The sequence below is a fragment of the Rhodococcus sp. NPDC058505 genome (assembly GCF_042720095.1).
Lineage (GTDB): Bacteria > Actinomycetota > Actinomycetes > Mycobacteriales > Mycobacteriaceae > Rhodococcus_G.
In genome coordinates, this window is record NZ_JBHXNB010000001.1 from 227,302 (window position 1) to 284,972 (window position 57,671).

Sequence of the window (57,671 nt, forward strand, 5' to 3'; positions counted from 1 at the left end):
CCCCTCGGAGTCGCACAGCGATTCGCCGAACGCCGCCAGGTTGTGCTGACGCAGGGTGCGGCCGGAGCCGACGACGTCGGCGATCGCGTCGGCGACACCGAGCTGGATGGAGATCTCGACGGCACCGTCGAGCCGGATCACGGTGGCCTCGATGCCGCGGCGGGCCAGGTCGGCGCGCACCAGGTTCGGGTAGGAGGTGGCGATGCGCAGGCCCGCCAGATCCTGCGGCGTCCAGTCCTTTCCGGCAGGCGCGGCGTATCGGAAGCTGGAGCGGCCGAATCCGAGCGACAGCCGCTCGGCGACCGGCGCACCCGAGTCGAGCGCGAGGTCGCGGCCGGTGATTCCGAGGTCCAGTTCACCGGATCCGACGTAGATCGCGATGTCCTTCGGGCGGAGGAAGAAGAACTCCACCTGGTTGGACGGGTCGAGCACGGTCAGGTCGCGGGAGTCGGTGCGCCGCCGGTAGCCAGCCTCGCTGAGGATCTCGGCGGCCGATTCGGACAGGGAGCCCTTGTTGGGCACTGCAACGCGCAGCATGATGGTCCTTCCTTCGAAGGCGAGAGGTGTGATGCGGGGAGTCGCGGCGGTGCCGCGCACGAACAACAGCGGCGGTGCCGCTCACAGATGGCAGCGGCGGTGCCGCTCACAGATGTCGGTAGACGTCCTCGAGCTTCAGTCCGCGGCCGACCATCAGGACCTGCACCCAGTACAGCAGCTGCGAGATCTCCTCCGAGAGTTCCTCGTCGCTCTGGTACTCGGCGGCGATCCACACCTCGCCGGCCTCCTCGATCACCTTCTTGCCCTGGGCATGGACGCCGGCGTCCAGTGCGGCCACGGTGCCGGAACCCTCGGGGCGAGTGGCGGCACGGTCGGACAGCTCGGCGAACAGCGAATCGAAGGTCTTCACGGGTCGCCATTGTTTCACAGCGTCACCGGGTCGCCGCTGCCGCACTCAGCGTTCGGGCCGGGTCAGCGTCGGTGCGCTGTCGATCAGCGTCCGCGTGTACGGCTCGAGTGGTCGCTCGTAGACGTCGGAGGTGGGCCCGCACTCGACGATCCGGCCGCGGTGCATCACCGCGACGACGTCGCAGACGTGCCGGATCACCGCGAGATCGTGGGAGACGAGCAGCAGGGTCAGGTCGTGCTCGGTGACCAGCCTCGCCAGCAGGTCGAGGACCTGCGCGCGCACCGACACGTCGAGGGCGCTGACCGGCTCGTCGGCGATCAGGATCCGGGGCCGGGTGATCAGGGCCCGGGCGATGGAGATCCGCTGGCGCTGACCGCCGGAGAACTGGTGCGGGTAGCGCTGCGCGGCGTCGGGGTCGAGTCCGACGTCCGCGAGCATCGTCGCGACCAGTGCGGCGACGTCCGCGGCGGGCCTGCCGCGTCCGCTCATCGGCTCCGCGACGATGTCGCCGACCCGCATCCGGGGGTCCAGGGAACCCATCGGGTCCTGGAACACGATGGACACGTCGCGGCGCAGGCCGCTCAGGTCGCGTTCGGCCGCGCCGACGAGTTCGGTGCCTGCCACCCGGATCGACCCCGATGTCGCGGTATCCAGCGCGCACAACAACCGAACCAGCGTCGACTTGCCGCTGCCGGACTCGCCGACGATGCCGAACCGTTGACCAGCGGCGACGTCGAACGAGACGTCGACGAGGGCGGGCACCGGCGCGGGCCGACGCACCACCGACGCCCGGGTGCCGCGGTAGGTGCGGCTCACCGCGCGGGCCGCGATCAACGGGACGGACTGCTCGTTGAACACCGGGGCCGACGACGCGTGGACGGTTGCCGCGGACTCGCCGTGCTGCAGCGTCGACGCGTCGAGCAGGGACCGCGTGTACGGGTGGGCCGGGTCCGCGAACACCCCGGCAACCGGACCCGACTCGACGACGACGCCGTCCCGCATCACCAGCACCCGCTCGCACAGGTGCGCGACGACCGCCAGGTCGTGGGTGATCATCAGCAACGCGGTGCGGTGCTCGCGGACCGTGCTGTCGATCAGGTCAAGGATCTGCGCCGCCGTGGTCACGTCGAGTGCGGTGGACGGTTCGTCGCAGATCAGCAGCCGCGGCGTGTTCGCCATCGCGATCGCGATCAGCACCCGCTGCCGCTGCCCGCCGGACAGCTCGTGCGGATACGACCGCGCGATCCGTTCCGGATCCGGCAGGTTCACCGACACGAGCAGTTCGTGGACCGCGGCGCGGCGGTCCGCGCGGCGCAGACCGTCCCGGTGCAGCGCCAACACCTCGCCGACCTGGTTGCCGATCCGCATCAGGGGATTAAGCGCACTCATCGGTTCCTGGAACACCATCGCCACGTCGTCGCCGCGCAGTCGCGTCCACCCGCGTTCGGGCCGGTCGAGGAGATTGCCATCCACCCCACCCAGGCGCACCGACCCCGTCGCGGTCAGCTGGTCCGGCAGCAGACCCATCAGGCTCAGCGCGGTCAGCGACTTGCCCGACCCCGACTCCCCGATCAGCCCGACCCGCTCCCCCGCGTCGAGCCGGAACCCCACCCCGGACAGCAGGTCCCGATCGTCGATGCGGACCCCCAGCCCGGACACCTCCAGCAGCGGTGCACCGGCTCCGCCGTCCCCGTTCATCGCACCACCTTCGGATCGAACCGGTCCCGCAGACCGTCACCGAGCAGATTGAACCCGAGCACAGTCAGCGCGATCGCCAGTCCCGGCCACAGCATCACCATCGGCTGTTGGTACAGGTACGGCTGCGTCTCCTGCAGCATCCGCCCCCACGACGGGGTCGGCGGCGGGGTGCCGAAACCGAGATACGACAGTGCCGCCTCGGCGAGAACCGCCAGCGCGAACGTCACTGACGCCTGCACGATCAGGTCACTGGAGATGTTCGGCAGCACGTGCCGCCGCGCGATCGCGCCGCGGCCGAGACCGCTCGCGCGGGCCGCGAGAACGTAGTCCTGCGCCATCACCTGCCTGGTCCCGGCGCGGGTGATCCGCGCGAACGCCGGCGCCGACCCGATGCCAAGGGCCACCATCGCCGTCACCGTCGACCCGCCCGCGATAGCCGCGAACACGATCGCGAGCAGCAACGCGGGAAACGCGAGCAGGACGTCAACCCCGCGCATCAGCACCTCGTCCGCCGCGCCGGGACGCATCCCCGCGGCAACCCCGATCGGGATGCCGATCACCGCGGCCACAGCCACCGCGACAACGCCGACGAGCAACGTCGTGCGGGCACCGACCAGCAGGATGCTGGCGATGTCGCGGCCGAAATCGTCGGTGCCCAGCCAGTGCGCCGCGCTCGGCGCCGCCAGGCGCGCGGACGGATCCACCACGGTCGGGTCGAACGGCGTCCACACCAGCGACACCAGCGCGGCGAGCAGCACCAGGCCGACGAGCAGGCCGCCGACGACAAGCGTTCCGGGCGGCCGTCTCATGCATTGCTCCGCAATCGTGGATCCACCAGGGTGTGGACGACGTCGACGACCAGGTTCACCACCAGCACCAACAGCACCAACACCAGCACGATCGACTGCACCGCACCCATGTCCCGCTGCCCCACCTTGTCCAGCAACAGGCTGCCAAGCCCCGGCACCACGAACACCCGCTCGATCACCACCGCCCCGATCAGCAGCGTGCTCAACTGCACACCCGCGACGGTGATCACTGGGACCGCCGCGTTCCGCACCCCGTGCCGGAGCAGCGCCCTGGTGCGGGTGAGGCCCTTCGCCCGTGCCGTCCGGAGGTAGTCCTCCCCCAGTTCGTCGAGGACCGCGGACCGCACGTACCGCGTCAACACCGACCCCTGCACCAGCCCCAACGCCAGCGCGGGCAACGCCAGGTACGACAGGAATCCGCCGACCCCCTCGATCGGGGCCTGCCAGCCGCTGGACGGCAGCCAGCCGAGCTCGACCGCGAACACCGTCGACAGCAGCACCCCGGCGAGGAAGGCGGGAATCGCGATGCCCACCTGGCTGATGCCGCCGATCGCGACCCCGTCCGGCTTCCCGGCCCGCACCGCCGACACGACCCCGAGGGGCAGCGCGATCGCCAATGCGACGACCATGCCCGCTCCGACCAGCCACAGCGTGACCTGCAGACGGTCCAGGATCTCGGGCCCGACCGGCTGCCTGGTCAGATAGGAGTCGCCCATGTCGCCGCGCAGCATCGCCCACATCCACATCGCATACCGCTGCGGGAGGGACATGTCCAGACCCATCGCCGCCCGCTCCCTGGCGACCGCTTCCTCGGATGCCTGCACCCCCAACGCGATCCGCGCGGGATCGCCGGGGAGGACGGCGAGCAACGCGAAGACGAGTACCGATGCTGCGGCGGCGGTCACCGCAAAGATGCCCAGCCTGCGGGCGATCGTCACCAGCATGCGCTACCCCCGCCGCACCCGGGTCAGGTCCATCGCGAGACCCGTCGCGTTCCGCGGCAGACCGGTCAGGTCCGAATCCGCCACCACCAGCAGCGGAAACAGGAACAGCCAGTCCGCGGCCGCGTCGTCGGTGATCGTCCGGGCCACCTCCCGCATCCGGGTGACGTACCCCGCGTCGTCGGCGGCGTCCGCCTCCGCGAGCAGCGCGGTCACCGCGGGGTTGTCGTAACCCCAGTAGTACTTCGGGTTACCGAACGTGGCGATGTCGTGCGGTTCGACGTGCTGCATCACCGACATCTGGTAGTCGTGCCGGGTGAACACCCGATCCAGCCACACCGCGGGAAACTCGACCGGATCGATCCGGACCCGGAATCCGACCTGCTGCAGTTGCGACGCGACGACCTGGGCGGCAGCGCTCGCGTACGGCAGATTCGGAACGTCGAAGCGCACCACCGGGTTCGGGGTTCCCGCCTCGGCGAGCAGGGCCCGAGCCCGGTCCGGGTCGAACGGGTACGCCCCGGTCAGGTCCTCGAACCACGGATCGGTCGGCGGCACCATCGACCCGATCAGCTCCCCGTAGCCGGCGTACGCGGTGGCACGCACCGCGTTCCGGTCAACGGCGTGCAGGACGGCGCGGCGGACCCGGATGTCGTCGAACGGGGCGACGGCACCGTTCATCGACAGCACCACCTCCCCGTTCGTGGTTCCCTCGGTGACGGTGAACCGGGGATCGCCAGTGAACTGCCCGAGCAGTTGCGGCGCCCCGAGGCTGAAGATGGCGTCGACGCCGCCGCTGCGCAGCGCGTTTGCCTGCGCGGTCGCATCCGCGAAGTAGCGCAGCCGGACCGTCGTCATCGCAGGCGGCCTGCCCCAGTAGCGGGGGTTGGCCCGCAACTGCAGCTCGGACCCCGGGTTCCAGCGGGCCACCGTGTACGGGCCGGTGCCGATCGCGGTGGATGCCAACTGGGTGACGCCGGTCGGGCTGAACATCGCCCCGATCGGTCCGGTCATCGCGAACAGCCACTCGTTGCTCGGCCTAGTCAGCACCACCCGGGCAAGATCCGGGCGCGGCGTCTCGACCCGATCCACCACGGCCATCGCGGCCGGCGAGTTCGCGGTCCAGTCCGTCTGCACCCGCTCGATGCTGAACTTCACGTCGTCGGAGGTGAACGCGGCGCCGTTGCTGAACGTGACGTCGCGGTGCAGCGTGAACTCGTAGACGGTCCGGTCCGGGCTCACCGTCCACGATGACGCGAGCAGCGGAACGATCGCGCCTGCGTCGTCGACCCGGACGAGACCCTCGTACACGTTGCCCAGCAAGGCCTGTGGGATCGCGGCGCCCGCGGTGCGGGTGAAGTCGAGGTTGTCGGGCTTGGCGGTCAACGCCACCGTCAGCGTGTCCGGACCGCCGCTGCCCGACAGCCCGGCCCCCGCCGCGCACCCGGCGACCACCAGCACGGTGACCGCGCCGAGCGCGGCGGCCCTGCCGAGGCGGGAGATCATGACCGCGATCCTGCCACGGCCGGGCCGTCGGTCAGGGTTCTGCGGCTGGTGAACACGCGGGGCGCGCCGGTGACCGGGTCGGTGAACCGGATGCTGCGGGCGAGCAACCGCAACGGGTCGGTGAAGTCGTCGGGCGCGCGGTCCCGCAGCGTCGGGTAGAAGTCGTCGCCGACGATCGGCGCCCCCAACGAGGACAGGTGCAGGCGCAGTTGGTGAGTGCGCCCAGTCGTCGGCGACAGCCGATACCTGGCATGGTCGCCGACCCGCTCGATTACCTCGATGTCGGTGTGCGCGTTGGGATCTCCGGGGACCTCCCGGGCAGTCGGCTCGCCGTGCCGCTTGTCGATGCGGCTGCGGACCGTCATCGGGAAGTCGTGTCCCGGCAGGAACGGGGCAAGCGCCTCGTACTCCTTGACCACCCGGCGCTGCTCGAACAGCTGCTGGTACGGCCTGCGCAGCCGCGGGTCGTAGGTGCAGACCAGGACCCCCGCCGTCATCCGGTCCAGCCGATGGACCGGCACCACGTCGGGCAGGTCCAGTGCGCGACGCAGCCGCACCACCACCGATTCCCGGATGTGCCGCCCCCGCGGGATGGTGGCGAGGAAATGCGGCTTGTCCACGACGAGCAGCCCGTCGCCGTGATGCAGGACGTCCACCGCGAACGGCACCGGCACCTCGGCGGGCGGCTCCCGATAGAAGTACGCCAGCAGTCCGGGGCTGGCCGCGGCCGCGGGCGGCAGCGGCCTGCCGGTCCGGTCAACGACCTCCCCTGCGGCGAACCGGGCGTCCCAGTCGTCGTCGGGGGCGAGCGCGCGCAGGTGGTCACCGACCGTCGGGTACGCACCGGTCAGCCGGACCCGGTCGGGGCCGAGGCCGTCCCGCAGCGGCAGGGGTGGCGGTGCCGCCGTCCGCCGACGTCCCATCGTCAGGAGTCCGGGGCGCAGACCGCGCAGAGCAGTGTCTGCGCGCGGCCCTCGGCGGTGGCATGGTCGACGTGCCGGGCGGTGGGTGCACCGCACCCCGTGCACCGGCCGAGAACCGCGGCATGGTCGGAGAAATCGACCGTCTTGCGGCCGTCGAACACGTACAGGGAGCCGTCCCACAGCCCGTCGTCGCCGAAGGCCTCGCCGTACCGCACGATGCCGCCATCGAGTTGGTACACCTCCTCGAATCCGCGCCTGCGCATCAGGGCGGACAGCACCTCGCAGCGGACCCCGCCGGTGCAGTAGGTGACGACCGGGCTGGACTTGAGATGGTCGTAGCGTCCGCTGTCGAGTTCCGACACGAAGTCGCGGGTGGTGGCGACGTCCGGAACGACGGCGCCGCGGAACCTGCCGATCTCGGCCTCGAACGCGTTGCGACCGTCGAAGAACACCACCTCGTCGCCGCGGCGGTCCACCAGGTCGTGCACCTGCTGCGGCGACAGGTGGGTGCCGCCGTCGACAACACCGTTCTCGTCGACGGTCAGCTCATCCGGGGCACCGAACGTGACGATCTCCGGACGCACCCGCACCGACAGGCGCGGGAAGTCGTCGCCCTGCCCGTCCGACCACTTGAAGTCGGTGTCGGCGAACGCCGCGTACTCGCGGGTGCCGCGGACGTACCGCTTGACCGCGGCGACGTCGCCCCCGACGACACCGTTGATGCCGTGCTCCGACACCAGGATTCGTCCGGTCAGCCCGTTGGCCGACGCCAGCGCGTGCTGCCACAACCGGATCGCGTCCGGGTCCGGCAGCGGCGTGAACCGGTAGAACAGCACGATTTTCGGGATCGCCACGTGCGCCCCTACACCGGTGCGAGGGCGTGCAGCGCGGTCAGGTCCGCGGCGGTGAGCCCGACCAGCGTCTCCCGGAAGACCCGCCGCGGACCGGCGGGCACCGCGACCAGCGAGGGCACCACCAGGACCGGGCAGCCCGCGGCCTCCGCGGCGGCGGCACCGGTCGGCGAGTCCTCCACCGCCAGGCACTGTCGTGGGTCGAGGCCGAGCAACTGCGCGGCCCGCAGGTACGGCGCCGGGTCCGGCTTGCCCGCGGCGACCTCGTCGCCGCACACCGAGTGGTCGAAGTGCTCACGGCCCAACGTGTCCAGGGCCGCCTCCCCCAGCTCACGTTCGGTGTTGGTTACCAGCACCGAACCGAGGCCGAGGGAGCGGACCAGGCCGAGCGCCTCCCGCGCCCCCGGGCGCCACGGCAACCCGGCGGCGAACATCCCCGCCATCCGCGTGTACAGCCACGCCTTGGCCTCCGCCATGGCCGCGGGGGTCTGCTCCAGACCCAGCGAGTCGAAGATCGTCGCCAGTGCGAACGGCGTCGACGAGCCGATCGTCGCGATCCGCGTCCGTTCCGTCATCACGCCGCCGAGATGCTCGGACAGTTCCCGGACGCCGATGTCCCACAGGTTCTCCGACTCGAGCAGCGTGCCGTCCATGTCCCACAGGACGGCCCGCGGGCCCGACTCGACGTCACCGAGCGGCTCAGACACGTCGGCGGTGCCGATCTCAGACACGTCGGCGGTGCCGATCTCAGACACGTCGGCGGTGCCGATCTCAGACACGTCGGCGGTGCCGATCTCAGACATTGAAGTACTTCGCCTCCGGGTGGGTGAGGACGAAGGCGTCGGTGGACTGCTCCGGGTGCAGCTGCAGCTCCTCGGACAGGGTCACCCCGATCCGCTCCGGCTCGAGCAGTTCGACCATCTTGCGGCGGTCCTCGAGTTCCGGGCACGCGCCGTAGCCGAACGAGTAGCGGGCGCCTCGGTAGCCGAGCTTGAAGTACTCCTCCACGTCGGTCGGGTCCTCGGTCGCGACCGCGGCACCGCCCGGCATCGTCAACTCCTCGCGGGCCCGGCGGTGCCAGTACTCGGCGAGGGCCTCGGTCAGCTGCACGCCGATGCCGTGCACCTCGAGGTAGTCGCGGTAGTTGTTGGCCGCGAACAGCTCGTTGGCGAAGTCGGCGATCGGCTGCCCCATCGTGACCAGCTGGAACGGCAGCACGTCCACCTGCCCGGACGCGCGGGCGTCCTCGCGGGAGCGGATGAAGTCGGCGATGCACAGGAAGCGGTCCCGCTGCTGGCGCGGGAACGTGAACCGGTAGCGCTCGTTCGCGTCGGCGTCCGGTGCGTCGAGGACGACGACGTCGTCCCCCTCGGAGACGGCAGGGAAGTACCCGTACACGACCGCCGAGTGCGCGAGGATCCCCTCGGCGGTGAGCCGATCCAGCCAGTGCCGCAGCCGCGGCTTGCCCTCGGCCTCGACCAGTTCCTCGTAGGTCGGCCCGTCGCCGGCCCGCTGCCCGCGCAGACCCCACTGCCCGAGGAAGAGTGCCCGCTCGTCGAGCAGTCCCGAGTACTCGGCCAAGGCGACGCCCTTGACGATCCGGGTACCCCAGAACGGCGGCGTCGGCACCGGCAGGTCGGCCGCCACATCGGAGCGCTCGGGAACCTCGATCGGCACCTCCGCGGCCTTGCGGGCCTCCGCAATCCGTTTGGACCGCTCGTGCCTGGCCTTGCGTTCGGCGGCCTTCTCCCTCGCCGCGATCGCTTCCGGGCTGTCCGGGTCGGGGCCCTCGCCGCGCTTGGTGGCCATGATGGTGTCCATCAGGTGCAGGCCCTCGAACGCGTCGCGTGCGTAGCTGACCTCGCCCTGGTACACGTCGGCGAGGTCGTTCTCCACGTACGCCCTGGTCAGGGCCGCGCCGCCAAGGAGCACCGGGAACTGGTCCGCGACTCCCTTCGCGTTGAGTTCCTCCAGGTTCTCCTTCATCACCACCGTTGACTTCACCAGCAGCCCGGACATGCCGATGACGTCGGCCTTCTTGTCGACGGCCGCGTCGAGGATCGTGGCGATCGGCTGCTTGATGCCGAGGTTGACGACCTCGTAGCCGTTGTTGGACAGGATGATGTCGACGAGGTTTTTGCCGATGTCGTGGACGTCGCCCTTGACGGTGGCGAGCACGATCCGGCCCTTACCTGCCTCGTCGGTGGCCTCCATGTGCGGTTCGAGGTGCGCGACCGCCGCCTTCATCACCTCGGCGGACTGCAGCACGAACGGCAGCTGCATCTGCCCGGACCCGAACAGTTCACCGACCGTCTTCATGCCGGACAACAGGGTGTCGTTGATGATCTCCAGCGGCGGCCGGACCGTCATCGCCTCGTCCAGGTCGGCCTCGAGGCCCGCCCGTTCCCCGTCGACGATGCGCCGGGCGAGCCGCTCGAACAGCGGCAGCGCCGCCAGCTCCGCGGCCCGCGACTCGCGTGCGGACGCAGCCGAGACGCCCTCGAACAGTTCCATCAGCTTCTGCAGCGGGTCGTAGCCGTCATGGCGGCGGTCGTAGACCAGATCGAGGGCCGTCTCCCGCTGCTCGTCGGGGATCCGCGCCATCGGCAGGATCTTCGAGGCGTGCACGATCGCGGTGTCCAGTCCGGCCTGCACGCACTCGTGCAGGAACACCGAGTTCAGCACCTGCCGCGCGGCCGGGTTCAGGCCGAACGAGATGTTCGAGATGCCGAGGGTGAAGTGGATGTCGGGGTGCCCCGCCTTGAGCTGCCGGATCGCCTCGATCGTCTCGATGCCGTCGCGGCGCACCTCCTCCTGCCCGGTGGAGATCGGGAAGGTGAGCGCGTCGATGATGATGTCTTCCTCGCGCAGGCCCCAGTTGCCGGTGATGTCCGCGATCAGCCGCTCCGCGATCCGCACCTTGTGCTCGGCGGTGCGGGCCTGACCCTCCTCGTCGATGGTGAGCGCGACGACGGCCGCGCCGTGCTCCTTGACCAGCCGCATGATCCGCTGGAACCGGGAATTCTCGCCGTCGCCGTCCTCGTAGTTCACCGAGTTGACGGCGCTGCGGCCGCCGAGGTGCTCGAGCCCCGCGCGGATGACCTCCGGTTCGGTGGAGTCGATCATGATCGGCAGCGTCGACGCCGTCGCGAAACGGCTTGCCAGCGCGGCCATGTCGAGCGCACCGTCGCGGCCGACGTAGTCGACGTTGAGGTCGAGCATGTGCGCACCGTCGCGGGTCTGGTCCTTCGCGGTGTCGATGCACTTCTGGTAGTCCTCGGCGATCATCGCCTCGCGGAACGCCTTGCTGCCGTTGGAGTTCGTGCGCTCGCCGATCACCAGGAAGCTCGCGTCCTGCTCGAACGGCACCGCCGCGTACAGCGACGACGTGCCCGGCTCCGGGGCCGGGGTGCGCGCACCGCGTTCGACGAGCCGCACGGCCTCCGCGACCGCCGAAATGTGTTCGGGCGTGGTGCCGCAGCAGCCGCCGACCATCGACAGGCCGAACTCGGCGACGAAGGTGCTCAGCGCCCGCGCCAACTCCTCGGCGGTGAGCGGGTACTCGGCGCCGTTCGCGCCGAGTACCGGCAGACCGGCGTTCGGCATGACCGACACCGGCAGCCGCGAATGCTTCGACAGGTGCCGGAGATGCTCGCTCATCTCATCCGGACCGGTCGCACAGTTGAGGCCGATCATGTCGATGCCGAGCGGTTCCAGCGCGGTCAGCGCGGCGCCGATCTCGGAGCCGAGCAGCATGGTTCCTGTGGTTTCGACGGTGACGTGGGTGATGATCGGGATCCGGCGGCCCGCGCGGTCCATCGCGTGCTGGCTGCCGATGATCGCGGCCTTCACCTGCAGCAGGTCCTGACAGGTCTCGACGAGGATCGCGTCGGCACCGCCGTCGATCATGCCGAGAGCCGACTCGGTGTACGCATCGCGCAGCACCGCGAACGGCGCGTGCCCGAGGGTGGGCAGCTTCGTTCCCGGACCCATCGACCCGAACACGAACCGGGCCATGCCGTCGCGGCCCGGCCCCATCTCGTCGGCGACGTCACGGGCGATGCGGGTGCCGCGCTCGGACAGGTCCCGGATCCGGTGCGCGATGTCGTAGTCGGCGAGGTTCGGCAGGTTACAGCCGAACGTGTTGGTCTCGACGGCGTCGGCACCGGCCTCGAAGTACGCGGCATGAATGTCGCGAAGCACGTCGGGACGGGTCTCGTTCAGGATCTCGTTGCAGCCCTCGAGGCCGAGAAAGTCGTCGAGGGTGAGGTTCGCGGCTTGCAGCATCGTCCCCATGGCACCGTCGCCGATGACAACGCGCTCGGTGAGCGCATCCAACAGGGCGGAATGGAATGGGGCAGACATGCCGTCCAGAGTAGTGGGCGCCCCGGACCGCCCTGGCCGTAGGCTGGGCAGGTGAGTCCAACCGAACGCTCCGGGGTTCCCGACGACATGCCGGACGACGACGTCCCCACCCTCCGCGACCCCATCCTGGTGGCCGCGTTCGAGGGCTGGAACGACGCGGGCGACGCCGCCAGCGGGGCGGTCGAACACCTCGAACTGATCTGGGACGCCCGACCTCTCGCGGAACTCGATTCCGAGGACTACTACGACTATCAGGTGAACCGGCCGCAGGTGCGGCAGGTGGACGGCGTCACCCGGGAGATCCAGTGGCCCGCGACCCGCATCTCGGTGTGCTCACCGCCCGGCAGCAAGCGCGACGTACTGCTGCTGCGCGGCATCGAACCGAACATGCGCTGGCGCAGCTTCTGCGACGACCTGCTTGAGATCATCGAGGACCTCGGCGTGACCACCGTGGTGATCCTCGGCGCCCTGCTCGCCGACACCCCGCACACCCGCCCGGTCCCGGTGACGGGCACCGCATACAGCACCGAGTCCGCGCAGGCATTCAACCTCGAGCAGACCCGCTACGAGGGCCCGACCGGGATCACCGGGGTCCTGCAGGACGAGTGCGTCAAGGCGGGTGTCCCCGCGATCTCGTTCTGGGCGGCCGTCCCGCACTACGTCTCGCAGCCTCCCAACCCGAAGGCGACGGTTGCGTTGCTCCGCCGCGTCGAGGACGTCCTCGACGTCGAGGTCCCGCTCGGGGAGCTGCCCGGGCAGGCCGAGGACTGGGAGGAATCCGTCACCGAGATGACCGAGGAGGACGAGGAAGTCGCCGAGTACGTCCGTTCCCTCGAGGAACGCGGCGACGCGGAGGTCGACATCTCCGACGCCATCTCCAAGATCGACGGTGACGCGATCGCCGCCGAGTTCGAGCGGTACCTGCGCCGACGCGGCCCCGGCGGCTTCGGTGGCATCTGAGCGGCGGCGGTCGTCACGGCACGTCCTCACCCGACGCCGGGTCACCCCCACCGCGACCCCCGCTCTCGGTACGACGGTGCCGATACCCCTCGAAGGTCGGATCCCACTCCGCCCGCCACTCCTCCAGCTCCCGCACGTCCCTGGCCACGATCATCCCGTGCAGGATGCCGAACAGCTCGTGCAGGTGATGTCGATGGTTGACCCGCGGGGTGCGCGCCGGATCCACCTGCGCCGGTGGCGTCCACTCGGTGCGGCCAGGGTGATCCGATCCCTCCCGCGCGACATTGGTTCGCCAGCCGCCCGGCCCGTCATGGACCAGCGCATGACATGCATCGCAGACCAGGTCGAGGTTGTCTATGTCGGTGCGGCCGTTTTTGTCCCACTCCTGCAGGTGATGCACCACGGTCATCGATGCAGGCGCATCACAGCCCGGCCGAGTGCAGCCCCTCGATGATGCGATCAACGCCAGCCGCTGATCCGCCGAGGCGAGGCGTTTTCCTCGCCCGAGATGCAGCGGCCGACCGTTGCGGCCGAGAACCAGCAACACCGGATGGGCGCGTTCCGCCAACCTGAGGGCGTCGCGGATCGGGACGATCCCGCCCGACGCCGTCGTCACCACCCCCGACGCCTCCTCGACCTGCTGCAATGTCATGGTGATGATCGCGGTCACCGGCAACCCCCGATGACGACCAAGGGCGCCGGATCCGAGGAGCTGTCGCAGGCCGACCTTGAGTGCGTCGTGGTTGCGTTGGGCTGTCGTGCGAGTGTCCCGGGACGCCGCCTTCGCCAACGCCGTCTGGTCGAGCCCATCGGCGGTCACGTCCCCGGACGGGGAATCGGGATCGTCCGGATTGTTCATGCCCTTACGGGCCATCTTCGCCAACAGCGGTTCGAGCAACGCCCGGGCCTCCGGATCCAACAACCCCGAGATCGGCGTCATGAGGTCTGCCCGCTGCTTCCCGACCCGCACCCCACGCTGCCGCGCCCGATCCGCATCGGAGAAGTTGCCGTCCGGATTCGGGTACGCCAACAGTTCCATCCCGGCAGCGAGGACATACTTCGGGTCCGCTTCCCGCGCCACCATCGCCAGGGTCGCCTCCGCGGCCTCTCGTTTCGTGGTGTCGACGGCAGCGGGGACCTGTCGCATGATCTCCCGCACCGCCTCCACATGCGACAGCCCGACCGCTCCCTCACGCAACGCCCGCGCGGTGTGCGGCAGCGTCGGCCGCTGGACGTCACCGCGCATCCCGTGCCAGGTGCCGGTGCAGCGCGCCGACCGCAACCGTGCCTGCGCCTCACCCGCGGAGACCCGCAGCGTCTTCACCAGGAACTCGACCGGCTTCAGGTCGAAGTCGCCGGGCAGCGCCCGCTCGACCGCCTCGACCAGCACCCGCTGCCCCACCGCCGTGAGCCCGCGTGCCGACCCCTCCACCCGCTGCAGCACCTCGACGACCTCGTCGTTCGACAGGCCCGCCAACCCCTCCCCGAACAGTGCTTCGACGGCAGCGTCGAGGGCCGACAGGTGCGCCCCGACCTGGTCCATCGCTGCCGTCGGACTCATCCCGTCACCCCTGTCTCATCCTCGGCCACCGTCATCCTCAGCGACCGTCATCCTCAGCCACCCCTGCTTCGAATGTCTGTTCTACGTTACGCCGCCCCGCCGACACGTTTCCGCGACCAGCCCCGAACCCTCAGGTCACCCCGGAACTGTGCGTGATGTTCACCCCTATCGGGGTGCACATCGTGCACCGGCGGCGAAGCCGCAGGTGACAGAACCCTGACAACACCGCATCCACGCGGGTGAGCACTTCCTGATTGCTGCGTAACGTCCCGGCAGCCACCTCGTCACCACCGCGCCGCACGCTCGTGTCATGGCGAGCACAGGTGAGGTGAAGCGGCGACTGCTGGTGGTCGGCAACGGCATGGCCGGCGCCCGCACGGTCGAGGAGATCCTCGCCCGCCGCGGCCGGGACATGTTCGACATCACGATGATCGGCGACGAGCCCTACGGCAACTACAACCGCATCATGCTCTCCCACGTGCTGGCAGGCGAGACCGCCGCGGACGGCGAGGAGATCGTCCTCAACTCGATGAGCTGGTACCGCGACAACGGGGTCGCGCTGTACGCCGGGGACCGCGCGGTCCGGCTGGACCGGTTCGCCAAGACCGTCACCTGCGAGTCCGAGCGGGTCGTCGACTACGACGTGCTGATCGTCGCGACCGGCTCGAACACCTTCTTCCCGAACATGGACGGCCTGCGCGAGGCGGACGGCAGGCTCGGCCGCGGCGTGTTCGGCTTCCGCACCATCGCCGACACCAACGGGATGCTGCAGCTCGCCCAGTCCAGGGACGGGGTGGCCGCGGTCGTGATCGGCGGCGGCCTGCTCGGCCTCGAGGCCGCGTACGGCCTGCGCACCCAGGGGTTGAGCGTCGACGTGGTGCACTCCCCCGGCCACCTGATGAACCAGCAGCTCGACGAGCGCGGCGGTCAGGTGCTGCGCGCGAAGATCGAGGACCTCGGCGTCGGCGTGCACACCGCGACGCGCACCACCGCGGTGCTGCGGGACGACGCCGGGAACGTGACCGGGGTCGGGTTCACCGACGGCAGCACCCTGCCCGCCGACATGGTCGTCGTCACCGCCGGGATCCGCCCCAACACCGAATTGGCCCGCGCGGGCGGACTCGTCGTCGAACGCGGCATCGTCGTCGACGACCAGATGCGCTGCGAGGACGAGGGTTCGGTGTACGCGGTCGGCGAGTGCGCCCAGCACCGCGGCGAGCTGTACGGCCTCGTCGCCCCCGTGTGGGAGCAGGCCGTCGTGCTCGCCGAACACCTGACCGGATCGAATCCGGCGGCCGCGTACCAGGGTTCGACGTCGACGACGAAGCTGAAGGTCGCCGGGCTGGACGTCGCGGCAATGGGCGCAAAGGGTCCCGAGCAGGGCGGCGACGAGTTCGTCGAGTTCTACGATTCGCGCACCGGCGTCTACAAGAACGTCGTCGTCCGGGACGGCAGGCTGGTCGGCGCGACGCTGATGGGCGAGACCGGCAAGGCCGCGCTGCTCACCCAGGTGTTCGACGGCAAGGTGGACCTGCCCGAGGACCGGCTGTCGCTGCTGTTCGACCTTGCGGGCGAGGCCGCCGCCGCCTCGGCCGCGGACCTGCCGGACGACACCCAGGTGTGCAACTGCAACGGCGTCACCAAGGGCGACCTCGTCGCCTGCGTGCACGGCGGCGCGCAGACGCTGGCCGAGGTGTGCGCGAAGACCCGAGCGGGCAAGGGCTGCGGCTCCTGCAAGTCCCTCGTCGCGGACATCGTCACCTGCGCCGCAGGCGGTGCGCTGGCCGCCGATCCGGCCGCCGACTGGTACGTGCCGTGCATCCCGATGACCAAGGCGGAGCTGATCGCCGCGATCCGCGAGCGCGACCTGCGCGCCGTCTCGCAGGTGTTCGCCGCGCTCGCCGAGGGCGGCACCGAGGTGGCGGCGGCGAAGATGCCGCTCGCGTCGCTGCTCCGCACGATCTGGGGTCCGGACTGGGTGGACGAGCGCGGCGCCCTGTTCATCAACGACCGCGTGCACGCGAACATCCAGCGGGACGGCACCTTCTCGGTGGTCCCGCAGATGAAGGGCGGCGTTACCACCCCGGATCAGCTGCGCCGCATCGCGGACGTCGCCGACAGGTACCACGTGCCGCTGGTGAAGGTGACCGGCGGCCAGCGCATCGACCTGCTCGGCATCAAGAAGGAAGACCTGCCGAAGGTGTGGGGCGAGCTGGACATGCCGTCCGGCTACGCATACGGCAAGAGCATGCGGACCGTGAAAACGTGTGTCGGCAGCGACTTCTGCCGCTACGGACTCGGCGACTCGACGAACCTCGGCATCGCGCTCGAGGAACGACTCCAGGGGCTGGAGACCCCCGCCAAGCTCAAGCTCGCCGTCGCCGGCTGTCCCCGGAACTGCTCGGAGGCGCTGTGCAAGGACTTCGGCGTCGTTGCCGTCGGGGACGGCCGCTGGGAGATCTACGTCGGCGGCGCCGCGGGTGCACACATCCGCAAGGGCGACCTGCTGGCCACCGTCGACTCCGGGCAGGCGGTGATCGACCTGGCGGGCCGGTTCGTCCAGCACTACCGCGAGGACGCGAAGTGGCTCGAACGCACCTACGACTGGGTGCCGCGGGTCGGCCTGGAGCGGTTGCAGGCGTTGCTGGTTCGAGACGAGGAGGGCATCGTGGCCGGACTGGACGAGAGGCTGGCGACCGCGGTCGCCGGGTACCGCGACCCGTGGCGCGAGCGCAGCGCACCGAAGTCGCCCGCGCAGTTCACGCCGGCGCTGCCGCTGCTGCCGCTGCCGCAGGTGCCGGTCCGATGACCGCGCTCACCAGCGGCATCGCGGTCGGGCAGGTGTCGGACCTGACGCCCGGCGAGGGCCGCACCTACGTCGTCGACGGGCGTCAGGTCGCGGTGTTCCGCCTAGCGGACGGCACCGTGCGCGCAACGGACGCGGTGTGCCCGCACCGGGCGGGCCCCCTCGCCGACGGGCAGATCGACGGCGAGCAGGTGGTGTGCCCGCTGCACCAGTACGGCTTCCGATTCGACACCGGCGCCTGCAGCAGCGATGACGTCCCCGCCGTCCGGGTGTACCCCGCGGAAATCCGAGACGGCGTCGTGGTCGTCGAACTCTGACCCGCCCGGTCCCCCACCCCTTCTCCGGGAGTTCCCTAATGTCACATCGGGTCACGTGACGACACCCAATGTGACATTAGGGAACCCGCTCGGCAGCTACTCGAGAGGTTTCCATGTCCCAGAACACCGGCAAGCTGGACGCAGACGCGCTGCTCCGGTTCGGTAGGCACTTCCAGCGCGGGGAGGCCTCCTCCGACCTGCGCACCCTGCACCAGGTCGGCGGCCGCACCTCCGACGACTTCTACCGCGACCGCATGTCCTACGACAAGGTGGTCCGCTCGACGCACGGCGTGAACTGCACCGGGTCCTGCTCGTGGAAGATCTACGTCAAGGACGGCGTCATTACCTGGGAGGCGCAGCAGACCGACTACCCGTCGATCGGCCCCGACAAGCCCGAGTACGAGCCGCGGGGCTGCCCGCGCGGGGCGTCGTTCTCCTGGTACACGTACTCGCCGTCGCGGGTCCGCTACCCGTACGTGCGCGGGGTGCTGCTGGAGATGTACCGCGAGGCGAAGGCCCGGCTGAAGGATCCGGTGCTGGCCTGGGCGGACATCGCCGACGATCCGGAGAAGTCGACGACGTACAAGGCGGCCCGCGGGAAGGGCGGGCTGGTGCGCGCCGAGTGGTGGGAGGCCGCGGAGATCGTCGCCGCCGCGCACGTGCACACCATCAAGCGGTACGGGCCGGACCGGGTAGCGGGGTTCTCGCCGATCCCGGCGATGTCGATGGTCAGCCACGCGATCGGCGCCCGGTTCATCTCGCTGCTCGGCGGGGCGATGCTCTCCTTCTACGACTGGTACGCCGACCTGCCGGAGGCCTCCCCGCAGGTGTTCGGCGACCAGACCGACGTCCCCGAATCGGCGGACTGGTTCGACGCCGGCTACCTGATCATGTGGGGCTCGAACGTCCCCGTCACCCGAACCCCGGACGCGCACTACATGACCGAGGCCCGGTACCGCGGGCAGAAGGTCGTCGTGGTCTCCCCCGACTACGCCGACAACACCAAGTTCGCCGACCAGTGGCTGCCCGCGCGACCGGGCACCGACGGGGCGCTGGCAATGGCGATGGGGCACGTCATCCTGCGGGAGTTCTTCGTCGACAAGCAGGTTCCCCGGTTCGTCGAGTATGTCAAGCAGTACACCGACCTGCCGTACCTGATCGCCCTCGACCCCCGCGGCGACGGCTACGTGCCCGGAAAGTTCCTCACCGCAGCCGATCTCGGCGACACCGGAGAGGGTGCGCTGCACCAGACGGTGCTGCTCGACTCGGCGACCGGGCGGCCGGTCGTGCCGAACGGGTCACTCGGCGACCGGTTCACCGAGTCCGGGAAGGGCAGGTGGAATCTCGACCTCCAGGGCGTGGACCCGCAGCTCAGCCTGTACGGGTCCCCGGACACCGTGGCGGTCGACCTACCCCGCTACGACACCGCGAGCCCCGGCGTGCTGCGGCGCGGTGTCCCGGTGTGCACGGTCGCCGGACGCCTCGTGACGACCGTGTTCGACCTGATGCTCGCCCAGTACGGCGTGCACCGGGACGACCTGCCCGGCACCTGGCCGACCGGCTACGACGACGCCGACGAGCCGTACACCCCGGCCTGGCAGGAGGGCATCACCGGCGTCCCCGCGGCCTCGGCGGCGCGGGTGGCCCGCGAGTTCGCCGACAACGCCGACCGCTCCGGCGGCCGGTCGATGATCCTGATGGGCGCGGGCACCAACCACTGGTTCCACTCCGACCAGATCTACCGATCCTTCCTGACGTTGACGCTGCTCACCGGCTGCCAGGGCGTCAACGGCGGCGGCTGGGCGCACTACGTCGGGCAGGAGAAGTGCCGCCCGGTGACCGGCTGGGCGACACTGGCATTCGGTTCCGACTGGGTGCGGCCCGCGCGGCAGATGCAGGGCACCATCTTCTGGTACCTGGCCACCGACCAGTGGCGGTACGACCCGTTCACCTCCGAGGCGATGGCGTCGCCGCTCGCCGACGGCGCGTTCGCGGGCCGCACCGCCGCCGACAACATCGCGCTCGCGTCGCGGCTCGGCTGGATGCCGACCTACCCCACCTTCAACCGGAACCCCCTCGACCTCGCGGACGAGGCGGAGCGGCTCGGCAAGGACGCCGCCGAGCACGTCGTCGACGGATTGAAGACGGGGCACCTGCAGTTCGCGGTCGAGGATCCGGATGCGCCGGAGAACTTCCCCCGCACCCTGATCGTGTGGCGCTCGAACCTGCTCGGCTCGTCCGCGAAGGGCAACGAGTACTTCCTGCAGCACCTGCTCGGCGCCGGCTCCAACCTGCGCGCCTCGGACTCGACCGGCGTGCACCCGGAGGAACTGGTGTGGCGGGACGAGGCCCCGAACGGGAAGCTGGACCTGCTCACCACCCTCGACTTCCGGATGACCAGCACCACGCTGTTCTCGGACGTGGTGCTGCCCGCGGCAACCTGGTACGAGAAGCACGACCTGTCGTCGACCGACATGCACCCGTTCGTCCACGCCTTCTCCCCCGCCATCTCACCGCCGTGGGAGACGAAAACGGACTTCGAGGCGTTCCACCGGATTGCCCGCGGCTTCAGCTGGCTCGCCGAGAAGCACCTGGGCACCCGCCGCGACATCGTCGCGATGCCGCTGCTGCACGACACCGCCGATGCGACCGCCCAGCCCGGCGGCACGGTCCTGGACTGGAAACGCGGTGAATGCGAACCGATCCCGGGCAAGACGATGCCGAAGCTGGTGGTGGTCGAACGCGACTACACCACGATCGCGGAGAAGATGGCCGCGCTCGGCCCGCTGGTGGAGGAACTCGGCCTGACCACCAAGGGCGTCACCACCTTCCCCACCGAGGAGGTCGAGTACCTGCGCGCCGTCAACGGGACCGCCGTGTCCGGGGTCGCTGCCGGGCGACCGTCACTGGCCAAGGACCGGCACGCCGCCGAGGCCATCCTGTCGCTGTCCGGCACCACCAACGGCAGGCTCGCCACCCAGGGCTTCGAGCACCTGCAGGAACGCACCGGAACGCAGCTGGTGGACCTGGCCGCGGAGAACGAGGGCACCCGGATCCGGTTCTCCGACACCCAGGCCCGCCCGGTGCCGGTCATCACGTCACCGGAGTGGTCGGGCAGCGAGACCGGCGGGCGCCGCTACTCGCCGTTCACGATCAACACCGAACGGCTCAAGCCGTGGCACACCCTGACCGGCAGGCAGCACTTCTACCTCGACCACGACTGGATGGCCGAACTCGGTGAGCAGCTGCCGATCTTCCGGCCGCCGCTGGACATGACCGCACTCTTCTCCGAGCCGGCGGTCGGCGAGACCCACGGCAATGGGGTCGGCGGCACGGTCACCGTCCGCTACCTGACCCCGCATTCGAAGTGGTCGATTCACTCCGCGTACCAGGACAACCTGCACATGCTGACCCTCTCCCGCGGCGGGCAGACGATCTGGATGTCGGACGTGGACGCCGCGAAGATCGGTGTCGCGGACAACGACTGGATCGAGGCAACCAACCGCAACGGCATCGTCGTCGCCCGCGCGATCGTCAGCCACCGGATGCCCGAGGGCACCGTGTTCATGTACCACGCGCAGGACCGGGCCGTGGACGTCCCGCGGACCGAACGCACCGGCAAGCGCGGCGGCATCCACAACGCGCTGACCCGCGTGATGATCAAGCCGTCCCACCTGATCGGCGGCTACGCGCAGCAGTCCTTCGCCCTGAACTACCACGGCCCCACCGGAAACCAGCGCGACGAGGTCACCACGATCCGCCGCCGCGACCAGGAAGTGACGTACTGACATGCCGAGCGGAGCCTGCGGAGTGAGCAAATCATGAGGGTCATGGCACAGATGGCGATGGTGATGAACCTCGACAAGTGCATCGGCTGCCACACCTGCAGCGTCACCTGCAAGCAGGCGTGGACCAACCGCGGCGGCGTCGAGTACGCGTGGTTCAACAACGTCGAAACCCGCCCCGGGCAGGGCTATCCGCGGCGGTACCAGGACCAGGAGCAGTGGAAGGGCGGCTGGACGCTGAACAAGCGCGGCAAGCTGACCCTCAAGTCCGGGTCGCGGTTCAAGCGGCTCCTTGGCATCTTCGCGAACCCGGACCTGCCGACCGTCGAGGACTACTACGAGCCGTGGACCTACGACTACGACAACCTGCTCGCGTCGCCGCCGTCGGACACCGTCCCGGTGGCCCGGCCGAAGTCGCTGCTCACCGGCGAGGACACCAAGGTCACCTGGGGCGCGAACTGGGACGACGACCTCGGCTCCGGGCCGGAGCAGGTGGGCCGGGATCCGCTGCTGGCCAGGGTGTCCGACAAGGTCAAGCTCGAGTTCGAGCAGACGTTCATGTTCTACCTGCCGCGGATCTGCGAGCACTGCCTGAACCCGGCGTGCGCGGCGTCGTGCCCGTCGGGTGCGATCTACAAGCGGTCCGAGGACGGCATCGTGCTCGTCGACCAGGACAAGTGCCGGGGCTGGCGGCAGTGCGTCACCGGCTGCCCCTACAAGAAGATCTACTTCAACCACAAGACCGGCAAGGCCGAGAAGTGCACGTTCTGCTACCCGCGGATCGAGGTCGGCATCCCGACCATCTGCTCGGAGACGTGCGTCGGCAGGCTCCGCTACATCGGCGTGATGCTGTACGACGCCGACGCGGTCCTCGAGGCGGCGTCGGTCACCGACGAGAAGGACCTCTATCCGTCGCAGCTGGGGGTGTTCCTCAACCCGCACGATCCGCGGGTGGTCGCCGAGGCCGAACGGGCAGGCATCTCCGCCGAGTTCATTGAGGCCGCCCAAAACTCGCCGGTCTACAAGCTGATCGTCGACTACCAGGTGGCGCTGCCGCTGCACCCGGAATACCGCACCATGCCGATGGTCTGGTACATCCCGCCGCTGTCGCCGATGGTCGAGGCGCTCTCGGACACCGGGCATGACGGCGAGGAGGCCGACAACCTGTTCGGCGCCATCGACTCGCTGCGCATCCCCGTCGAGTACCTGGCGGAACTGTTCACCGCCGGTGAGGTCGGGCCGGTGCGGGCGTCGCTGCAACGCCTCGCCGCGATGCGCGCGCACATGCGGCAGGTGAACCTCGGCGAGGCACTCAAGCCGGAGGTCGCGGCCGCGGTCCGGCTGACACCGGACGAGCTGACCGCGATGTACCGGCTGCTCGCGCTCGCGAAATACGAGGACCGGTACGTGATCCCGACCGGCGCAGGCTCGGACGCGCACCGACTCGACGCGCTCGCCACCGGCTGCAGCCTCGACGACGACGGCGGCCCGGGCATGGGCGGACCGAGCGCAGGCGGGCCTGGCATGACCGCGTTCGACGTGGTTGCCGACAAGTTCCACCTCGTCGGGGAGGACACCAACACGGCGGCGCCGGAGAACAAGGAACGCCGGATCAACCTGCTGAACTGGGACGGCCGCAGCACCGACGGACTCGTCCCCGCCGGAACTAGGCAGGAGTCCTGATGGCGGGCATCGGACTGCTCCGTGGGCGGCGCACGCGTGCGGCCGTCGGGGAACTCACCGAAACGCAGCAGCGTCTGGTCTGGCGGATCGCCGCGCTCGTCCTGGACTACCCGCACCCGTCGACGCTGGACCTGCTCGACGATCTCCGGTCCGCGGCGGAGCAGATCCCGGCGCCCGCCGGGCCGAGCCTGCTGTCCTGCATCGACCACCTGCGCGGGCAGGAACCGATCGCGCTCGCCGCCCGCTACGTCGAGACGTTCGACCTGCGCCGCCGGTCGAGCCTGCACCTGTCGTACTACGCCTACGGCGACACCCGCGGGCGCGGAATGGCGCTGCTGCGCTTCAAGACCGCGTATCGCAACGCGGGCCTCGAGCTCGGCGACCACGAGCTGCCCGACTTCCTGCCGGTGGTCCTCGAGTTCGCCGCCACCACCGACCCGGCCCGCGGCCGGCGGCTGCTGATCACCCATCGCGCGGTGCTCGAGGTGCTGCGGCTGTCCCTGCGGGACGGCGACTCCCCCTACGCGGCCGTGCTGGACGCGCTGTGCGCGACGCTGCCCGGCCTGGATACGGAGGACCGCGCCCAGGTGGTGAAGCTGGCGGCGGAGGGCCCGCCCGAGGACGCCGTCGGCCTCGACACCTATGCCCTGGATCCCTCGCTGCATCCGCCGGTCGGCGCCGAACCTCAGTTCCTCGACATCCCGCAGATCGGAGTTCCCCGGTGAGCACCCTGCTCTGGCTGACCCTCCCGTACATCGCGCTGACCTCGTTCGTGGTCGGGCATGTGTGGCGGTACCGCAAGGACCAGTTCGGCTGGACCACCCGCTCGTCGCAGATGTACGAGTCGCGGCTGCTGCGCCTCGGCAGCCCGCTGTTCCACTTCGGGATCCTGGCGGTGCTCGCCGGCCATGTCGGCGGTGTGCTGATCCCCGCGAGTTGGACACGCGCGGTCGGCATCTCCGACCACGCGTACCACCTGATGGCCGTCGGCCTCGGCGTCCCCGCCGGGCTCGCGACCGTCGCGGGGCTGTCGATCCTCGTCTACCGCAGGATCGCGGTGCCGAGCGTCCGGAAGGCGAGCAGCACCAGCGACAGGATCATGTATGTGCTGTTCGTCGCGGTGATCGCGACCGGCATGGTCAACACGCTCGGCGAAAACCTGATCCTCGGCAGCTACGACTACCGGTCAACGGTATCGCCGTGGTTCCGCAGCCTGTTCTCGCTGCAGCCGATGCCGGAGCTGATGGTCGGGGTGCCGTTGAGTTTCCAACTGCACGGGCTGACGGTGCTTGCCCTGCTCGCGATCTGGCCGTACACCCGCCTCGTGCACGTGTTCAGCGCGCCGCTCGGCTACCTGGGCCGGCCGTATGTGGTGTACCGCAGCAAGGACCCGAAGCGCCCGGGCGGCAACCGCTACGACCGGGCCTGGGAGACGGCGAACCGGACGCGCGCGTGAAGTTCGGTGCGACGGGGATGCGCAGGCGATAGAGTCCATCCCGAACTGCAGTGCGTCAGGACACACTCTCCTCAACGAGCGGACGGGCCACCTCATGAAGCTGCCTGCTGTTACTCCCCGACGACACCCCACTCCCCGCCGTCACCGCGGTCGCATCGCCTCCGGCGCGATGGCGCTGGCGGTGACCGGCCTGCTGCTCGGTTCCGGCACCGCGGCCGCCGAGGTCGACAATGTCAGCTCGATGATGTCCGGGGCGGGCCAGAACATCGAGGTGCTCCAGGGCGACACCCGGTTCACCTCGGTGCCGCCGCTCGACGGGTCCCCGCTGTCGCGGGAGTTCTTCCACAGCGGATACGCCGGGGTCAACATCACCGGGCCCGGCGCGGACGCCCTCGAGGGCAGCCTGCTCACCGTCGGCTACCAGATCGGCTACCCGATCGCGCTGGCGGGCGCCACCATCGGCCTCAACACCCCCGCCCTCGGTTTCGTCACCGGAAGCGACTTCAACATCGGCTTCGCCGACCTGCTTGGCGAGCCGATCATCGGGATCGACTTCGGCGGCGGCACCGACCTCGTCGGCGACATCATCCCGTCCCAGTCCCTCGACATCGACCTCGAGCCCGGCGGGATCACGGACGTGCCGATCCTGCTGGACAAGCCGTTCGACGGCGCCAGCGCACTGGTCCGGATGTCCGGGGTGCACGGGTCCGTCGCCGGCGCCATCGGCGCGGTGTCGATCCGGCCCTACGCCCGCGTGCAGTTGGCGAGCGGCGACATCGTGGTCACCTACGGGGTCCCGTTCCAGGTCTGACGCCAACGGCAGCACCACGACCGTGCCCGGGGCGATTGCCCCGGGCACGGTTGTCCGTCCTCACAGCGACTGCCGGTAGCCGTAGTACTCGTGGTCCTCGTTGTAGCCGCCGTGCCCGCCGCCCACATCGGAGAAGCGGGTGACGAACTCGATGCCGCGGATCCACTTGACGTGCTTGAACCCGTGTTGCACCTCGTTGCGCAGCCGCAGCGGGGCACCGTGCCCGTAGGTCAGCGGGGCATCGTTCATGTTGTAGGCGAGCATCGTCAGGTGGTGGCTCATCTGGTCGATCGCGTGCGCGTCGTAGTAGGTGCCGCCGTTCGCCCCCTCTGCCAGCGAGTAGAACACCACCCACCGCGCCTCGGGCAGCGGCGTGACCAGGTCGAGGATCGTCTGCATCGACACGCCGCCCCATTTCGCGACACCCGACCAGCCCTGGATGCAGAAGTGCTGGGTGATCTGCTCGTGGTACGGCAGCGCACGCAGATCCGCCAGCGACAGCTCAGCGGGATGATCGACGAGCCCGTGGATCCGGAGCCGGTAGTCCGCGAAATCGGTGTCGTACAGGTGCCGGTACTCGGCGCTGTCCGGGTAGGTGCCGTTGTGCCACAGGTACGGGGAGATGTCCTGTTCGGTCAGCGCGCCCGGCCGGGCGTCGGCGTGCTCAAACAGCCGCTGCGCGGGCCCGATCAGGGCGTACCCGACCCGCTGCACGATCCGCGGGTGCCGCAGCGTGACCGGGGTGGCCGCGACCCAGCCGAGCAGCACGATCACCAGGGCGACGGAGAACACCCCGAAGCCGACCCAGCTGTCGTCGTCGCGGGCGCCGAACATGTGGTTGAGGTTGCGCAGCACCCCGGTGGTCACCACGAAGGTGACATGGATCGTGATGAACAGCAGGAACCAGACCAGCACCAGGAAGTGCACCGAGCGCGCCACCTGAATGTTGACCACGTTGCTGATCCGGGTGAACCGGGTCGACAGCGCGGGCGACATGCACAGCCCGGACAGCACCGCGAGCGGTGCCGCGACGAACACGGTCAGGAAGTAGGTGAGCAGTTGCAGGCTGTTGTACGCGACCCATCCGTTGGTGTCGGGCCAGTTCAGCGACAGGTATTCGATGGTGACGGTGACGGCGTTGGGGAACACCTCCCAGCTCGTCGGCACCAGGTGCCGCCACTGGCCGGTGGTGAACAGCAGCACGTAGAAGACGAGCCCGTTGACCAGCCACAGTACGTCCACCCCGAGGTGCCACCAGCGGGCGAGGCCGATGGTGTGCCGGACCCCGGGCAGCCCGACCTGGGCGGGCAGCCCCACCGAGTCGTCCTTGGCCGTCCACAGCGGATCGTCGGGCACCGGCTTCTGCACCCGGAACCATTCCCGTCCCGGGGTGCTGCCGCGGGTCCAGTACAGCCGCGGATGGTCGACGAGGATCTGCAGCCCGGACCGGATGATGAACATCATCATGAAGAGATTGAAGAAGTGCAGCACCCCGACCCAGGCCGGGATCCCCGGATCGGCCGCCGACTCCGGCGGCACATGAGTGCCGGGGTGCCGGGTCATGAACGCCTGCACCGAGGCGTTGTCGTACAACCCCTTCGCGACCGCGACCGCGACGAGCAGGACGATGAATCCGAGTGGAAGTAACCACAGCAGGTTGAACCAGGTGCCGCGTCCGAGCCGCACCCGCGGGGCGAGCGCTCGGGTGTTCGACAGTCCACCGGCCCAGGTGTCGAGATTCAGCGCATCCTCGCCGGGCTGCAGGTCGGTTCGATAGGCGGCGACCGCGGTGTCGGGTCGCCCGGACCGAGTGGAAGTGGTTGACCTGTCTGGGTTATGTCCTTCGACATTCCCCATACCCGGATGCTACGCCTGACCCGCGGATCGGTCATTCGTCGTCGATCTCGTCCCGATCGCCTGCCGACACGTCAAAGACTCCGTCGATCGCGGCGAGCCGATCGGCGAGCCGAACCGGATCGCCGCGGCCCTCCACGTCCATGACGAGGCGTACGAAACCCGCGTCGCCCGAGTGGGTGGTATCGATGTGGGTCACGGAGAAGCCCATCTCGGTCGCCGTCTTGAGAACCTGACGCAGCAGTCCACGGCCGTCGAGGTAGCGCAGCCGGATCGGCTCCCGGGGCGATCGGATTCCCGGGATTCTCTGCAGAATCGGTGGATACAGGTACATCACGACGAAGTAGCCCGCGCTGGAGGACGTCGCCGAACCCGAACTTGCTGATCAGCACGAACAACGCCGATCCCGTTCCCACGATCGCGTACGTCCGCACACCCGCGCTCTTGTGGCGGACCTCGCGCTCGAACCCGATCGCGGAGCACAACACGAGTGCATAGCCGAGCGCAAGAAGCTGCGGCCAGCCCTGCCCGGTTGTCTGTCCCCACCACTGCACGTCCACCGGCTTCCCATTGTGCTCCGGTCCGGCGGCGCCGGTCGGGGTTCCCGGGGTTCGGACCGCCCGCACGGCCGGGGCTGCTCGATGGACCGCCCCTGCTCCCCTACCCTGTCACGGTGACCGATTCCGCCCCAGCGACCGCTCCCGACGCCTGTGTCACGGGCGGCGGCCACGCCGACGCCTATGTCACGGGTGACCGGCTGCGCCTGTTCGCGTTCGCGACCGCGGAGAAGCGCACCGACTACCTGTCCGTGCTCCGCGCGTTCGACCACGCCCGCGCGAACTACGTGGTGCTGCTGCACGCCGGTGAGGTCGCCGCGACCCTCGACCGGACGGCGGGCCCGGGCCGGCCCGGCGATCGGACGCTCACCGCCGCGGAGGTCACTCCCCTGCTCGACCAGCTGCACGTGTGGGGTGTGCTCGAGCGCAGCTACGACGGAACCCGCGCCGCGACCCTCGCCGAGTACCGCAACCGGCACTTCGTCTACCAGTTCAGCCAGCTCGGCTACCAGGCGTTCCTGGCGGTGGAGGAGGTGCTCGGCGCCCGCCTCGACGAGGCGGCGCTGTCCCGGTTGGCGCTGCCCGACCTGCTCGCCGACCTGCACGGACTCGCTGCGGCGAACCGTGCGGGGGACGGTGAACTGATCTACCGCACGCTGCGCCGCCTCGACGACACCCTGTCCGGCCTGGCATCGCGGGCCGCGCAGTTCTACCTCACCCTCGGAAACCTGGTCCGCACCACCGAGGTCACCCCGGAGGCATTCCTCACCCACAAGGACGCGCTGCTCACCCACATGCGAGAGTTCGGTTCCGACCTCGCCCGGTACACGCCCAAGCTGGCTTCGGCAATCACCGCGGTCGAGGACACCGGCATGCCCGCGCTGCTGGCCAGGGCCGCCGTCGCCGACGAACGCGTGTTCCTCCCGGCGGTGGAGCGCGAGGCCGACTGGGCGGCGCGGTGGGCGGGGGTGCGGCAGTGGTTCGTGCCCGTTCCCGGGACCGTCAGCGAATCGGAGCGGCTGCGGGAGGGCACGATGAGCGCGATCGCCGCGGTGCTGTCGCTGCTGCGGCGCGTCACCGAGACCCGCCGCGGCGGCGTCAGCAGGGAGAGTCAGCTCCGGCACCTCGCCGGGTGGTTCGCCGCCGCCCCCACCGAGGACGCGGCGCACGCCCTGTTCCAGGCGGTGTTCGACCTCGGCCGTCCGCGGCACCTGTCGACGGTGCATCCCGACGCGGACGTCATCCCGGACACCCGGTCCTGGTGGGACGCACCGCCGGTGGAGATCTCCCGCACCCTCGCCGAAACCGGCCGACCCGCCGCGGCCGGGGCACCGAGCCGGGTGCAGCGCAACGACGCCGGTATCCGCCGGTTGCGTGCGGCTCAACTCGCCGCGCAACGCGCCCGGGCCGAGGCCGCGCGTTCGCTCGCCGCGGGCGGCGCCTACGAGCGGGTCCTCGACGATCAGGAGACCGAGGTGCTGCTGAGCCTGCTCACCACCGCCCTGTCCGCGCGGGTCGCGGTCCGCGGCACCGTCCGCGGGTCCACCGGATCGGAGCACGGTGTGCAGTTGACCCTCGAGCCGCACGACACGTCGACGACGGTGCAGACGACGCGCGGGCGACTGCACCTGGACCGGCTGCGGGTGAGGGTGCAGTGAGGGCCGCACAGTTGTCGGCGCGGGAGATCTCGCCGCTGATGCTCGAGTCCTACCAGCGGGCCGCGCGGGTGATCCTGGCCAATCACCTGGTCACCGCGACCTATCCGGACGCTGCCGCGCTGCCGCTGCTGCGGCGCTGGACCACCGAACTGCGGGACGATCTGCTGGAACTGTTCGGCTACCGGCTCGAGGTGACCGAGACGACGGCGCGGTTGTTCACCGCGGCCGACCGGCTCGATCCGACGGCGCCCGCCCGTACCGCCGGGGACCGCACCTTCGACCGGCGCCGGTACGCGTACCTGGCGCTGGTTCTCGCTGGGCTCGGGCGGGCTGGCAACCAGATCACCCTCTCCGAGCTCGCCGAGCACGTCGCCGCCGAGGCGTCGCAGGTGCCGGCGGTGGAGTTGTCCACGGAGCGCGCCGCGGACCGGGACGCATTCGTCGATGCCGTCGGGTGGCTGGCGGCCCGCGGCGCGATCACCCTCGCGGACGGCGATGCGGGCGGTTGGGCGTCGAATCCCGAAGCGGGCGAAGCGCTTTACGACATCGACCGCTCCGTGGTGATCGCACTGTTCCGTCCGCCCAAGGCACTGCAGCACCTGTCGTCGGTGCGCGGGCTGCTCGCCGCGCCCGCCGAGGACACCGCCACCCCGGACACCGCAGCGCGGGAGACCGCGCGCCGGGTGCGGCGCGCCCTGGTGCAGCAGCCGGTGGTGTACGCGGACGACTTGGACGACGACGAACGGCTCCAGCTCGCGCTGCCCCGGACCGCCGCCGATGTGGAACTGCTGACCGGACTGGTCGCCGAACGCCGCGCCGAGGGCGTCGCGCTGATCGACCCGTCCGGACGACTGTCCGACGTCCGGTTCCCCGGCACCGGCACCATCGCGCAGGTGGCGCTGCTGCTGTGCGGGGAGATCGCCGACCGGCTCGGTGACCCCGACGCCCCCGAACCGGTGCTGCTGCCGCTGCCCACGACGCCGACCGCGGACCTGGTCGGGCAGCTCGATGCCGCGATCCCGCAGGCGAGCGTGCTGCACGACCTCCTCGACCGGCCCGCGGACACGGCCGACCCGGACGCGCCGTCGACGCGGTACCCGTTCATCGAGCACAGCTGGATCGAGACACGGGTCGCCGACCTCGTCGACAGGTTCGGCCGGACGTTCGCCGCGCAGTGGCAGGCCGACCCGGCCGGCCTGCAGCGGCGGGCCGTCGACCTATTGGACGGGCAGCGGCTGCTGCGCCGCATCGACGGCGGCGTGCTGGCGCTGCCCGCGCTGGCGCGATACCGCGGGGTGGTGGTGACGATCCGCGAGCGGGCGCCCGAACCGGACCTGCTGTCCGTCGGCGCCACCCCGACCGATCCCGACCTCCCCACCGACGAGAAGTAGAGGCTGACTTCACATGGCCAGTGCGCGTTTTCGCCCCACCCGCGCGGGAATCGTCAACCTGTGGGACTACCGGGACCAGGAGTTCTCGTTCGCGGACGGTCGTCTGGTGCTGCGCGGCCCGAACGGCTCCGGCAAGACGAAGGCCCTGGAGGTGCTGTTCCCGTTCGTCCTGGACGGCCGCATCGAGCCGCGGCGGCTGAACCCGTTCGCCGGTGAGGAGCGGACGATGAAGTCGAACCTGCTCTACCGCGGCGAAGACAGCGTGCACGCCTACGTGTGGATGGAGTTCGCCCGCGGCGACGCCGCGGACCCGGAGGCCGTCACCGTCGGCATCGGCATGCGGGCGAGCAGGCAGAACGACAAGGTGACGCGGTGGCATTTCGTCGCCGACGGCCGGGTCGGCGTCGACTTTTCCCTGCTGGCCGCCGGGGATCAGCCGGTGACCAAGAAGCAGCTTGCCGAGCAGATCGGCGGGGACGCGATCTGTGACCGGCCGGTGGACTATCGGGCGGCGATCGACGCACGGCTGTTCGGGCTCGGTGCGCAGCGCTACGACCAGCTGATCACGCTGATCCTGACGCTGCGCCGACCGCAGCTCGCGAAGAACCTGGACCCGAAGGGGCTGTCGCAGGCATTGACCGACGGCCTGCGTCCGCTCGACGAGCACCTGGTGCTGGAGGCGGCGCGCTCGTTCAGCGACATGGAGGAGGTGGGCCGCGCGCTCGAGGGGCTCACCGCCGCCGATCAGGCCACCGGGTCGTTCATCGGCGTGTACACGAAGTACCTGCGCCAGCAGGCACGTACCGACGTCGAACAGGTCGCCCGCCGCATCGAGGCGGTGACCGCCGCGACCGCCGCGCTGGAGGCGGCCGTCGCCGACCGGACCCGCAGGCAGACCGAACGGGCCGAGTCGGAGCAGCGGGTCGCGGCGGCCGACCGCGCCCTCGACCTGGCCCGCGGCGAGTTGGAGACGCTGCAGCGGTCGACTGCCTACGAGGGCAAGCAACAACTCGATGATCTCGCCGCGGTGGTCGCGGACCTACACCGGTCCACCGAGGCGCAGTCCGACAAGGCCCGCAAGGCGCAGTCGAGTCTCGCGCAGCGCGCGGAGGAGGCGGCGCAGTCGCAGGCCAGGGTGACCCGGGCCGTCGACGCGCTGGCCCGCGCCGAGGACGAGCTGCAGTCCGCGGCGACGGACGCCGGGATCGACTGGGCGGCACTGCCGGACGAGGCCCGCGGCGACCAGCTCACCACCACGGTCCGCGGGCACGCGGAGGAACGGACCGGCGACGTGCGCGTGGTCCGCGAGTCGGTGGCCGCGGCGCAGCGCGCAGGAGCCGAACGGGAGCGGGCGCAGCGGGCCACGGACCGCGGCCGGGAATTGCTCGACGCAGCCACCGTCGCCGTCAAGGAGGCGGAGGCGCGGACCGCGCTGGCCCGCTCCGAAACGTCGACCGCGGTCCGCCGCTGGTGGACCACGCACTCGTCGCTGTACGCGCGGGTCGGCATCTCCAGCGACCTGTTCGTGGAGCTGCACGAGTCGGTCGCCGCGATCGGCGACGACGAGGCGCCGACGTTCACCGAGATCCTCGACGGCCACACCACCGACCCGATCGACACGGTGCGCGCCGGGCGGGCCAGGGCCGAAACCGATGCCGCGCAGGCCACCGCCGAGATCACGGCGCTGACCGCCGATCGGGCGCGGATCGCGGCCGAACACGACGACGCCCCGCCCCCGATCCCGTTCCGGACCGATGACCGGTCGACGCTGTCCGGGGCGCCGCTGTGGCGGCTGGTCCGGTTCGCCGACCACGTCGATGCCGCCGACGCGGCCGGGATCGAGGCCGCGCTGACCGCCGCACAGCTGCTCGACGGCTGGGTGCCCGCCGCCGACGGCCCCCTGCCCGACCACGAGTCGGAGCAGTTCCTGGTGCCGCTGCCCGCCGCGGATCGGCCGGACGGGGCCACCCTGGCGGACGTGCTCGTCGCCGAGCCCGACACGGGTGTGCCTGCCGAGCGCGTCGGCGCATTGCTGAGTTCGATTGCGCTGCACACCGGGTCGGGCGACGGTCCGGGTGTTGGCGTGTCCGGCCGGTTCCGCCAGGGGATCCAGGTGGGCAGGCACACCAAGGCTGCGGCGGAGTTCATCGGGGTCACCGCCCGGCAACGCCGCCGCGAGCAGCGGCTGCGTGACCTCGACGCCGCACTCGAGCAGGCTCAGCGGCGCCGCGACCGGGCCCTCGACGAGCAGTCCGCGGCCGCCGACCTGGTCACCGCGCTGACCGCCGCGGGGCGGGCCCTGCCGCGCCCGTCCGCCGTGCAGTCGGCGCTGCGTGCCGTGTCCGAGGCGGCGGGCGCGCTGCGCAGCCGCGACGAGGCCGCGTCGGCGACGCAGCAGGAACTGGACCAGGCGATCGCCGAGCTCGCGGTCCGGGACCGCGCGCTGCGGGAGGCCGCGGCCCGGCACCGGGTGCCGTCCGCCGGGCCCGGCGCCGACGCCGCGTGGGGACCGGCGCTGGACGCCCTCGCCGCCGCGATCCGGCACTTCGAGACCCGCGGCGACCTGGTGGTGCGCTGTCGCCGGGACCGGGAGAAGGAGAACGAGCATCGCCGCGAGGCCGCCGACCGGCACGCGGAGGCTCGGGACGTCGCGGAGGAGTTCACCGAGGAAGCCGACCTTGCCGTGGCCAAGCTTGAGCACCAGGAGCAGAACCTGCAGACGCTGCGGGACTCGCTCGGCGCGGGTGCCGACGAGATCGACGCCGAGATCGCGAGCGCCCGGGACCGCATCGACGCGGCGACGACCGAGCAGCGGGCCGCCCGCAGGGCCTACGACAGCGCCGTCGAGTGGATCGGCAAGACCGAGGGGGCGCACGGCGCCGCCGCCCTTGCCCTGCGCGGGGCGATCACCGAAACCCGTTCCGACGCTCAGCGTCTCGCCCCCTACGCCCGGCGCGATCTGCTTGAGTTGCTCGGCGTCGACACCGCGCACGGGTGGCCGGCGTCGGATGCGGCCTGGCTGACCACCGACCAGCTGGTGTACCGGATCGACACCGAACCGGGAGCACCCGTCGCGGTGGTCCCGGACGAGGTCGCGGCGCTGCAGGCGGCGCTCGAGTCCGCGACGGCCAGCGTGAAGGTGTCCGAGGCGGCGGGCAAATCCACCCGGTCCGCCCTCACCGGTGCCCTGCAGGACTTCGACGCCCGACTCGCGGCAGCGGGCCAGGACTACCGGCTGCGGTGGGACGCCGCGGACGGCCTGACCACCGTGACGGTCCAGCACGACCAGGGGCTGTCCTCGATCGGCGACTTCGCCGCGCTGATCTCCGCGCGCCGCGCCGACCAGCAGTTGCTACTCACCGACTCGGAACGGCGCATCCTTGAGGACGCGCTGCTGACCGGTCTCGCCCACCAGATCCACGAGCGCACCGTCGACGCCCGCGACCTGATCGCGCAGATGTCGTCGGAGATGCGGGAACGCCGCATGTCGTCGGGGACCACGATCGGCGTGCACTGGGTGCTGGCGGACAGCCTCGACGAGCCGACCCGCGCCGTCTCGAAGCTGCTCGACCGCGACGCCTCCGCACTCGGCCCGGACGAACTGGCCACCATCCGAGCGCATTTCGCGACCCGGATTCGCGCGCTGCGGGCCGCGCACCCGGAGCGCGCGTACCCCGAGATCCTCACCGAAGCGCTGGACTACCGGCGCTGGCGGGTGTTCTCACTGTCCCTGGTCTCCGGGGACGGCACCGAGGAGCGGCTCACCGCGGCCCGGCACGGGGCCCTGTCCGGCGGTGAGCAGTCGGTGTCGCTGCACCTGCCGCTGTTCGCGGCCGCGCACGCCATGCTCTCCTCCGCTGATCCGCACGCGCCGCGACTGCTCGGCCTCGACGAGGCGTTCGCCGGGGTCGACGACAACGGCCGCAGCGAGCTGCTCGGGCTGAGCGTGCAGTTCGACCTTGACCTGTTCATGACCGGCTACGACCTGTGGGTCACGTACCCCGACGTGCCCGGGTGCGCGCACTACGACCTGTCCCATTCGACGCCGGAGCACACGGTCAGCGCGACGCTGATGGTGTGGGACGGCGGCATGCTGATGTCGGAGCACGACGGCACCAACCTGGCCAGGGCGCTCGGGTCGCCGCTGCGCAGGCGGGTTCCGACCTCGATCGATGGCGGCCTCGCCCTCCTGGAAGTGTGACGCTGCGCGGGCCGGGTCAGCGCAGCGAGACTCCCAGCAGCGCGTCGACCGCATCGGAGAACAGGCCGGGCGCGGCCGCGTCGGAGCCGCCGTGGTCGACGGCCCTGCGGGCCCAGCCGTCGAGCGCATCGAGGGCCTTCGGGGTATCGAGGTCGTCGGCGAGATGCTGACGCAGCCGCGCGACCGTGTCGTCGGCGTTCTGCCCGGTCGGCAGGGCCGCCGCCCGCCGCCACAGCGCGAGCCGCTGCTCGGCGGCCGCGAGCACGTCACCGGTCCAGGCCCGGTCCTCGCGGTAGTGCCCGGACAGCAGGCCGAGGCGGATCGCCATCGGATCCACGCCCTCGCCGCGCAGCTTGGAGACGAACACCAGGTTGCCCCGACTCTTCGACATCTTCTCGCCGTCCAGGCCGATCATCCCGGTGTGCACATAGTGACGAGCGAAACGCCGTTCGCACACAACGGATTCCGCGTGCGCGGCGGAGAACTCGTGGTGTGGGAAGATCAGATCGCTGCCGCCGCCCTGGACGTCGAAGCCGGACCCGATGCGGTTCAGCGCGATCGCGGAGCACTCGACGTGCCAACCCGGCCGCCCCTCCCCGAACGGCGACGGCCAGGACGGCTCACCCGGCCTGCGGGCCCGCCACACCAGCGCGTCGAGCGGGTCCTGCTTCCCGGGGCGGCCCGGGTCGCCGCCGCGTTCGGCGAAGAAGCGCTCCATCGTCGGCCGGTCGTAGCCGGATTCGTAGCCGAACTGCTCGGTGGCATCAACGCGGAAGTACACGTCCGGGTACTCGGCGTCGTCGACGACGTATGCGGCGCCCGCGGCGAGCATCTTGCCGACCATCTCGACGACCTCGTTCACCGACTCAACGGCGCCGATGTAGTCGCGGGGCGGCAGCACCCGCAGCGCCTCCATGTCCTCCCGGAACAGCGCGGTCTCGCGCATGCCGAGCACCACCCAGTCCTCGCCGTCCCGCTCGGCGCGCTCGAACAGCGGGTCGTCGACGTCGGTGACGTTCTGCACGTAGTGCACGTCGTGGCCCGCGTCGCGCCAGAGCCGGTTCACCAGGTCGAACGCCAGATAGGTCGCGGCATGACCGAGATGCGTCGCGTCGTAGGGGGTGATCCCGCACACGTACATCGTCGCCGTCGGCCCCGGGGTGACGGGTCGCACGCGGCGGTCCGCGGTGTCGTGGAGCCGCAGCGGCGGCCCCTGACCGGGTACGGGGGGAACGGCGATGTCGGACCAGGACTGCATGTCGTCGAGCCTATCGGACCGTCCGGTCACCCGACCGAAGGGACGGATCAGAAGGCGGGCCAGGGAATCGGGCGGTGACTGCTCGGCAGCGGCATCACCGGATCCGTCAGCACGGCGCGGGTGCGGCGCCGCAACGCCGCAACCTCCACGTCGGTGACGTGCTCGGACAACCGGTCGCCGAGGTCACCACCGAGGGCCCCCTCAAGCACGTCGATGTCGGCGAGCAGTTCCCCACCGATCGGCTGTCCGGCCCACCCCCACAACACCGTTCGCAGCTTGTCCTCGGAATGCAGGCAGATGCCGTGGTCCACCCCGTACACGGACCCGTCGATGCCCTCGAGCGCGTGGCCGCCCTTGCGGTCGGCGTTGTTCAGGATCACGTCGAGCACCGCCATCCGCCGCAACCGCGGATCGTCGGCGTGGATCAACGCCACCTCCTCGCCGTCGCCGTCGTAGGCGTGGAGCACCGGAAACCACCCGTCGGGGACCCGGTCCGGCGGGCAGATGTCGACCAGGTCGAGGCGTTCGCCGCGCTCCCCGGCGGTCTCGGGTGTCGGAACCCACCGCTGCACCATCCCCGGACCGTAGGGGCCGTCACGCAGGATGGTGCGCGGGATCACGCCCCACCCGAGCGCCTCGGACACCAGGTACGAGGCGACCTCCCGTCCGGCGAGGGTGCCGTCGGGGAAGTCCCACAGCGGGCGCTCCCCGCGGATCGGCTTGTAGACGCAGCGCTGGGTGCGTCCCTCCGCGGTCGCCTCGCACACCAGCGTCGTGTTGCTTGCCGACACGATCCGGCCGAGGACCGTCAGGTCGCCGGTGGCAAGCAGGTCCGCGCCGGTGGCGCCTGGGGTGTCGGGATCGGGCGTGCGCAACGGTCAGCTCTCGCCGTCGGGTCGGGCGAAGGTCGCGCCGCGCCGGTAGCCGTTGGTCCGCACACACACGTGCCCCTCCGGCGACAGCGGCTCCCCGCACAGCGGGCACGGCGCCCGCCCGGCCGAGATGACCCGCTCGGACCGCACCGCGAACTCCCGGGCCTGCAGCGGAGTGAGAAATACCCGGACCGCATCCGGGCCCTCATCCACGTCGTCGAGGACCACCGACTCGTCGACCTCCGACTCGGACACCGCCAGCAGTTCGACGACGACCGCCCCGGCATCGGAATCCCAGCCCAGTCCCATCGTCCCGACCCGGAACTCGGCATCGATCGGCGTCACCAGCGGATTGGTGTCGCTGGGTTCGGCCTCGTGCGGCGGCACCGCGGTGCCGAACCGCCGGTGCACCTCGTCGAGCAGCAGCCCCATCCGGTCCGCGAGCACCTGCACCTGCTGCTTCTCCAGGAGCACGCTGACCACCCGCGTGTCGTGCACCGCCTGCAGATAAAACGCGCGGTCACCCGGCTCACCGACGGTGCCCGCGACGAACCGGTCCGGGGTGCGAAAGACGTGAATCGCTCGGGACATTCAGCACCTCCACCTGATCGGGCCGTCACACGGTCGGGTTGCGTTCGGGTGTCCACCCGATCCCATTATCCGCCCTTCCCCGAGGTTCCCGCCGCACCGCCGGGAACCGCGTCGGACGCGCCGACCCCGGCAGGGGACGCGGAGGCGGACGCGTTCAGTCCGCTCAGGTCGGCGCCGGTGTCGTTCATCCTCAGCACGAACGGCCGGGTCGGGGTGTACCGGACGACGCTGACCGACGCCGGTTCGACGACGATCCGTTGGAAGCCGTCGAGATGGTTGCCGAGCGCGTCGGCGAGGACGGACTTGATCACGTCACCGTGGCTGCACGCGATCCACACGACGTCCCGATCGTGCTCGGCGGCCAGTCGGGTGTCGTGCCTGCGGATCGCGGCGACGGCGCGGGCCTGCACCTGCGCCAACCCCTCCCCGTCGGGGAACACCGCCGCGGAGGGGTGCTGCTGCACCACCTTCCACAGCGGCTCGGCGAGCAGGTCCTTGATCGGCCTGCCGGTCCATCGCCCGTAGTCGACCTCGGCGAGTCCCTCGTCCACGACCGGCGTCAGGCCCAGCTTCTCGGCGAGCGGCGCGACCGTGCGCTCGCAGCGCAGCAGCGGGGACCGCACGATCTCGGCGACGTCGAGCCCGGCGAGGCGCCCGACGAGGGACTCCGCCTGGTCGCGGCCGAGGTCGTCGAGGTCGATGCCGGGGCTGCGTCCCGCGAGCACACCGGACGTGTTCGCCGTCGAGCGGCCGTGCCGCACCAGGATCACCGTCATGGATTCAGACTAGGTCGGATCTGTGGACGGGGTCGGATCGACTCGGCCCACGTCAGGTCGCGGCGACGACGCCGGTGCCGAGCAGGACCAGCAGCACGACACCGAGGATGATCCGGTAGCCGACGAACCAGTACATGGAGTGGTTGACCACGAACCGCAGCAGCCACGCGATCGTCGCGTACCCGATCACGAAGGCGATGATCGTCGCGACGATCAGCTGGGGGCCGCTCGCGTTGAGCCCCTCCCCCGCCGGCTCGAAGGCGTCGGGCAGCGAGAACAGGCCGGCCGCCGTCACCGCGGGGATGGCGAGCAGGAACGAGTACCGCGCCGCGGCCTCACGGGTCAGTCCGAGAAACAGGCCCGCGCTGATCGTGCCGCCGGAGCGGGAGACGCCGGGGATCAGCGCCAGCGCCTGCGCCGACCCCATCAGCACGCCGTCCTTGAGGGTCAGTTGCTCGATCGGGCGCTGCTTGCGCCCGTAGTGTTCGGCGGCGGCGATCACCAGCGCGAACACGATGAGCATCGTCGCCACCAGCCACAGGTTCCTGGCGCCGGTGCGGACCTGATCCTTGAACAGGAACCCGAGCACCCCGACCGGGATGGTGCCGATGATGACGTACCAGCCCATCTTGTAGTCGTGGTCGCGGCGGTCCGGGTCGCGCAGGCCCCGCAGCCACGCCATCACGATCCGTCCAATGTCGCGCGCGAAGTACACCAGGACGGCCGCCTCGGTGCCGAGCTGGGTGACGGCGGTGAAGGACGCGCCCGCGTCCGCACCGAAGAAGAGTTCGGAGACGATCCGCAGGTGTCCGGACGACGAGATCGGCAGGAACTCGGTCAATCCCTGCACGACGCCGAGCACGATCGCCTGCACCCAGGTCATCGACTCCCCGATCACCGGGTGGCCCGATCGGGCAGGCGCGGATCGGGTCGGTGGGCCATCGACGTGGCCGGGCGGCGCATCACGGACAGCACCGTACCCGCCCGCGTCACCGCGGCCGCTCGGCGCGTCCGGCTGCCACGCACCTGGCCGCGGCACTACGCTTCCGGAGTTGTGGTGAGCGAACGATGAAGCAGCGGACGGTCGGACGCAGCGGGCTGCGGGTGTCCCGGATCGGTCTCGGCACCCTGCCGTGGGGTCGGGACACCGAGGGCGACGAGGCCGCGGCGCAGCTGGTCGGGTTCGTGGAAGCCGGTGGCACGCTGGTCGATTCGTCGCCGTTCTACGGCGGCGGCGCCGCTCAGCGGGTGCTGGCCGAACTCCTCGACGACGTGGTGCCGCGCACCGAGCTGGTGCTCTCGAGCAGTGGCGGAATCCATCCGGGACGGGACGGCGTCGACTGTTCCCGCCGGGCGCTGCTCACCCAACTCGACGCGACCCTGCGCGATCTCGGCACCGACCACCTCGACCTGTGGCAGGTCGCGGCGTGGGATCCGCGGACTCCCGTCGACGAGGTCGCCGCGGTGCTCGAGTACGCCGTCACCAGCGGCCGGGTCCGGTATGTCGGGGCCCGCGGCCACCTGGGCTGGCAGTTGGCGACGACGGCGGCCGCGGCCCCGCTGGCCGCGACGCAGGCGGAGTACTCGCTGCTGGCCCGCGGCGCCGAGGATGAGTTGCTGCCCGCGGCCGACTTTCACGGGGTCGGGTTGCTCGCGGCGGTGCCGCTCGCCGGTGGGGTGCTCACCGGCAAGTATCGGGACGGGATCCCCGCCGATTCGCGCGGTGCGTCGGAGTCGGGCACGGAGTCGGTGGCCGGGTACCTGACGCCGGCAACCTCCCGGGTGGTCGACGCCGTCGTCACCGCCGCGGACGGGCTCGGCGCGTCGCCGTTGGCGGTCGCGCTGGCGTGGGTGCGGGACCGGCCGGGGGTGGCCAGCGCGATCGTGGGGGCGCGGGACTACGCCCAGCACACCGGCGTGCTCGCCGCGGAGGAGCTGGAGCTGCCCGACGCCATCGCTGCGGCCCTGGACGACGTCAGCGCCTGACGCCGCGGCGCCCGATCCCTACCCTGGGTGGCATGCGGGAGCGGGAGGCGCGGCGGCGATTCGAGCGGGCCCGGGTGGCGACACTGGGCACGGTGTCGGCCGCGGGTGAGCCGCATCTGGTCCCGGTGGTGTTCGCGGTCGACGGCGACGCGGTGGTCACGGCCGTCGACGGGAAGCCGAAGTCGACGCGGCGGCTGCGTCGCCTCGACCATGTGCGGGCGACGGGTCGGGTGTCCCTGCTCGTCGACGAGTACGACGAGGACTGGACCCGGCTGTGGTGGGTTCGGATGGACGGCGCGGCGGACGTGGTGGACGCCACGTCACCGTCCGGCGAACGCGGAATCTGGGCGCTCGTCCAGAAGTATCCGCAGTACACGGACGCGCTGCCCGCCGGGCCGGTGATCGTCGTGCGTCCGCGGCGCTGGGTGGGGTGGGTATCCCGCGCACACGCTGAGCCAAGGCCAGGCTAACCTGGTGCCGAAACGTTTTCTCGACACCGTGTTTCCAACCGCACACCTTCGCGTTTTCCAGACAGGGGAAGTGATGACAGCGCTCGATTCGGCGACCACGACGGCGCCCGGCCTCGCCGAGCGGATCAAGGCGGAGACCGATGCCGCCCACCGCCGGACCGAACAGTCCCGGTTCGTCGGCGACCTGCTCGGCGGCAAGCTCAACGCCGCAGCGCACGCGGCGCTGATCGCGCAGACCTACCTCGTCTACCGCACCCTGGAGGAGGCCGGGCGCGCGCACGCCGACCACCCCGTCGTCGCACCGTTCCTCGGCGACGAGCTGCTCCGCACCGAGGCCCTCGAGGCCGACCTCGAGTTCCTGCTCGGCGCGAACTGGCGCGACGAGATCAGCGCGACGCCCGCCACCCAGCGCTACATCGACCGGCTCAACGAGGTCGCCTTCTCCTGGCCTGCCGGCTTCGTCGCGCATCACTACATCCGGTACCTCGGCGACCTGTCCGGCGGCCAGATCATCCGCCGGATGCTCGAACGCGCCTACGGCTACACCACCGACGGCCTCCGGTTCTACATCTTCGACCAGATCGAGAAGCCGAAGGTGTACAAGGACGAGTACCGGGCCAAGCTCGACGACGCGCCCCTGTCCGCCGAGGATCAGCAGCGGCTGATCGACGAGGTGAACCTCGCATACGAGCTGAACGGGGCGCTGTTCGCGGACCTCGAGGCCGACATCGACACCTACCTGGTCAAGTGATCGGGGTGCGTGCCCGCGGCGGCGTCCTGCGCGCGGCCGCGGTACTGGCCGCCGCCGCCCTGGTCGCGGTCGGCTGCGGGACCGGAGACGGCGACGTGTCCGCGTCGGGGCAGTCCGGCCGGACCACCGCAACCCTCGACGGCCTCGACCCGACCCCGATCGCGCAGTCGCCCGCCGCGACGCTGCCCGTGACGGTCCGCGGGTTCGACGGCGTCGACGTCACGATCACCGACACCAGCCGGATCGTCGCCGCCGACCAGTACGGCACGCTCACCGAGACGGTGTACGCCCTCGGACTTGGCGATCGGCTCGTCGGCCGGGACGGGGCCGCGCAGTTCCCGGCGGTCGCGTCGGTGCCGAACGTCACCCCGTCCGGGCACTCGATGTCCGCGGAGGCGATCCTGAACCTGCACCCGACCGTGGTACTGACCGACACCAGCATCGGGCCGAGGTCGGTGCAGGATCAGCTGCGGGACGCGGGTATCCCGGTCGTCTTCTTCGACCCGACCCGCACCCTCGACGGCGTCCCCGGCCAGATCGAGGCGGTCGCGGCGGCCCTCGGCGTCCCCGCGGAGGGCAAGGCGCTCGCTGACCGCACCTCCGCCCGGATCGACGAGGCGGCGGCGCTGGCCCCGACCGACGGCACCGCCCCGACGGTCGCGTTCCTCTACATGCGCGGCACGTCGATCACGATGCTCGCCGGGCCCGGCTCCGGCGCCGACTCGCTGATCGAGGCGCTCGGCGGCGTCGACGCAGGCACCGCATCCGGCCTGACCGCGAAGTTCACGCCGATCACCAGCGAGGCGATGATCGCAGCGGCCCCGGACGTCTTCCTGATGATGACGAAGGGACTCGACTCGATCGGCGGCATCAACGGCCTCGAGCGGATCCCGGGCATCGCGCAGACCCCGGCCGGGCGCAACCAGCGGGTGGTGGACATGCAGGACGGCGCGCTGCTCAGCTTCGGTCCCCGCACCGGCGAGGTGCTGCACGCCCTCGCCGTCGCGCTCTACGGCCCCGACTCGCAGTGACCGCCGAGCCAACCGCGACCGCGCCCACCACCCCGGCGCCCCGGCGCCCCGGCGCCGCGGTCGTGCTGATCGCGCTCGCGCTCGGGCTGCTGGTCCTCGCGGTGGCCTCCGCGTGCATCGGCCAGGTGCCGACCTCACCGGCGGAGGTGCTCGGTTCACTCGCCCACCGGATCGGTCTCGACCTCGGTCCGATGCCTGCCCACCCCAGCGGCGAGGTCACCCTGTGGCAGGTCCGGTTCCCCCGGGTGGTCCTAGCGATTGTTGTCGGCGCGGGCCTGGCCTGCGCGGGCGCGCTGCTGCAGGGTGTCTTCGCGAATCCGCTCGCCGAACCCGGCGTCATCGGTGTGTCCTCCGGTGCTGCGGTCGGCGCGTGCGCGGTGATCCTCACCGGGGGCGCGTTCGTCGCGGGCACCGCGGTGGCCGCCGCCGCGTTCCTCACCGGGCTGATCACCACGATCCTGGTGTACCTGCTCGCCCGCTCCGACGGTCGCACCGAGGTGGTCACGCTGGTGCTCACCGGCGTCGCGATCAACGCGTTCGCGGGCGGCCTTATCGCCTTCTTCACCTTCGCCGCCGACCCGGCAGCCCGCGACCAGATCGTCTTCTGGCAACTGGGCAGCCTCAACGGCGCCACCTGGGAGGCGGTCGCGGTGGTGACGCCGATGGCGATCGTGGGCATCGCGGTCACGATGATGCTCGCCAACAAGCTGGACCTGCTCTCGCTCGGCGAATCCGCGGCCGCCCACCTGGGCGTGAACGTGGAGCGGCTGCGCCAGGTCGCGGTGCTCGTCGTCGCGGTTCTGGTGTCCGCGTCGGTCGCGTTCACCGGGATCATCCTGTTCGTCGGCCTCGTCGTCCCGCACCTGATGCGCATGGTGGTCGGCCCGGCGCACCGGCTGCTGATCCCCGCCAGCGTGCTGTGCGGCGCGATCGTGCTGCTCGCCGCCGACCTCGGGGCGCGCACCCTGGTCCCGAACGCCGACCTGCCGCTCGGCATGCTGACGTCGCTGATCGGCGGACCGTTCTTCTTCTGGATGCTGCGTCGCACCCGTAAGCAGCAGGGAGGCTGGGCATGACCGTCACCGCCCGGGTGCGCGACCTGTTCGCGCGCGACCTGCCCGCACCGCACCGACCCGAACCGGGGACGGTGACGATGCGCGCCGTCGACGTCAGCGTCGACCGCGGCGGCCGCCGCGTCCTCGACTCGGTGTCCCTCGACGTCCGGGCCGCGGAGGTGCTTGCGCTCGTCGGCCCCAACGGCGCAGGAAAGTCCACTCTGCTCGCGGCCCTGTCCGGGGACACCGCCGTCGCCGCGGGGCGGGTCGACCTCGACGGACGACCGCTCGGGGACTGGACCGGCGCCGAGATGGCCCGCCGCCGCGCGGTGCTGCCGCAGCAGCACACCGTCGGCTTCTCCTTCACCGCCCGCGAGGTGGTTCGGATGGGCCGCACCCCGTGGGCTCGCACCGCCCTGCGGGACGAGGACGACGCCGCCGTCGCCGAGGCAATGACCGCCTGCGACGTGGAACGGTTCGCGCAGCGCCCCTTCGCTGCCCTGTCCGGCGGCGAGAAGGCCCGGGTCGCACTGGCCAGGGTCCTCGCCCAGCGCACCACCACGCTGCTGCTCGACGAACCGACCGCGGCGCTCGATCTCGGGCATCAGGAGGCGGTGATGCGGCTCGCGGCCGGGCGGGCCGGGGACGGCGCCGCCGTCGTGGTGGTGCTGCACGACCTGGCGTTGGCCGCCGCCTACGCGGACACCGTCGCGGTGCTCGCCGACGGCGGGCTCGCCGCGCTGGGTCCGCCGCGGGAGGTCCTCGCCGAGGACCTGCTCGGCCGCGTGTACGGCCACCCCGTCGAGGTGCTCACCCACCCGCGGACCGGTGCACAGCTGGTGCTGCCGCGCCGCGACATGCCCTAGCCGCCCCCGATCGCCGGTCTGCGGGCGACCGCAGTGACGTGGACCGCACCGCGGAGGGGCGGATTCGGTGCACCGGCCGGGATCGGGAATGCTGGACGCCGAACCGTGTCCGCCCGCCGAGGGCGCGACGCTGCCGCATCGTGAGGAGACGTACATGCCGAGGCAACGCGCACGCGCAGCGACCGTTCTGTCGGGGGCGCTGTTACTGCTGGTCACCGGCTGCGCCTCGGACAACGACACCGACAAGGTCAAGACGATCGAACCCGCGACCGCCGCCGCCTCACCCGCGGTGTCGAACCCGCCCGCAGGCGGCGTGGTCACCCTCGGCGGCCCGGTCTCGGCGACGGTGTTCGACGACGACACCGACACCGTGGTCATGCTGACCCCCGACGCCCGCGGCCTGCTCCTGCTGCCCGGATCGGTGTCCGGTATGCCGCCGGGAACACTGTCGGACGTCCCGCTGCGCACCGTGACGCTGCCCGGCGGTGTCGCTGCGCTGTCCGCCCCGCGCGACGGCGTCGTCGCGGTTCCTGCGGGCCGGGCGGTGGTGCGGGTGGACCTGGCGACCGGGGACACCACCAGCACCGCGGTCGACGGCGACGTGCAGGCGGTCGCGCTGCTCGCGGACGGCCGGATGGCGGTCGGCACCGCGGCGGGCGAGGTCCTCGAGATTGAGGCCGACGGGACCAGCAGCGGCACGGTCTCCGGCCTGGTGTCCGTCGACGCGCTCGGCGAGCACGACGGCCGGGTCACCGCACTGGACCGGCGGCAGAGTTCGGTCACCGAGATCAACTTCGACGACGACCGGCTCGGCCTCGCGCTGCGCGCCGGCGACGGCGCAACGAACCTCGTCGCCGACCGGTTCGGCCGGGTCATCATCACCGACACCAACGACGGTGAACTGCTCTCGCACACCACGGACCCGCTGATGCTGCATCAGCGCTACCCGGTGCCGAACTCGCCGTACGGGGTCGCGGTCGACGAGAAGACCGGCATGGTGTGGGTGACGGTCACCGGAACGAACGAGGTCGTCGGGTACGACCTGTCCACCGGAATCCCTGTCGAGAAGCATCGTTACCCCACTGTCCGGCAACCCAATTCGGTGGCCGTCGACTCCGAGTCGGGGACGGTGTTCATCGCGTCGGCCACCGGCGACGGGCTGCAACGCATCGACGTCACCGGTCACTGATCCGCGGCACGACAATCGAGAGAGGCTCTTTCGTGTACACCCTGCTGCTGCGCCTGATGTTCCTGCTGTCCCCGGAACGCGTGCACCACCTCGCCTTCGGGGCGATGCGACTGGTCACCGTCGTCGGGCCGCTGCGCGCCCTGGTCGCGCGGGTGCTCACCGTTCCGGACCCGGTGCTGCGCACCAGGGTGTTCGGCGTCGACTTCCCCGCGCCGCTCGGTCTCGCCGCCGGCTTCGACAAGAACGCCACCGGCGTGAACGTCTGGGGCGCCATGGGATTCGGGTATGCCGAGGTGGGCACCGTCACCGCGCAGGCACAGCCAGGCAACCCGGCGCCGCGACTGTTCCGGCTGCCCGCGGACCGCGGGCTGCTCAACCGCATGGGCTTCAACAACCACGGCGCAGGCCATGCCGCGAACCAGCTGCGGCAGCGCAAGACGGCGCTGCCGATCGGCGCGAACATCGGCAAGACGAAGGTGGTCGCCGCGGCGGACGCCGCCGAGGACTACGCCGCCAGCGCCCGGCTGCTCGGGCCGCTCGCCGACTTCCTCGTCGTCAACGTCAGCTCCCCCAACACGCCGGGGCTGCGGGACCTGCAGGCCGTGGAGTCGCTGCGCCCGATCCTCGCCGCCGTCCTCGAGGTGGTGGAGATGCCGGTGCTGGTGAAGATCGCACCGGATCTGTCCGACCAGGACGTGGACGCGGTCGCGGACCTGGCCGTCGAACTCGGCCTCGCGGGCATCGTCGCCACCAACACCACGATCTCCCGGGACGGTCTGCTGACCCCGGCGGGCGAGGTGTCCGCGATGGGTGCGGGCGGCGTCTCCGGCCCACCGGTCGCGGACCGGTCGGTGGAGGTGCTGCGCCGGCTGTACGCGCGGGTCGGTGACCGCCTGGCGCTGATCTCCGTCGGCGGCATCGAGACCGTCGACCAGGCGTGGGAGCGGATCCTGGCCGGCGCGTCCCTGATCCAGGGCTACACCGGGTTCATCTACGGCGGACCGTTCTGGATGAAGAAGATCCACCGGGGCCTCGCGCGCAAGGTCCGGGACGGCGGCTACGCCTCGCTCGCCGACGCGGTCGGCCAAGGCGCTTCGCGCCCGTGAGTCCTTTTGGTCCCCCTGCGGGCCAGAAGGACTCACGGGCGGCGGAGCCGCCTAGTGCCCGAAGGTGGCCGTCAGGGTGGCGCGGGCGATCGCGTGGCCGAACAGGTTGAAGCCGAGGAACGCGGGCGTCGCATCGGCGGTCAGCCCCTCGACGCTCTCGACGTCCAGCGCGTGCACGGCGAAGATGTAGCGGTGCGGACCGTGGCCCACCGGCGGGGCGGAGCCGAGATAGCGGTGTCCGCCGCCATCGTTCTTCAGGGTGATCGCGCCGGCAGGCAGCCCGGCACCCCCCTCGTCGCCCGCGTTCAGGGCGAGGGAGGTGACCGACGCCGGGACGTTCGCCACCGCCCAGTGCCAGAACCCGGACGCGGTCGGCGCGTCCGGGTCGAACATCGTGACCGCGAAACTCTTGGTCTCGGCGGGGAACCCGGACCAGGACAGCTGCGGGGAGATGTCCTTGCCGCCGGGGACCCCGAAGATCCCGCTGCGCTGGTCGGCGGGCACCTCGCCGCCCTCGGTGACCTGGTCCGAGGTCAGGGTGAAGGTCGGCAGGTCCGGCAGTGGGCCGTACGGATCGTGCGCCATGGGGGTCCTCTCGTGGGTGCGGTGACGATGGTCAGCTGTGCAGCAGGAAGTGCTCGAGCACGCGTGTGCCGAACTCTAGTGCGTCCACCGGCACCCGCTCGTCGACGCCGTGGAAGAGCGCGGTGAAGTCGAGTTCCGGCGGAAGCTGCAATGGAGCGAACCCGAAGCAACGAATCCCCAGCGTGGCGAACGCCTTTGCGTCGGTCCCCCCGGAGAGCATGTACGGCACGGTGCGTCCGTTCGGGTCGTGCGCGAGGATCGCCGCGTTCATCGCGTCGACCAGCGCACCGTCGAACGTGGTCTCGTAGGAGTCCAGCTTGGTGATCCACTCCCGGGTGACGTCGGGTCCGATCAGCTCGTCGACCTCCCGCTCGAACGCCGCCTGCCTACCGGGGAGCACCCGGCAGTCCACGACCGCGGTTGCGGTCTGCGGGATGACGTTCGCCTTGTAGCCGGCGTCGAGCATCGTCGGGTTTGCGGTGTCCCGGAGGGTGGCGCCGATGATTCGGGAGATGGTCCCGAGCTTCTCCAGCGCGGTGTCGATGTCGGGGGCGGACGGGTCGAAGTCCAGTCCCGTCTCGTCGCCGACGGCTCCGAGGAACTCGGCGACCGAGTCGGGGACCACGAGCGGGAAGGTGTGCCGTCCGAGCCGCGCGACCGCCTCGGCGAGGAGGGTGACCGCGTTGTCCTCATGCAGGAACGAGCCGTGCCCGGCTCGGGCCTTCGCGGTCAACCGCATCCAGCCGAGCCCCTTCTCCGCGGTCTCGACCAGGTACAGGCGCGCATCGGAGCCGTCGGGGCGCGGCACGGACAGGGAGAACCCGCCGACCTCGCCGACCGCCTCGGTGATGCCGTCGAACAGGTCGGGCCGGTGCTGCACGAGCCACTGCGACCCCCAGGTCCCGCCCGCCTCCTCGTCGGCGAGGAAGGCAAACACCAGGTCCCGCGGCGGCACCGTGCCCTCGGCCTTGAACTGGCGCGCCAGCGCCAGCGTCATTCCGACCATGTCCTTCATGTCGACGGCGCCGCGCCCCCACACGTAGCCATCCTCGACGGCCCCCGAGAAGGGGTGGACACTCCAGTCCGCGGGTTCGGCGGGCACCACATCGAGGTGGCCGTGGATCATCAGCGCGCCGCGACTGCGGTCGGCGCCGGGCAGTCGCGCGAAGACGTTGCCACGTCCGGGCTGACCCGACTCGACGTACACCGTCTCGTAGCCGACTTCCTCGAGCTTGCCTGCCACCCATTCGGCGCATTCCCGTTCGCCCCTGGTGGTGGCGAGGTCGCCGGTGTTGGACGTGTCGAAACGGATCAGCGCACTGACGAGGTCGACGACCTCGGATTCGGCACTGCTGCGGATTGTGGGTGAGGAATCGATGTGCGGCACCTCCCTTTCCTACACCGTGCACCACCGGAATTCGTGCGAACACCCCCGCCGCACCGGCGTTGACCTGCGACAACGAGACGATTTTGGTTCTCGGGGTGTGCTGGGTTAATCTTTTCCAGCACGCAGCGAGAGCGGCGAGCGAAACAAAGAGTGTGCAAGCGCGAGTGGCGGAATGGCAGACGCGCTAGCTTGAGGTGCTAGTGTCCTACTAATGGACGTGGGGGTTCAAGTCCCCCCTCGCGCACTCTGAGTTGAGACAGACGACGAAAGCCCCGAACTTCGGTTCGGGGCTTTCGTCGTCTCGCGACCACCATCACCGAATCGGTGTCCGGCGCCGCCGCCGGTAGACTCGACCGACGACAGCAGCGACGAGATCAGGACTGAGCACCAGCACCGATGGCACAACCGACGACAGGCATCGACCCCGCCGACCTGCAGAGCATCGACCCGACGGATCTGGAGACCTGCCTGAGGGTCCTCGCCGCGGCAGGAGAACTCGACGCCGACCATCCCGATTCCGTTGCCCTGCAGCGCGCCAGCGGCAAGATGTTCAAGCGGCTCAAGCGGCGCAAGCGGATCGAGGTCCGTGACGCGAAGAACGCGGCCGACCGCGCCGTCGTTGCCGCGACCGCGACCGGGTCACCCAACCGCATTGACGACGAGACCGCCGGTGTGCTGATCTCCTCGCCGACCGTCGGGGACACCGCGGGCACCCTGATCCGGCCGCGGCCCTGCTACATCTGCAAGCAGCGGTACACCGTCGTCGACGCCTTCTACCATCAGCTGTGCCCGGAGTGCGCGGCGCGCAGTCACGCCAAGCGGGACGCGTCCACCGATCTGACCGGCAGGCGGGCACTACTCACCGGTGGCCGCGCGAAGATCGGCATGTACATCGCGCTGCGCCTGCTCCGCGACGGCGCCCACCTGACGATCACCACCAGATTCCCGAACGACGCCATCCGCCGGTTCAGTGCAATGGAGGACAGCGCCGACTGGATCCACCGACTCCGCGTCGTCGGCATCGACCTGCGCGACCCGGCCCAGGTCGTCGCGCTCGCCGAGGACGTCGCCGCGCAGGGGCCGCTCGACATCTTGATCAACAACGCCGCCCAGACCGTCCGCCGCTCCCCCGGCGCCTACTCCGCGCTCGCCGAGGCGGAGTCGGCTCCGCTGCCCGCGGGCGCGCTGCCCGACGTGGTGACGTTCGGCAAGACCAGCGACGCGCACCCCGCCGCCCTGGCCAGTTCGCTGCCCGCGGCAACCCAGTCGATCGTGCATCAGGTCAGCGAGCTGGCGCTGGTCGCGGGATCGGCCACCCCCGAACGTATTTCGCAGGGGATCGCGATCGACGCGGGCGGCCTAGTGCCCGATCTCGCGCACACCAACAGCTGGGTGCAGGCCGTCGGCGAGGTCGACCCGATCGAGCTCCTCGAGGTGCAGTTGTGCAACTCGGTGGCGCCGTTCATCCTGGTCGACCGACTCCGTCCCGCGATGGCCGCGTCGCAGGCCCGCCGCAAGTACGTGGTCAACGTCTCCGCGATGGAGGGTCAGTTCTCCCGTAAGTACAAGGGGCCCGGACACCCGCACACCAACATGGCGAAGGCGGCGCTGAACATGCTCACCCGCACCAGTGCCAGGGAGATGCTGGAGCAGGACGGCATCCTGATGACCGCCGTCGACACCGGCTGGATCACCGACGAACGCCCGCACTACACGAAGCTGCGCCTGGCGGATGAGGGCTTCCACGCCCCGCTCGACCTGGTCGACGGCGCGGCGCGGGTCTACGACCCGATCGTGCAGGGCGAGGCGGGCGTCGACCTGCACGGCTGCTTCCTCAAGGACTTCGAACCGTCCCCCTGGTGACGGAGAAAAACCACCCACCGGTTCCCTAATGTCACATCGAGTGTCGTCGAGTGACCCACTGTGACATTAGGGAACCCGAGGCGGGCGGGCCGTGGACGTGACGGAAGGTCACACTTAGTGTGGTCGGCATGACCCGCACCCGCGACCTCGACATCGTCGTCTACGGAGCCACCGGCTTCGTCGGCCGGCTCGCCGCCGACCACCTGGCCCGACACGCCCCCGGCGGAACCCGCATCGGGTTGGCCGGGCGCAGTCGAGCGAAGCTCGAGCGGGTCCGCGAGAGTCTGCCGGGCGCATCGGACTGGCCGATCCTGATCGCGTCCGCCGACGACGGCGCCTCCCTCACCGCGCTGGCCGAATCCACGCAGGTCGTGGTCAGCACCGTCGGTCCGTACGCGAAGTACGGCATCGACCTGGTGCGGGCGTGCGCCGAGACGGGCACCGACTACGCGGACCTGTCGGGCGAGGTTCTGTTCGCCAGGGAATCCATCGACCGCTACCACGACATCGCGCGGACCACCGGCGCGCGGATCGTGCACGCGTGCGGGTTCGACTCGATTCCATCGGACCTCGGGGTGCACGTTCTGCACGACAGGGTCACCGCGGACGGCGCGGGCACGCTCACGGACACGACCCTGGTGGTGTCCTCGCTGCGCGGCGGTCTCAGCGGCGGCACGATCGACTCGATCCGCACCCTCGTCGACGCCGTCAGGTCGGACAGGGCTGCGCGTTCCCTTGTGCTGCAACCCTATTCGCTGAGCCCGGATGCCTCGAAGGAACCCGATCTGGGGCGCCAGCTCGACGCCGAACTGGTGAAGGGGTCGGACATCGCGCCGGACCTGGCGGGGGTGCTGGCACCGTTTTTGATGGCATCGACAAACACCCGGGTGGTGCGGCGTAGCAACGCTCTGCTGGACTGGGCCTACGGGCGCACGTTCCGGTACCGAGAGGTGATGAGCGTCGGCGCATCGCCCCTGTCACCGCTGCTCGCGGCGGGTGTCGCGGCCGGGCTCGGTGTCCTCGCGGCAGGCCTAGCGCTGCCCCCGACGCGGTGGGCGCTCGACCGGATGCTGCCGAAGCCCGGCGAGGGGCCGAGCGAGAAGACGCGCCGGACCGGGCATTTCACGACGGAGGTCTACACCACCACCAGCACCGGTGCCCGCTACATGTCGCGGATGCGCGCACAGGGCGACCCCGGGTATGCGGCGACCGCCGTGATGCTCGGCGAGTCCGCCCTCGCGCTTGCCCTCGACCGCGCGGTGCTGCCGGAGGCGGCCGGCGTCCTCACCCCGGCGACCGCGATCGGCAACCGGCTGGTCGAGCGGCTCCGCGACGCCGGTGTCGAGATCACCGTCCGCAGCATGTAGGCGCTCTGCAGGATGGACGGGCCGCAGTGCTGCGTCGAGTGAACGGCACATTCGTTCGATCTGATCGACTGAACGCTTCCGTTCAGTCGGGACGGGGGCGGGGGGTGAGTAGTGCGCACGTACGCCGGGCACCGGAACGGCGTCCGGCGGTACCGTGCTGTGGTGGCCTCACCGCGGCTGGTCCACGACGAGTACGAGCGTGGGTGCGCGCTGCCCTCGACCCCGACGGCGGTGCGCTACCTGCCGCCGTCGGGGTTCCTCGCGTCCCGCGTGCCGACGCAGGCGCTGGCGGCGGGGTCGGTGGGGGTGCTCGCGTCCGCGGTGAATCGCCTGCTGGTGTCCCGGGGTCGGGAGCCGCGGGCGTGGCAGATCGATCCGGAGCGGGTCGCCGCGTCGTTCGCCAGCGACCGGATGCTGTCGATCGACGGTGCGCCGGTGTCCGCCTTCGCGCCGATGTCGGGGTTCTTCGCCGCCGGGGACGGCTGGGTGCGCACGCACGCGAACTATCCGCATCATCGGGCGCGCCTGTTGACCGCGCTGGACCTGCCTGCCGATGCCGACCCGGGTGTGCTGTCGACACGGATCGGGGAACTGCCTGCGCAGGACATCGAGGACCGGTGTGCCGACGCGGGCGCGATCGCCGTCCTGGTCCGCGACGAGACCGCCTGGGCGGGGCATCCGCAGGGCGTCGCGAGCGGTGACGGCCCGCTGGTGCGGACGCGGATGACGGACTCCCGGCATTCCGGTCCAACACCGTCGGTGGCCGACGCGGACCGCCCGCTCGCCGGTGTGCGGGTGGTGGACCTGACGCGGGTGCTGGCGGGGCCGGTGGCGGGCCGCGACCTCGCGTTGCTCGGCGCTCAGGTGCTGCGCGTCGACCCGCCGCACCTGCACGAGATCGACTGGCAGCACCGCGACACCGGCCAGGGCAAGCGGTCCACCCTGCTGGACCTGACCGTCGCCGACGATCTGAGCACGATGCGGTCCCTGCTCGTCTCGACGGACGTCCTGCTCACCGGGTATCGGCCGGGTGCCCTCGACCGCTTCGGGATCGCCGACTCGACGCCCGGCCTGGTGGTCGGTTCGGTCAGCGCGTGGGGTGAGCGCGGTCCGTGGGCGATGCGACGCGGGTTCGACAGCATCGTGCAGGCGGCCTCCGGGATCGCGTTGGTCGAGGGCGGCGGACGACCCGGTGCGCTGCCGGTGCAGGCGCTCGACCATGCCTCCGGTCATCTGCTCGCGGCGGGGGTGGTGGACGCGATCGCGCAGCGGATCGGGGACGGGTGCGGTCGGGTGGTGTCGGTGTCGCTGGCGCGCACGGCACGCCTACTGCTCGACCTGCCCGGGCGGGTCGCCGCCCCCGTCGCACCGAGGAGGCCTTCTCAGGCAACGGCGGTGACCCACGGCGGGATTCGCGCGGCGCGGCCTCCCCTGCCCGGGTACGCGCAGTACCCGTTCCCGGCCCACGACTGGGGTGCGGACCCGCCGCACTGGTGGTGAGGGACCCGCTCTGGTCGGTGGGCGCCCCCGTGCGCAGGCCGCCTCCGTGGGGCGGCGCACACTGTCGGGGTGAGCATCGTCCCCCTGCCTCCGACCGACCCCCTGCCCCCGACCGATCCTGTGCCCCTGATCGTCGACGTCGACACCGGGATCGACGACGCCCTCGCGCTGCTGTACCTGCTGTGCAGCCCGGATGCCGAGATCCTCACGGTGGCCAGCACCGGCGGCAACGTGCCGACCGCGCAGGTCGCCGCGAACAACCTGGCCTGGCTGGACCTGTGTGGCCGATCCGACATCGAGGTCACCCGGGGGTCGGCGGTCCCCCTGGTCGGCGACCTGCGCACCACGGAGGACACCCACGGGCCGCAGGGGCTCGGGTATGCGGTGCTGCCGACGTCGACCAGACCACTCGCCGAACGTGATTCGGCGACCGCGTGGGTCGAGGTGGCCCGCTCCCGGCCCGGGGAGGTGACGGGTCTGGTCACCGGGCCGCTGACGAATCTCGCTCTGGCACTGCGGATCGAGCCGGACCTGCCGCTGCTCCTGCGCCGGCTGGTGATCATGGGCGGGGCGTTCGACCATCCCGGGAACACCACCCCGACGTCCGAGTGGAATGTCGCCGTCGACCCCGAGGCGGCGAAGGTGGTGTTCGATGCCTTCTCCGTCGTGCCGGAGCATCGACGGCCGATCGTGTGCCCGCTCGGTGTCACCGAGACCATCGAGCTGCGCCCCGAGCACCTGCGTCGCCTCGCCGAATCCGCAGGCAGCACCCCGGTCGAGTCGATCACCGAGTCCGATCCGGCCGGAAGCCGTTCCCGCGCCTCCGATCCGGTGGTTCGCGCCCTGTCGGACGCGATCCGTTTCTACCTCGAGTTCCATCGGGACCACGGACACGGCTTCCTCGCCCACATGCACGACCCGCTCGCGGCGGCGGTGGCGCTCGATCCGGCGGTGGTGCGGACCCGGCCGGCCACGGTCGATGTCGAACTCGTCGGAACGCTCACTCGCGGGTCCACGGTCGCGGACTGGCACGGCATGTGGGGCCGCGCACCGAACGCCGATATCGCGGTGGCCACCGACCCCGACACCTTCCTCACCCATCTCGTCGACCGCATCGGCCGACGTCTGCGCGGACGGTCCCGCGCTACCGCCCCAAGGTGACCCGCGGTGGCCGCGGTGACGGCCTGCGCCGGACCGGCACTGCCAGCGGAACTCTCGCTGCGGTGTGCGATCATCTACCCGTTCCGCTCAGTCGACACCCGCTCGCGCCCGACGAGATCTGTCGCCGGACCGTCCGCCACCCGCGAGCCACAGAGAGAGGTGTCCGCATGAGCCACGCCCCACACCGCGCCCCGTCCGCCGACCACCGGACGCGCGGCCGCCGCCCGCGGGCCCGGTGACCGCATGGACACCACCGCTCTGAAGCAGAGCTGGCGCGAGGTCGCGAAGGTCGGCGACGAGGCAACCCAGTACTTCTACTCCCACCTGTTCCTCGCGCATCCCGAGGTCCGCGAGATGTTCCCGATCTCGATGACCGCGCAGCGGAGCCGATTCTTCACGGCGCTCGGACACATCGTGAGCAATGTCGACGACCTGGCCACCGACCCGACCTTCGTCGAGCAGCTCGGTCGTGACCATCGACGCTTCGACGTTGTCGCCGACCACTATCCGGCCGTCGCCCCGTCGCTGCTCGCCACCCTCCGACACTTCCTCGGCCCGGCGTGGACCGAGCAGCTCGAGGCGGACTGGACCGCGGCGTACGAGGCGATCGCCGGGATCATGATCGCCGCAGCCGCGGACGCCGAACGGGACTCCCCGCCGTTCTGGGAGGCGGAGGTCGTGGCGATCGACCGGCGCAGCATCGACGTCGCGGTGGTCGAGCTGCGCCCGGACCGGCCGTACCCGTACCTGCCCGGCCAGTCGATGGCCGTCGAAGTGCCCTCCCGCCCCAAGCTGTGGCGGTACTACTCCCCCGCCAACGCTCCCCGCGCGGACGGGTCCATCGAACTGCACGTGCAGATCGTTCCTGGTGGCCAGGTCTCGACCGCGCTGGCACGCGGGACCGCCCGCGGCGACATCATCCGGCTCGGTGCCCCGATCGGGGACCAGCTCACCCTGTCGCCGGACGACGGGAGCCTGCTCTTGGTCGCGGGCGGCACCGGGCTTGCGCCGCTCCGCGCGGTGCTCGACCACATCGACGAACGCTGGCGGGCGTCGGGTTCGGCGCCGGAGGTACACCTGTTCCACGGGGCGAGGGCGCCGTGGAACCTGTACGACCACCAGCATCTTCGGCAACTGGCGGCCCGGCCGTGGCTTCAGTACACACCGGTCGTCTCCGACGACCCCGGCTTCCCCGGTGTCCGCGGGCTCGTCGGCGATTTCGCCGCCCGGGCCCGACCCTGGCACGGTTTCACCGCGCTGGTGTGTGGGTCCGCGCCGATGGTCTCGCACACCCGGGCCGCGCTGCACTCCGCCGGGCTGCCGCCGGCGGCGGTCCGGTTCGAGGAGTTCGCCGATGCCGGGTTCGCGGACGGCGCCGCCGCGCCCTGGACCCAGCACGCCCACCCAACGCCGGACACCCGGCACACACCGGACACCACCCCGACACCTGGCGCGAGCCCGACACCCGACCCGACGTGGCCGACGGAGGCGACAGCATGGAGATAACGCCCGCGAACATCCGCCAGGTGGAGTTCAAGAGGGCCCAGATGGGTCGGCGCGGATACGACGCGGGATCCGTCCACGAGTACCTCGACCAGGTCGGTACCGAGCTGGCCCGGCTGCGCGCCGCCAACGAGCGGCTGATCCACGCCACGCCGGCCACCAGCGCGGACCTGGAGGCGTACGCGACGCGGATCGCCTACCTCGAGGATCAGCTGGCGCAGCGTGATCGGGCCCGGGCCGAGCCCCCCGAACTCCACCAGCTGCGCCGGGACCTCGCCGCGGCCACCGCGGAGCTGCACCGCCTTCGGGAGGAGTCGGAGAAGGATCTGCTCGGCATCAGTACCCGCGCGGTCAACCTGCTCAGCCAGGCTCAGCTGTCCGCCGACACCCTCGTCGCCGACGCCGAACGGTACGCCCGCGACCTGGTGATGACCGCGCGCGACCAGCACCGCGATCTGCTGCAGCGCGCCCAGCGCGCGGCCGAGCAGGCCGAGCAGGCCGAGGCGCCCGCTCGCCGCCCCGGCGATGCGGGTCCCGGCTACGCCCAGACCATCCCGGAGGTCGAGTACCTGCGCACCTACACGCAGATCGCGGCGACGCAGCTTCGGTCGGTGCTGACCGCGCTGTCCGGCGAGGTCGACAAGCTCGCGGACCTTCCGAATCTGGTTCCCGCGCTGCAGGCAACGCCCGAAGCACCGAACACACCCGAAACGCCGTACGCGCCCGAATCGCCGTACGCGCCCGAAACACCGCAGGCACCGGAAACGCAGCTCATCCCCGCGACCCGGCAGCCCGCGGACGGGTCGACACCCGACCAGACGGGAACGGAGCCGTCCGCGACCGAACCGACCGAGACCGAACCGACCGAGACCGAACCGACCGAGACCGAACCGACCGAAACCGGGCCGACCGAGACGGCGCTGTCCGAGACCGGTCGGCCCGCCGCAGGGAGCTCGTGACCCGGCGCCTCGGACGGCGCCGGGTGACGGGAGCGCGCGACGCTCGTCCGCCCCGCCGCCACCCGGTCGCCCGCGCGAGCGGCCTCGTCAGCGTCCTGCGTGGCCGTCGAAGGCCTCAAGGAGGCGGTGCGCGGCCAGCGCCGCGGTCAGCTCGCCGTCCCGCACCTGCTGCTCGACCGCACCGCGGATAGACCGGACCGCCGGGTCGGTGTCGAGGCGGCGCAGCAACTGGTCGTGCACCATCGACCACGTCCAGTTCACCTGCTGCTGATGGCGTTTGCGTTCGAGTTCGCCCGCGTCGCCGAGGACCTTGCGGTGCCGGAGCACCTCGTCCCAGAACTTGTCGACGCCGTTG

General features: G+C 70.9%; 46 protein-coding genes, 1 tRNA gene and 1 pseudogene (2 of these 48 only partly in view). 26 read left to right on the forward strand and 22 right to left on the reverse strand.

Features of this window, described 5'->3' with window-relative positions; genetic code table 11:
* The 10 genes from hisG to metH form a co-directional block, all read right to left on the reverse strand.
* A protein-coding gene (hisG, locus tag ACFWPA_RS01000; RefSeq protein ID WP_378569452.1) for an ATP phosphoribosyltransferase crosses the window boundary here: on the reverse strand, nucleotides 1–537 show its 5' portion. The gene continues 315 nt to the left of window position 1, outside the view; 537 of the gene's 852 nt are visible here — the first part of the coding sequence; it begins with the start codon at nucleotides 535–537; its stop codon lies beyond the left edge, outside the window.
* A gap of 106 nt (nucleotides 538–643) precedes the next feature.
* On the reverse strand, nucleotides 644–907 hold the full coding sequence (locus tag ACFWPA_RS01005; RefSeq protein ID WP_142100658.1) for a phosphoribosyl-ATP diphosphatase: 264 nt from the start codon (nucleotides 905–907) through the stop codon (nucleotides 644–646).
* Between the two features lie 45 nt (nucleotides 908–952).
* On the reverse strand, nucleotides 953–2,605 hold the full coding sequence (locus tag ACFWPA_RS01010) for a dipeptide ABC transporter ATP-binding protein (protein ID WP_378569454.1): 1,653 nt from the start codon (nucleotides 2,603–2,605) through the stop codon (nucleotides 953–955).
* Nucleotides 2,602–3,414, reverse strand: a complete 813-nt coding sequence (locus ACFWPA_RS01015; RefSeq protein WP_378569456.1) for an ABC transporter permease — start codon at nucleotides 3,412–3,414, stop codon at nucleotides 2,602–2,604. Before ACFWPA_RS01015 ends, ACFWPA_RS01010 begins: the two co-directional genes overlap by 4 nt.
* Entirely contained in the window at nucleotides 3,411–4,358 is a 948-nt protein-coding gene (locus ACFWPA_RS01020; RefSeq protein WP_378569458.1) for an ABC transporter permease, read from the reverse strand. Before ACFWPA_RS01020 ends, ACFWPA_RS01015 begins: the two co-directional genes overlap by 4 nt.
* A 3-nt stretch (nucleotides 4,359–4,361) precedes the next feature.
* Nucleotides 4,362–5,861 (reverse strand): ABC transporter substrate-binding protein, encoded by a 1,500-nt coding sequence (locus ACFWPA_RS01025; RefSeq protein ID WP_378569460.1) that lies wholly within the window; start codon nucleotides 5,859–5,861, stop codon nucleotides 4,362–4,364.
* On the reverse strand, nucleotides 5,858–6,784 hold the full coding sequence (locus ACFWPA_RS01030) for a pseudouridine synthase (protein WP_378569462.1): 927 nt from the start codon (nucleotides 6,782–6,784) through the stop codon (nucleotides 5,858–5,860). The genes ACFWPA_RS01025 and ACFWPA_RS01030 overlap by 4 nt, the downstream gene beginning before the upstream one ends.
* Nucleotides 6,785–6,786: 2 nt before the next feature.
* On the reverse strand, nucleotides 6,787–7,638 hold the full coding sequence (locus ACFWPA_RS01035; protein WP_378569464.1) for a rhodanese-related sulfurtransferase: 852 nt from the start codon (nucleotides 7,636–7,638) through the stop codon (nucleotides 6,787–6,789).
* 8 nt (nucleotides 7,639–7,646) lie between these two features.
* Nucleotides 7,647–8,342: an HAD family hydrolase gene (locus ACFWPA_RS01040; RefSeq protein WP_378569525.1), complete on the reverse strand. Its 696-nt coding sequence runs from the start codon at nucleotides 8,340–8,342 to the stop codon at nucleotides 7,647–7,649.
* 88 nt (nucleotides 8,343–8,430) lie between these two features.
* A complete protein-coding gene (metH, locus tag ACFWPA_RS01045) occupies nucleotides 8,431–12,000 on the reverse strand; it encodes a methionine synthase (RefSeq protein ID WP_378569466.1) in 3,570 nt (1,189 codons plus the stop codon).
* An 87-nt stretch (nucleotides 12,001–12,087) separates the two neighbouring features.
* Here metH and ACFWPA_RS01050 point away from each other — a divergent pair, with 87 nt between their 5' ends.
* Nucleotides 12,088–12,960, forward strand: coding sequence for a PAC2 family protein (locus ACFWPA_RS01050; protein WP_378507276.1), 873 nt, complete (start codon nucleotides 12,088–12,090; stop codon nucleotides 12,958–12,960).
* 13 nt (nucleotides 12,961–12,973) lie between these two features.
* On the opposite strand, the gene ACFWPA_RS01055 is transcribed toward ACFWPA_RS01050, so the two are convergent.
* The gene (locus ACFWPA_RS01055; RefSeq protein WP_378569468.1) at nucleotides 12,974–14,521 is read right to left on the reverse strand and encodes a DUF222 domain-containing protein; all 1,548 of its coding nucleotides are present in this window, start codon (nucleotides 14,519–14,521) and stop codon (nucleotides 12,974–12,976) included.
* Nucleotides 14,522–14,831: 310 nt separating this feature from the next.
* Between ACFWPA_RS01055 and nirB the strand changes: the two genes are divergently transcribed.
* The 7 genes from nirB to ACFWPA_RS01090 all read left to right on the forward strand — a co-directional run bounded on the left by nirB (nucleotide 14,832) and on the right by ACFWPA_RS01090 (nucleotide 25,379).
* Entirely contained in the window at nucleotides 14,832–17,330 is a 2,499-nt protein-coding gene (nirB, locus tag ACFWPA_RS01060) for a nitrite reductase large subunit NirB (protein ID WP_378569470.1), read from the forward strand.
* Nucleotides 17,327–17,644: a nitrite reductase small subunit NirD gene (gene nirD / locus ACFWPA_RS01065; protein WP_378507078.1), complete on the forward strand. Its 318-nt coding sequence runs from the start codon at nucleotides 17,327–17,329 to the stop codon at nucleotides 17,642–17,644. The genes nirB and nirD overlap by 4 nt, the downstream gene beginning before the upstream one ends.
* A gap of 113 nt (nucleotides 17,645–17,757) precedes the next feature.
* Nucleotides 17,758–21,432, forward strand: a complete 3,675-nt coding sequence (locus tag ACFWPA_RS01070; protein WP_378507077.1) for a nitrate reductase subunit alpha — start codon at nucleotides 17,758–17,760, stop codon at nucleotides 21,430–21,432.
* A 42-nt stretch (nucleotides 21,433–21,474) separates the two neighbouring features.
* Nucleotides 21,475–23,112 (forward strand): nitrate reductase subunit beta, encoded by a 1,638-nt coding sequence (gene narH, locus ACFWPA_RS01075; RefSeq protein ID WP_378507275.1) that lies wholly within the window; start codon nucleotides 21,475–21,477, stop codon nucleotides 23,110–23,112.
* Nucleotides 23,112–23,837: a nitrate reductase molybdenum cofactor assembly chaperone gene (gene narJ / locus ACFWPA_RS01080; protein WP_378507076.1), complete on the forward strand. Its 726-nt coding sequence runs from the start codon at nucleotides 23,112–23,114 to the stop codon at nucleotides 23,835–23,837. The genes narH and narJ overlap by 1 nt, the downstream gene beginning before the upstream one ends.
* Nucleotides 23,834–24,568: a respiratory nitrate reductase subunit gamma gene (narI, locus tag ACFWPA_RS01085; protein ID WP_378507075.1), complete on the forward strand. Its 735-nt coding sequence runs from the start codon at nucleotides 23,834–23,836 to the stop codon at nucleotides 24,566–24,568. The genes narJ and narI overlap by 4 nt, the downstream gene beginning before the upstream one ends.
* A gap of 169 nt (nucleotides 24,569–24,737) precedes the next feature.
* Entirely contained in the window at nucleotides 24,738–25,379 is a 642-nt protein-coding gene (locus ACFWPA_RS01090; RefSeq protein WP_378507074.1) for an MspA family porin, read from the forward strand.
* 60 nt (nucleotides 25,380–25,439) lie between these two features.
* On the opposite strand, the gene ACFWPA_RS01095 is transcribed toward ACFWPA_RS01090, so the two are convergent.
* From ACFWPA_RS01095 to ACFWPA_RS01105, 3 genes and pseudogenes are all read right to left on the reverse strand, one after another.
* Nucleotides 25,440–27,236 (reverse strand): molybdopterin-dependent oxidoreductase, encoded by a 1,797-nt coding sequence (locus tag ACFWPA_RS01095; RefSeq protein ID WP_378569472.1) that lies wholly within the window; start codon nucleotides 27,234–27,236, stop codon nucleotides 25,440–25,442.
* A gap of 31 nt (nucleotides 27,237–27,267) precedes the next feature.
* The gene (locus tag ACFWPA_RS01100; RefSeq protein ID WP_378507289.1) at nucleotides 27,268–27,567 is read right to left on the reverse strand and encodes a hypothetical protein; all 300 of its coding nucleotides are present in this window, start codon (nucleotides 27,565–27,567) and stop codon (nucleotides 27,268–27,270) included.
* Nucleotides 27,568–27,610: 43 nt separating this feature from the next.
* Nucleotides 27,611–27,859, reverse strand: a pseudogene (locus ACFWPA_RS01105) (MgtC/SapB family protein); the annotation flags it as partial.
* A 131-nt stretch (nucleotides 27,860–27,990) separates the two neighbouring features.
* Between ACFWPA_RS01105 and ACFWPA_RS01110 the strand changes: the two are divergent.
* The 3 genes from ACFWPA_RS01110 to ACFWPA_RS01120 are packed head-to-tail and all read left to right on the forward strand — an operon-like array spanning nucleotide 27,991 to nucleotide 35,040.
* A complete protein-coding gene (locus ACFWPA_RS01110) occupies nucleotides 27,991–29,448 on the forward strand; it encodes a TIGR02677 family protein (RefSeq protein ID WP_378569527.1) in 1,458 nt (485 codons plus the stop codon).
* 11 nt (nucleotides 29,449–29,459) lie between these two features.
* A complete protein-coding gene (locus ACFWPA_RS01115; protein ID WP_378569529.1) occupies nucleotides 29,460–30,839 on the forward strand; it encodes a TIGR02678 family protein in 1,380 nt (459 codons plus the stop codon).
* A 13-nt stretch (nucleotides 30,840–30,852) separates the two neighbouring features.
* A complete protein-coding gene (locus ACFWPA_RS01120; protein ID WP_378569474.1) occupies nucleotides 30,853–35,040 on the forward strand; it encodes a TIGR02680 family protein in 4,188 nt (1,395 codons plus the stop codon).
* 16 nt (nucleotides 35,041–35,056) lie between these two features.
* Here ACFWPA_RS01120 and mshC read toward each other — a convergent pair whose 3' ends face one another.
* The 5 genes from mshC to ACFWPA_RS01145 all read right to left on the reverse strand — a co-directional run bounded on the left by mshC (nucleotide 35,057) and on the right by ACFWPA_RS01145 (nucleotide 39,432).
* Nucleotides 35,057–36,298 (reverse strand): cysteine--1-D-myo-inosityl 2-amino-2-deoxy-alpha-D-glucopyranoside ligase, encoded by a 1,242-nt coding sequence (gene mshC, locus ACFWPA_RS01125; protein WP_378507071.1) that lies wholly within the window; start codon nucleotides 36,296–36,298, stop codon nucleotides 35,057–35,059.
* A gap of 47 nt (nucleotides 36,299–36,345) precedes the next feature.
* Complete coding sequence (locus tag ACFWPA_RS01130; protein ID WP_378507070.1) at nucleotides 36,346–37,173, reverse strand: SCO1664 family protein; 828 nt, start codon at nucleotides 37,171–37,173, stop codon at nucleotides 36,346–36,348.
* 3 nt (nucleotides 37,174–37,176) lie between these two features.
* On the reverse strand, nucleotides 37,177–37,761 hold the full coding sequence (locus ACFWPA_RS01135) for a DUF3090 domain-containing protein (RefSeq protein WP_378507069.1): 585 nt from the start codon (nucleotides 37,759–37,761) through the stop codon (nucleotides 37,177–37,179).
* Nucleotides 37,762–37,826: 65 nt separating this feature from the next.
* A complete protein-coding gene (locus ACFWPA_RS01140; protein ID WP_378569476.1) occupies nucleotides 37,827–38,537 on the reverse strand; it encodes a histidine phosphatase family protein in 711 nt (236 codons plus the stop codon).
* 52 nt (nucleotides 38,538–38,589) lie between these two features.
* A complete protein-coding gene (locus tag ACFWPA_RS01145) occupies nucleotides 38,590–39,432 on the reverse strand; it encodes an undecaprenyl-diphosphate phosphatase (RefSeq protein ID WP_378507272.1) in 843 nt (280 codons plus the stop codon).
* Nucleotides 39,433–39,605: 173 nt separating this feature from the next.
* Here ACFWPA_RS01145 and ACFWPA_RS01150 point away from each other — a divergent pair, with 173 nt between their 5' ends.
* The 8 genes from ACFWPA_RS01150 (at nucleotide 39,606) to ACFWPA_RS01185 (ending at nucleotide 46,991) form a co-directional block, all read left to right on the forward strand.
* Entirely contained in the window at nucleotides 39,606–40,523 is a 918-nt protein-coding gene (locus ACFWPA_RS01150; protein WP_378569478.1) for an aldo/keto reductase, read from the forward strand.
* A 32-nt stretch (nucleotides 40,524–40,555) separates the two neighbouring features.
* Nucleotides 40,556–40,993 carry a TIGR03668 family PPOX class F420-dependent oxidoreductase gene (locus tag ACFWPA_RS01155; protein ID WP_378507066.1) on the forward strand — a complete coding sequence of 146 codons (438 nt, stop codon included), beginning with the start codon at nucleotides 40,556–40,558 and terminating at the stop codon, nucleotides 40,991–40,993.
* A 73-nt stretch (nucleotides 40,994–41,066) separates the two neighbouring features.
* Entirely contained in the window at nucleotides 41,067–41,744 is a 678-nt protein-coding gene (locus tag ACFWPA_RS01160) for a heme oxygenase (biliverdin-producing) (protein WP_378569480.1), read from the forward strand.
* The gene (locus tag ACFWPA_RS01165) at nucleotides 41,741–42,775 is read left to right on the forward strand and encodes a hemin ABC transporter substrate-binding protein (protein WP_378507064.1); all 1,035 of its coding nucleotides are present in this window, start codon (nucleotides 41,741–41,743) and stop codon (nucleotides 42,773–42,775) included. The genes ACFWPA_RS01160 and ACFWPA_RS01165 overlap by 4 nt, the downstream gene beginning before the upstream one ends.
* Nucleotides 42,772–43,851 carry a FecCD family ABC transporter permease gene (locus ACFWPA_RS01170; RefSeq protein WP_378569482.1) on the forward strand — a complete coding sequence of 360 codons (1,080 nt, stop codon included), beginning with the start codon at nucleotides 42,772–42,774 and terminating at the stop codon, nucleotides 43,849–43,851. The genes ACFWPA_RS01165 and ACFWPA_RS01170 overlap by 4 nt, the downstream gene beginning before the upstream one ends.
* Nucleotides 43,848–44,696 carry a heme ABC transporter ATP-binding protein gene (locus ACFWPA_RS01175; RefSeq protein WP_378507062.1) on the forward strand — a complete coding sequence of 283 codons (849 nt, stop codon included), beginning with the start codon at nucleotides 43,848–43,850 and terminating at the stop codon, nucleotides 44,694–44,696. The genes ACFWPA_RS01170 and ACFWPA_RS01175 overlap by 4 nt, the downstream gene beginning before the upstream one ends.
* A 154-nt stretch (nucleotides 44,697–44,850) precedes the next feature.
* A complete protein-coding gene (locus ACFWPA_RS01180; RefSeq protein ID WP_378569484.1) occupies nucleotides 44,851–45,885 on the forward strand; it encodes a hypothetical protein in 1,035 nt (344 codons plus the stop codon).
* A gap of 32 nt (nucleotides 45,886–45,917) precedes the next feature.
* The gene (locus ACFWPA_RS01185) at nucleotides 45,918–46,991 is read left to right on the forward strand and encodes a quinone-dependent dihydroorotate dehydrogenase (RefSeq protein ID WP_378569486.1); all 1,074 of its coding nucleotides are present in this window, start codon (nucleotides 45,918–45,920) and stop codon (nucleotides 46,989–46,991) included.
* Nucleotides 46,992–47,042: 51 nt separating this feature from the next.
* Here ACFWPA_RS01185 and ACFWPA_RS01190 read toward each other — a convergent pair whose 3' ends face one another.
* A complete protein-coding gene (locus ACFWPA_RS01190) occupies nucleotides 47,043–47,576 on the reverse strand; it encodes a YbhB/YbcL family Raf kinase inhibitor-like protein (RefSeq protein WP_378569488.1) in 534 nt (177 codons plus the stop codon).
* A 31-nt stretch (nucleotides 47,577–47,607) separates the two neighbouring features.
* Nucleotides 47,608–48,954 (reverse strand): M20/M25/M40 family metallo-hydrolase, encoded by a 1,347-nt coding sequence (locus ACFWPA_RS01195; RefSeq protein ID WP_378569531.1) that lies wholly within the window; start codon nucleotides 48,952–48,954, stop codon nucleotides 47,608–47,610.
* Nucleotides 48,955–49,121: 167 nt separating this feature from the next.
* Here ACFWPA_RS01195 and ACFWPA_RS01200 point away from each other — a divergent pair.
* The 7 genes from ACFWPA_RS01200 to ACFWPA_RS01230 all read left to right on the forward strand — a co-directional run bounded on the left by ACFWPA_RS01200 (nucleotide 49,122) and on the right by ACFWPA_RS01230 (nucleotide 57,316).
* Nucleotides 49,122–49,207, forward strand: a tRNA-Leu gene (locus ACFWPA_RS01200).
* Between the two features lie 152 nt (nucleotides 49,208–49,359).
* Nucleotides 49,360–50,826 carry an SDR family NAD(P)-dependent oxidoreductase gene (locus ACFWPA_RS01205; RefSeq protein WP_378507058.1) on the forward strand — a complete coding sequence of 489 codons (1,467 nt, stop codon included), beginning with the start codon at nucleotides 49,360–49,362 and terminating at the stop codon, nucleotides 50,824–50,826.
* 128 nt (nucleotides 50,827–50,954) lie between these two features.
* Nucleotides 50,955–52,193: a saccharopine dehydrogenase family protein gene (locus ACFWPA_RS01210; protein WP_378507057.1), complete on the forward strand. Its 1,239-nt coding sequence runs from the start codon at nucleotides 50,955–50,957 to the stop codon at nucleotides 52,191–52,193.
* A gap of 162 nt (nucleotides 52,194–52,355) precedes the next feature.
* Nucleotides 52,356–53,693 carry a CoA transferase gene (locus ACFWPA_RS01215; protein ID WP_378569490.1) on the forward strand — a complete coding sequence of 446 codons (1,338 nt, stop codon included), beginning with the start codon at nucleotides 52,356–52,358 and terminating at the stop codon, nucleotides 53,691–53,693.
* 69 nt (nucleotides 53,694–53,762) lie between these two features.
* Nucleotides 53,763–54,854, forward strand: a complete 1,092-nt coding sequence (locus tag ACFWPA_RS01220; RefSeq protein ID WP_378506390.1) for a nucleoside hydrolase — start codon at nucleotides 53,763–53,765, stop codon at nucleotides 54,852–54,854.
* A gap of 243 nt (nucleotides 54,855–55,097) precedes the next feature.
* Nucleotides 55,098–56,360 carry a globin domain-containing protein gene (locus ACFWPA_RS01225; protein WP_378506389.1) on the forward strand — a complete coding sequence of 421 codons (1,263 nt, stop codon included), beginning with the start codon at nucleotides 55,098–55,100 and terminating at the stop codon, nucleotides 56,358–56,360.
* Nucleotides 56,351–57,316: a DivIVA domain-containing protein gene (locus ACFWPA_RS01230; protein ID WP_378569492.1), complete on the forward strand. Its 966-nt coding sequence runs from the start codon at nucleotides 56,351–56,353 to the stop codon at nucleotides 57,314–57,316. Before ACFWPA_RS01225 ends, ACFWPA_RS01230 begins: the two co-directional genes overlap by 10 nt.
* An 87-nt stretch (nucleotides 57,317–57,403) precedes the next feature.
* Here ACFWPA_RS01230 and meaB read toward each other — a convergent pair whose 3' ends face one another.
* Nucleotides 57,404–57,671, reverse strand: partial view of a methylmalonyl Co-A mutase-associated GTPase MeaB gene (gene meaB, locus ACFWPA_RS01235; protein WP_378506408.1) — the 3' end only. Its footprint extends 716 nt past the window's final position; the window shows 268 of its 984 coding nt (coding positions 717–984); its start codon lies off the right edge, out of view; it ends in the stop codon at nucleotides 57,404–57,406.

What these genes read in the sequence shown, in the direction of transcription:
- ACFWPA_RS01210 (WP_378507057.1), top strand. Translation starts at nt 50,955, where the DNA reads ATGACCCGCACCCGCGACCTCGACATCGTCGTCTACGGAGCCACCGGC.
- ACFWPA_RS01030 (WP_378569462.1), bottom strand. Translation starts at nt 6,784, where the DNA reads ATGGGACGTCGGCGGACGGCGGCACCGCCACCCCTGCCGCTGCGGGAC.
- mshC (WP_378507071.1), bottom strand. Translation starts at nt 36,298, where the DNA reads ATGCAGTCCTGGTCCGACATCGCCGTTCCCCCCGTACCCGGTCAGGGG.
- ACFWPA_RS01155 (WP_378507066.1), top strand. Translation starts at nt 40,556, where the DNA reads ATGCGGGAGCGGGAGGCGCGGCGGCGATTCGAGCGGGCCCGGGTGGCG.
- ACFWPA_RS01050 (WP_378507276.1), top strand. Translation starts at nt 12,088, where the DNA reads ATGCCGGACGACGACGTCCCCACCCTCCGCGACCCCATCCTGGTGGCC.
- ACFWPA_RS01205 (WP_378507058.1), top strand. Translation starts at nt 49,360, where the DNA reads ATGGCACAACCGACGACAGGCATCGACCCCGCCGACCTGCAGAGCATC.
- ACFWPA_RS01140 (WP_378569476.1), bottom strand. Translation starts at nt 38,537, where the DNA reads ATGACGGTGATCCTGGTGCGGCACGGCCGCTCGACGGCGAACACGTCC.
- narH (WP_378507275.1), top strand. Translation starts at nt 21,475, where the DNA reads ATGGCACAGATGGCGATGGTGATGAACCTCGACAAGTGCATCGGCTGC.
- ACFWPA_RS01230 (WP_378569492.1), top strand. Translation starts at nt 56,351, where the DNA reads ATGGAGATAACGCCCGCGAACATCCGCCAGGTGGAGTTCAAGAGGGCC.
- ACFWPA_RS01070 (WP_378507077.1), top strand. Translation starts at nt 17,758, where the DNA reads ATGTCCCAGAACACCGGCAAGCTGGACGCAGACGCGCTGCTCCGGTTC.
- ACFWPA_RS01015 (WP_378569456.1), bottom strand. Translation starts at nt 3,414, where the DNA reads ATGAGACGGCCGCCCGGAACGCTTGTCGTCGGCGGCCTGCTCGTCGGC.
- ACFWPA_RS01100 (WP_378507289.1), bottom strand. Translation starts at nt 27,567, where the DNA reads ATGTACCTGTATCCACCGATTCTGCAGAGAATCCCGGGAATCCGATCG.
- nirB (WP_378569470.1), top strand. Translation starts at nt 14,832, where the DNA reads ATGGCGAGCACAGGTGAGGTGAAGCGGCGACTGCTGGTGGTCGGCAAC.
- ACFWPA_RS01190 (WP_378569488.1), bottom strand. Translation starts at nt 47,576, where the DNA reads ATGGCGCACGATCCGTACGGCCCACTGCCGGACCTGCCGACCTTCACC.
- ACFWPA_RS01010 (WP_378569454.1), bottom strand. Translation starts at nt 2,605, where the DNA reads ATGAACGGGGACGGCGGAGCCGGTGCACCGCTGCTGGAGGTGTCCGGG.
- ACFWPA_RS01150 (WP_378569478.1), top strand. Translation starts at nt 39,606, where the DNA reads ATGAAGCAGCGGACGGTCGGACGCAGCGGGCTGCGGGTGTCCCGGATC.
- ACFWPA_RS01120 (WP_378569474.1), top strand. Translation starts at nt 30,853, where the DNA reads ATGGCCAGTGCGCGTTTTCGCCCCACCCGCGCGGGAATCGTCAACCTG.
- ACFWPA_RS01090 (WP_378507074.1), top strand. Translation starts at nt 24,738, where the DNA reads ATGGCGCTGGCGGTGACCGGCCTGCTGCTCGGTTCCGGCACCGCGGCC.
- narJ (WP_378507076.1), top strand. Translation starts at nt 23,112, where the DNA reads ATGGCGGGCATCGGACTGCTCCGTGGGCGGCGCACGCGTGCGGCCGTC.
- ACFWPA_RS01160 (WP_378569480.1), top strand. Translation starts at nt 41,067, where the DNA reads ATGACAGCGCTCGATTCGGCGACCACGACGGCGCCCGGCCTCGCCGAG.
- ACFWPA_RS01225 (WP_378506389.1), top strand. Translation starts at nt 55,098, where the DNA reads ATGGACACCACCGCTCTGAAGCAGAGCTGGCGCGAGGTCGCGAAGGTC.
- ACFWPA_RS01135 (WP_378507069.1), bottom strand. Translation starts at nt 37,761, where the DNA reads ATGTCCCGAGCGATTCACGTCTTTCGCACCCCGGACCGGTTCGTCGCG.
- ACFWPA_RS01020 (WP_378569458.1), bottom strand. Translation starts at nt 4,358, where the DNA reads ATGCTGGTGACGATCGCCCGCAGGCTGGGCATCTTTGCGGTGACCGCC.
- nirD (WP_378507078.1), top strand. Translation starts at nt 17,327, where the DNA reads ATGACCGCGCTCACCAGCGGCATCGCGGTCGGGCAGGTGTCGGACCTG.
- ACFWPA_RS01095 (WP_378569472.1), bottom strand. Translation starts at nt 27,236, where the DNA reads ATGGGGAATGTCGAAGGACATAACCCAGACAGGTCAACCACTTCCACT.
- ACFWPA_RS01055 (WP_378569468.1), bottom strand. Translation starts at nt 14,521, where the DNA reads ATGAGTCCGACGGCAGCGATGGACCAGGTCGGGGCGCACCTGTCGGCC.
- ACFWPA_RS01180 (WP_378569484.1), top strand. Translation starts at nt 44,851, where the DNA reads ATGCCGAGGCAACGCGCACGCGCAGCGACCGTTCTGTCGGGGGCGCTG.
- ACFWPA_RS01175 (WP_378507062.1), top strand. Translation starts at nt 43,848, where the DNA reads ATGACCGTCACCGCCCGGGTGCGCGACCTGTTCGCGCGCGACCTGCCC.
- metH (WP_378569466.1), bottom strand. Translation starts at nt 12,000, where the DNA reads ATGTCTGCCCCATTCCATTCCGCCCTGTTGGATGCGCTCACCGAGCGC.
- ACFWPA_RS01025 (WP_378569460.1), bottom strand. Translation starts at nt 5,861, where the DNA reads ATGATCTCCCGCCTCGGCAGGGCCGCCGCGCTCGGCGCGGTCACCGTG.